This is a genomic window from Hymenobacter antarcticus (genome assembly GCF_039539545.1).
Classification (GTDB): Bacteria; Bacteroidota; Bacteroidia; order Cytophagales; family Hymenobacteraceae; genus Hymenobacter; species Hymenobacter antarcticus.
In genome coordinates this window covers 1-56,085 of sequence record NZ_BAABDI010000020.1, presented here as the reverse complement: position 1 = coordinate 56,085, position 56,085 = coordinate 1, and the positions used below count along the sequence as shown (strand labels likewise).

Here is a 56,085-nt window from a genome sequence, read left to right as displayed (position 1 = left end):
CAGCAGCTGGGCCGAATCCACGAGGCCGGGCACGCTGTATTGGGTGCCATTATACACCGCGCCGGCGTGGGTGCGGGTGGTTTGGTCCTCGGTCCACCAATGCGAGCCAGGGGCCAGCGCCAGCGAAGAATCAGCGGTGCTGCCCGCCACGGGAAAGTAAATGTTCACCCCGTTGCGCAGCTGGTCGAGCCACACATCGCGGTGCAGCGGGTTGTTGTCGGAACGGTGCGGCCGCACGATACGCAGGTGAAATTCGGCCTTTCCCGTGGCCGGGTTATACACCCGTACCCTGCGCCCACACAGTGCCGATACCCGCGCTTCGAGGTACGCCACGGGCACGGGCAGGGCCTCCAGTGGGTAACTCTTGGTCTGGTTAACTACGGCCAGGTGGCGGGCATCATCGTTGCCCACCACCCGGTGATAGCGCGTCACGGGCCAATCCGACGACACGGCCTGGCCGGTGGCACGCACCGCCGCCCGCAGCAGCTCGGCCAGTCCCTCGCGGAGCGTGGCGTTTTCGGCCGGTGTCAGCCAGGGGGCCACGGTGTAGCCGGCGGTGGTCCAGGCCGCGCCGGCCGTCAGGTCCGTGTCGGTAGCCAGCAGGATTTCGGCCGCGCCGGGGCCTGCCGGTCCCTCAATCTGGTAGTCGACGTCGTGCTCGTTCAGGCGCGCTTTCATCCCAACTACCGGTTCAGGTTATTTCACCAAAAGCCCGTACAAATCGAAGTCCGTGGCCGCCGTAATCTTCACGTTAGCAAAGTCGCCCAGCCGCACGAAGGTGTCGCGTTCCACCGGCACCAGCACCTCGTTGTCCACCTCGGGCGAGTCAAACTCGGTACGGCCCACGAAGTGGCCGCTCTCCTTGCGGTCGAACAGCACCTTGTAGGTCTGGCCCACGCGCGCCTCGTTCAGCTCCATCGAAATGCCCTGCTGCAGCTCCATGATGGCGTCGGCGCGCTCCTGCTTGAGCTCGGCCGGCACGTCATCGACGAGGGTGTGCGAGTGCGTGTTTTCCTCGTGCGAGTAGGTGAAGATGCCCAGCCGCTCAAACCGCGTCTGCTCCACAAAATCATACATTTCCTGGAAGTCCTGTTCCGTCTCGCCCGGGTGGCCACTGATGAGCGTGGTGCGGAGCGCAATGCCCGGCACGCGCTGCCGAATGGTATCTACCAGCTCAATGGTGCGGCGCTTGGTGATGCCGCGGCGCATGCTTTTCAGCATGGCATCGGAGCCGTGCTGCAAGGGCATATCGAGGTATTTGCAGATGTTTTCGCGCTCCGCCATCACGTCCAGCGCATCCAGCGGAAACTGCGATGGGTAGGCATATTGCAGGCGAATCCAGTCGATGCCGTTCACGTCGGACAGGTTGCGGAGCAAGTCGGCCAGCTTGCGCTCGCCGTAGGCTTCCAGGCCGTAATACGTCAGGTCCTGAGCGATGAGAATCAGCTCCTTGGTGCCCATGCTGGCGAGGCGCTTGGCTTCCTTCACCAGGTCCTCAATCTTGCGGTCGACGTGCTTGCCGCGCATCAGCGGGATGGCGCAGAACGAGCAGGGCCGGTTGCAGCCCTCCGCGATTTTGAAGTAGGCGTAGTGCCTGGGCGTTGTAATCAGACGCTCCCCAATCAGCTCGTGCTTGTAGTCGGCGTTGAGCACCTTCAGCATCTGGGGTAGCTCCAGGGTGCCGAAATAGGCATCTACCTGCGGGATTTCTACTTCCAGCTCGTCCTTATAGCGCTGCGAGAGGCAGCCCGTTACGTAGAGCTTATCCAGGCGGCCGGCCTCTTTCTCCTCCGCGTAGCGCAGGATAGTGTCGATACTTTCCTGCTTGGCGTTATCGATAAAGCCGCAGGTGTTGATAATGACGATGTTGGCGTCCGACTTCTCGGCCTCGTGGGTTACGTCGAAGTCGTTGGCCACGAGCTGGCCCATCAGCACTTCGCTGTCCACGATATTCTTGGAGCAGCCGAGGGTGATGACGTTTACTTTATTGGTGGTCTGATTTCTAACTTTCATAAATCACTGATTGGCGCCGATTAAACGGATTGCGCTGCTTTTCTTAACTGCTGGGTATAATAGGAAGTTGATGAGCCGGACAAATGATTCCACGGGCCCGAACACGGGATGGACCCCATCAGCGGAATCACGGTTAATCAGGTTAACTCAGCGCCTCAAACTGCCGCAGGAACCGCATGTCGTTCTCCGTAAACAGCCGCAGGTCCTTAATCTGGTACTTGAGCATGGCGATGCGCTCAATGCCCATGCCCCAGGCGTAGCCGGAGTATTTTTCGGGGTCGATTTTGGCGTTTTCGAGCACGGCGGGGTCCACCATGCCGCAGCCGCCGATTTCGACCCAGCCCGAATACTTGCAGATGTTGCAGCCCGCGCCCTTGCAAATCAGGCAGGTGATGTCAATCTCCGCGCTGGGCTCGGTGAAGGGGAAGAAGCTGGGGCGGAAGCGGATGTTGATATCGGCCCCGAACAGCTCCTGCACGAAGTAGTACACCGTTTGCTTGAGGTCGGCGAAGCTCACGCCTTCGTCAATGAAAATGCCCTCCACCTGATGAAACATCATGTGCGCCCGCGCCGAAATGGCCTCGTTGCGGAACACCCGGCCCGGCATCACCCGGCGGATGGGCAGCGGCTCGGTTTCCATCACGCGCACCTGCACCGTGCTGGTGTGGGTTCTGAGCAATGAGTGAGTGGGTGAATGAGTGGCTGAGTGAATGGATGGTGCGTCGCTTGGGCCCTCCGGCGCTTCACTCATTCGCTCATTCACCGAGTTACTCATTACAAAAAACGTGTCCTGCATGTCCCGCGCCGGGTGGTTTTCGGGGAAGTTGAGGGCGGTGAAGTTGTGCCAGTCGTCCTCAATTTCGGGCCCCTCGGCTACGGCAAAGCCGATGCGGGCGAATACGCGCAGCATTTCTTCGCGCACCAGCATTAGCGGGTGGCGGGTACCCAGCGCATTGGGTACGGGGGGCAGGGTATAGTCGAAATCGGGATTGGCGGGGGTGTTGTCGGCAGCGGCTTCGGCAGCCTGCTGGGCGGCGTCGAAATGGGCCTGGGCCTGCTGCTTGAGGGCATTGAGCTGCTGGCCAACGGCGCGCTTCTCTTCAGCGGGCACCGTTTTTAGCTGGTCGAACAAGTCAGCCAGCCGGCCCTTGCGGCCGAGGTAATTAATGCGAAACGCATCGAGGGCCGCCGCGTTATTCAGCTCGGCCGTTGTAATTTCGGCCGCAAGTGCGGCAATTAATTCCTGCATCATAGGCTGCAAAGTTACGGCAAGGGACGGGCCCTGGCCGAACGATTCGCAAACACATTCAGTTAACTTGCCCAGTATTCATCTACGTAAATTATCCGCCATGAAAAGTGCGTTGTTTTTTCTGCTAATTACCGGGGGGCTTGTTACTTCCGCCTCCGCCCAGGGCGGCTGGGACGCACCCAGCGGGTGGGATACGCCCAAAAAGAGCCCGGCTAAAAAAACGACCAAGAGCAGCGCGTCGCAGGCCGCCGGTCAGAAATCCCTCCAGAACGGCGGGGCCGCCGCTGCTCCCGCACCTGAAATGTCGGCCGCGGCACCCGAAGCCACTGCTGCGCCAGCGCCAGCCGCCGCCGGTTTTGGCGGCGGTGGGGGTTCCTCCGCTGCCACCGGTGGCCTGGGTATTTCGGTGGCTCCCGGCACGCCGGTGCAGCTCCGGGGTGGCCGCAGCGTGATGGCCGATGAGGCCGCCGCCGTGCGTGAGCGGCGCACCAACCGCAAAGTGCGTCGCCCCAAGCCCTGGCCCCCGCGTCCCATCGAAGTAGCCGTAGCAGCCCCCGCGCCCGCCCCGGCCGCCGTGCCCGCCCCGGCCCCCGCATCCACCGAAGGTGCCGAAATGAGCGCCACCGGCACCAAAGCCTCCGGTGGTGCTGCCGCTAAAACCGCGACGGCTAAGTCGAAAAACGCCACTAAGGCACCCGCTGGCAAGGCTCCGGCCGCCAAGAAAAAAGCACCCGAACCCATGGGTTGGTAGTCCGGCCGCCGCTGCCAGCCAGCGGCCGATGGCCTAACTTGTTTTAAAAAGTGATGCAAGCCTGCCGGCTCCGTGAAAACCGGGGTCGGCAGGCTTTTTTTAGGCTTGTTGAAAAATTGGCGAATGGATATTGGCGAACGGATAACTGCTGTTACGCACTCTCATTGTTAAAGCGCCTCGGGGGATGTAGCGCGGACTTTGCAGTCCGCGAGTCAGCGCCGTTATAACCACTAAACGGTGCTGACTCGCGGACTACAAAGTCCGCGCTACACTTTACTTCGTAACATCAGCGGATAAATAAGCGAAATCGAAAATTGGCACACTTTTCGATTTGTACCCTCACAACTCCGAAATAAACGTGTTTTTCCAATCTTCAATTCAGCCTTCAGCCATGGTTCGCTCCTTCCTTACTCTCGCCCTGTCCATGTTCCTGCTGGCTGAAGCCAGTGCTCAGACTGCTCCCGTTGCCGTTACCACCAAAAAGACGACCACTAAATCGGTGAAAGTCGCGGCCCGCAAGGCCAAGAAAGCCCGCCGCGTAGCCCTGAAAACGGTGCCCGCCGCGGCCCTCGCCAACGATGGCTGGCCTCCCCTCGAAGAGCAGACGGCCGTAGCCTCGGCCAACACCGCTGCCAACGGCGGCTGGGAGGCTGGCGCGCCCGCTGCCAGCTCGCGCGGCGAAATTGACAATGCCAACGTGTACGCTGCCCCCGGCATGCCCATTCACATCCGGACCACCAACGCGCCCGTGCCCTACAGCGTGCGCCCGCCCCGCAAGCCCGCCAGCACCCAAACCACGCTCGGCAACTAAGCACCGGGCATTCCGCCAAACCTGATGCGGGGTACGCCTCGTAATTTGCATCGGCTTCCGTTATTCGCCAATAGCCATTTCCGGCCGTTACGCGTATGATGGGAGCCGATTCGCCGTTGACGCTGGCGCGTAGGCCACCGCTGTATCATTCGTATCTGTTCCCAATCCTCCGCTATTATGCTCCGGTATCTTTTCGCTTCGTTGCTGCTCGTTACCTTTATGGTGGCTGATGCCAGCGCCCAAACCAGGCCCCGCGCGGCCCGCAAAAAAATCGCGCCTTATTCCACTCGCGGTGCGCGCAAGGCCCCGAACATCAACCCGCATACCGGCAAGCCCTACGGAGCCGGCGTGTCGCAGGATATCAAAGACGGCACGGCCTATTTGGCTCCCGGCGTGCCCATGCGTAAGCAGGTAGGCTACAACAATAACGGTGGTTACAACGATAACCGCCCGCGCCGCCCTTCCTATAAAAAGCCCGCCAACAGTTCGCTAAACCGGGATAACACGATGCCGGTAGCGCCGGGCAAAACGAAGGTTAAGGTGAAAGTCAAGTAGCAGGTAGAGCTTGCTATAACGGCCAAAGCCAAACGTAAAAAAAACGGTCATGCTGAGCGAAGTCGAAGCATCTCTACCGCAATACTAATATTTGATTAGTTGCGCGGTAGAGATGCTTCGACTTCGCTCAGCATGACGTTCGATTTTGTGCCCCTTGGGGCAAAATTCTGCCGCTTTGCTACTCGGCAGCCACGGCCTCGTAATACAGCGTGCTGCAATTCTCGGGGCGGAGAATGCTCTGGGCGGCGGCGCGCACGTCGGCTACGGTCACGGCCTGAATGCGGCGGCTTTCGTCGTTCACCAGGTTGGCGTCGCCCTGCAGCTTGCTGTAGGCCAGGTTAAGGGCCCGGTTCAGCAGGTCGATTTCGCCAAAGACCAGGCTGCTTTCGGCTTGGTTTTTTACTTTCTCCAGCTCCTGAGCATCCACGTCTTCGGCCAGAAACTCGGCTACCACGGCTTCGATGGCGGCATCGGCAGCCTTCAAGTCCACGCCCTCGTTCAGCTTGCCGCTGATGACGAGCAGGCCGGGGTCGAGCGAGCCGGTGAGGGAAGCCGAAATATTGTTGAACAGGGCCTGCTCTTTCACCAGGCGCTGGTGCAGGCGGGCCGACTTGCCCCGGCCCAGCACGTCGCTGAGCAGGTCTACCGCGTGGTAGCCTTCATCGCTGCGCGCGGGCATGTGGTAGGCTTTGTAGAGGGCGCTCAGGGGCACGGGGGCGCTGGCGGCGAGGTGCCGCGCTTCGGTCTGGGCCGGCTCGGTGGGCAGCTGGCGCTGGTAGGCCGGGCCGCCGGGAATGGGCCCGAACCACTTCTCAGCCAAGCGGCGCACGTCGGCTTCGCTCACGGCCCCGGCCACTACCAGAATGGCGTTCTGGGGGGCGTAGTGTTTCTGGAAAAAGCCGCGCACGTCGTCCATCACCGCGTTTTCGATGTGCGAAATCTCCTTGCCGATGGTGTTCCACTGGTAGGGATGGGTGCGGTAGGCGAGGGGCTTGAGCTGGAGCCACACGTCGCCGTAGGGCTGATTGAGGTAGCTCTGCTTGAACTCCTCCACTACCACTTTGCGCTGCACTTCGAGGCCATTTTCGGAGAAAGCCAGGTTCAGCATCCGGTCGCTTTCGAGCCAGAAGCCGGTTTCGAGGTTAGCCGCCGGCAGCGAGAGGTAGTAGTTGGTGACGTCGGAGGAGGTGAAGGCGTTGTTTTCGCCGCCCACGCGCTGCAGGGGCTCGTCGTAGCTGGCAATATTGACCGAGCCCGAGAACATCAGGTGCTCAAACAAGTGGGCAAAGCCGGTGTGCCCGGCGTCCTCATCGCGCGAGCCCACGTCGTACATCACGTTGAGCACGGCCATGGGCGTGCTGAAATCTTCGTGCACGATGCAGCGCAGGCCGTTATCGAGGGTGAATTCTGAAAATTGAATCATGAAGCAAAGATGGCGAAATAGAGGAGCCGGAAACAAGCCCGATGGGGCGGCCCGCTAGCAATACAGGCCGGCGGGGCCGAAAGTTACCGGCGAGCCTCCAGCCGCAGGGTCACGCACGAATCCGTTTGCAGCTCCACGCGGGTGCGGTACTCCTGCTCCCAGCGGTGGCGCAGGGCGGCCCCGCACACCACCACCCGCTCTCCGACCCCCGCACTGTCGTGGATTGCGGCCGGCGGCACCCGCCGGATGCGGTGGCCAAAGCGCATTTCCGCCGCCATGCGGTAGAATACCGGGCTGTCGTTGAACGTGGTGTCCCCGGCCAGCAGGTACGCCCGCAGTGTGGGCACGGCCTGGGCCTGGTGGCGCAGGTGGGTGCCGAGCCGCAGTGCCGGCACGTTGTAGCGCGCGTCGTAGACCCGCGCCAGGGCCCGGCACTGGGCCCAGTACGGCAGCGCCGCTATCAGCGCCAAAGCTGCCAGCCGCCCCGCGGGGCCCGGCCGCCAGTGCTGCTGCGCCGCCACGGCGCGGGCCATCTGGAGCAGGCCGCTGGCTGCCAGCAGCGCCAGCAGCGGGTACATGGGGGCGTCGTACCACGGCAGCTTGGTTTGGGTAAGGGCCAGCACCAGCATAAAGGTGCCCGCCACGCACACCACCAGCCGGGCCAGGTATCGGCCGGGGCTGCCCGCAGGCAGCCGCCACCCCAGCAGGCCGCCCAGCAGCGCCGGCACCAGCCAGTACATGAACTTTGTCTCCATCCAGTTCACCACGTAATACCACCATTCCGTGAGGTGCCCTTCCAGCTGGTTGGCCGCTGGCCCGCCGAGCTCAAAGTCCCACACGGCCTGCAGGTAGCCCGGCCCGGCGTGCTCGCGCACCACATACCACGTGGCCATGCCCGCAACTAAGCCCAGTAGCGCCAGCCAGGGCGCCGGCCGCCGCAGTCGTTGGCCCTGGCCCAGCGCAAAAGTGGCCAGCACCAACCCCGGCCCGAACAGCATCCCCGCCACGCCTTTGGTGAAAGCCGCCAAAAAGAAGAATGCCCCCGCCTGCCAGGCGTGGCGCGGGCGGCCCTCGGCTAAATAACGCAGCCAGGCCAGCGTGCCCAGCGTGGTCCAGAGTGTGAGAAAGGCGTCGAAATCCCCGGTGCGGGTCACGTGCAGGCTGATGTAGCCCCCCGAAGTGAGCAGGATGAGCGCGGCCAGCAGGCCGCCTTCCCACCCGCCCAGCCACCGCCGCCCGGCCTGGAAAACCGCCAGCACGGTGGCCAGCGCCGCCAGCGCGGCCGGCAGGCGCAAGCCCAGCTCGCCGGGCCCCAGCAGCCGGAAGCTGAGCGACAGCAGCCAGGGCCACAGCGGCGGCTTGCAGTTCCACAGGTCGGGCAGCTGGTCGCCGTCGCGCATTATCAGCCACTCGTGGTTGCGCACAATGTTCAGGCCATTGAGCCCCGTGCGAGCTTCGTCCCACTGCTGCACCGGGTGGCTGGTCAGGAGCCAGAACAGCGGCAGGTAAGCCAAGGCCACAACGAGCAGCACGAGACCAATGCGTCCGTACAAAGCCCGGGAAGGAGTGAGCGACATATCAGAAGGGCAGCAGCCCGGAAAAGAGAAATTTTTGGGCCGAGTTAACGTTACGCCGACAAGTTAATCTGCCAAAGTAGCGTTAAGCAGTCGTTCAAAAGCAAACGGGTTATTAGTTGCTCGTTGTTAGTTGTCAGTCAGCTGATTGCCATTTTGCTAACAACTGACAACTAATGACTAACAACTTAAAAGGGGCGAAAAGGGGCGCAGGCAAAGCGGAAAGGCCAAGTGGATGGAGTTTTATTTCCGTGTGGCATCACACCGGTACGCCGGCCACGGTGTGGAGCTGTTTCCGCATGCTTGGGAAAGGCCGTGTCGGCTGAGCTTGCCTTGGTCGCCGAAACAGATGCTTCAGGAGGAGCGCAAGGCCCTTGCGGCCAGGGGGTTCGTCACGCGGTCCATATTGTACAGCACGTTTAGTAAAGGCGTGCTGAAATAGTCGTGCAATGCGGCGCAGGGCGTTATCGACCAGCATAGAGGACGAAAAACTGCCAATGAATAAAAGGTAGAATGGCATTCTTCCACGACCCATTCCGCAGTTGGTGCTTCGCCCCTAAAAAGCTGCCCGCACGCCCAGCTGCCACACGCGGGCTACGGGGTACACGCTGGCATCCTGGCCGGCGTAGAGCGGGGCGGCCCCGCCGCTGCTTACGTTGGGGTCGAAACCGCGGTAGTTGCCGGTCACGAACAGGTTCTGGCCGCCCACCCACACGCTGATTTTACGCGGGCCGGTGGGGAGTACGTCGTAGCTGATGGTGAGCTGCGAGAGGCGCACATGGTTGCCGTTGGCCAGGGCCTGGTTGCTGAGGTAAGGCGATGGATTGGTGCCGGGCCGGGGCACGGAGGTATTCTGATTGCCGTGAGTCCAGTAATTGAGGGCGCGGGCCGAGCTGTTTTCAAAGCCCGAGGGGTCGTCCAGGTATCGGAGCGTCTGGTTCAGAATCTGGTAGCCAAACAAGCCGTCGAGCTGCGCTTCCAGCTGAAAACGGCGCAGGCGCAGCTGCTGATACACGTTGAGGGTGTAGCGGGGCAGGCCGCTGCCCTGGTAGTAGCCATCGCCGAAGCCGGTTCTCCCATCGCCGTTGCGGTCGCGGAAGCGGACCTGGCCGGCGAGGGGCGAGCCAACGGGATAGGTGCCGTTCTGCTCAAACACGAAGAAGCGGCTCAGGGGCTGGCCCTTTTCCAGCACGTTGAAGGGGGCGTTGGCGAAGAAAAGGTCGGTGTCCTCGACCTCGTTGCGGTTGGTGGCGGCGGCTAGCTGCGTGGTGCCGCTGACGCTGCCCGCCTGCCAGGTGCTGCCCAGCGTCAGCTCCAGGCCTTGGTTCAGTAGCTTCACGTCGGGGAATAGGCTACGCCTCTGGCCATTGGGAAGCTCGTAAGGCAGCACGGTTTGGGCGTGGCGGGTGCGGCGCTGGTAGGCCGCTGCTTCCAGGGTGAGGCGGCCGCCGAGCAGGCCCAGGCGCAGGCCGGCATCGTGGTGGGTGGTGCGGTCGGGCGAGAAAAAGGTGCTGGTCTGGCCCGCGCCGGCCCAAAGGGTGAGGTCGCTCAACGAAGTGGCTCCGGCCAGAAAAGCTTCTTTATTGGCATGCCAACTCAGCTGGCCACCGGGCAGCCAGTGCGAATTGTCGGCAAGGTTGCCGGTGCCGAAAACCATTTCGGCCCGTAGCGAGCCCTGCACTTCGTACCGCCCGTCGTAGGTATAAACGAAGCTGGCCGAAGGGCTGTGAATGGCGTTGCCCTTCTCCTCAACCCGAAAAAAGCTGGAGCTAAAAGGCGTTTGCATGCGATACTCCAGCTTGCGCTCGTACTGCTGGCGCAGGTAGGTGAGGGTGGTGATGAGGGCGTGCCGGTTGGCGAACGTGTGTTGGTAGTGGAGCACGGCATTGGCAACCCAATTGTGCTGGTTGGTGGTGCTGGCCGCAGTTTCGACGACGTTTGGCACCGGCGCTAGAAAGTTCTCGGGCGCGTAGCCCAGCTCCCGGGTATCGGCCTGCTCGCGGCTGCCGCGCATGGTTAGCATCAGTTCGGGACTAAACTCATAGGTGGCGCTGAGCTGGGCCAGCAGGCGGCGGGTGCGCGGGGTGTTGTAGAAAAAAGTTACTTGTTCGAGTGGGTTGGGGACGGGGTCGGCGTTATGGGCCGATGCTACCGGAATTCCCACCAAGGCATTTTGCAGCAGTGGTCGCCCGTCGAATTCAGTGCCGGCGTAGCGTTGGTCGGTCTGGCTGGCACTGGCCCGCAGCCCGAGGCTGAGCTTGCTGGTGAGCTGTTGGTCGAGGTTGGCGCGCAGCTGGTAGCGGTTCAGGTCGGAGCCGATTACCACGCCGGTTTGGCGCAGGTAGTCGGCGGCCACGTAGTAGCGGGTGCGGCGGGCGAGGCCGTCGATGCTCAGGTTGTGGCTCTGAATGCCGGCCACGCGAAACACCCGGTCCTGCCAGTCGGTCTCGCCCAGGCTGGCCAGGTCGGTAGGGGAGTAGGGGGCCGGCCGGCCGTTGGTAGAAGCGGCCTCGTTTGCAATGCCCGCAAACTGGCGGGCATTGAGCAGGGCATAGCGCTGGCGCACCTGCTGCACGCCGCCCCAGCCAGCGTAGCGCACCCGCAGCGGCTGGGGCGCGGTGCGGCCGTCGGCTCCGCGCCTGGTCGTGATGAGGATAACGCCGTTGGTGCCCTGCATGCCATAGCGGGCCGTGGCTGCCGCGCCCTTCACTACCTCAATCGTGCTAATATCATCCACCGGAATATCCAATAAGGGGTTGGCCGTGGGCGTATGTGGGGTGCGGTTTGTGTTGGAGTTGCTGCTGAAAAATGAGCTGGCACCATCCCACTTTTCCGGCGTCACGTCGGTATTGTAAGCGGGCACCCCGTCGACCACGTACAGCGGCTGGCTGCTGCCCGTCACGTTGGCCACGCCCCGGATACGTACAGTACTCCACGCTCCGGGCGCGCCGGAGTAGGGCGTCACCTGCACCCCAGCCACCCGGCTGAGCATGGGTTGAATGGTGGTGAAGGCTGGGAGCGGCGAGTCTGGGGTAGTAGTTACGCTGGTGGCCGGGCAGCTCGTCAAATGTGAGTGAGCAGCACGGAGACTATCCGTGGCTGGGGTCGCAAGCGAATCAATCTGCTGAGCCTTTGTGGCGGTGGTAGCTGCCAGAAGCAGAATGCCAGCGGGTAGAAGTCGGGCCATATAAAAGTGGAATGGGCAAGGAAAAGCGGCTACGAAGATAGATGCCCGGCCGCAGCCGGATTTTATACTTCTGTTAGTGCAATGGCTTTGTTTACACCTCAACCGTTCTCCAACTAATCTTCCCGAAGTAATTTACTTGCCGGCCGCCGGATAAATCGTGGTGGCGAGCACTAGGCCAAACCAACGGGTGAAGCCTTCGCGTCGGTTTTCTGCTTCCAAATAGGTGCCCTGATTGGTGTAGGCAACCGGATAGCCGTAATCATAAGACGGCGTGAGCGGGGCGTGAACGCGCAGGCCTAGTGTGGTTTCGTAGCGGTGCCAGGGCAGCAGACGTACCTCCGCACCCAGCAGCAGCGTAAGCTCGGCTCGGCGCGGATAATAGGCCGCGTCGGAAGTCGGGGAGCCGAGCCGAAGCGTAGGGCCAGCCCCCACCAGCAGGTGGGCGCGGCTATTGGGCGCGCCGGTGCGCAGGCAAATTGGGACAAACAGTCGCCATTGGGTCAGCGTCTGAGGGCGGAAATTGGGGGATGGACTCGATTGCTGGTAATCGACGCGCACCGACTGATTTTCTGCCAATGCTTCGAGTGCCAGACTGGCTTTTGGGCCAGCAAAGTAGCGGGTGGCCAGCAAGCTGGCCATTGCCCCGGTGTAGGTCTGGCGATAGTCGTGGCGGCCGTTACCATAGGGGGTTGAACCCGGCCCAACCCCAATGCGAATGCCCCAGCCCCATTGCGAAGCCGGCGCGCTGGTTGGGGCCTGAGCACCGGCGGAGCTAGCTGCTAACAGCCCGGACAATACAAAAAATAAGGCAATGAGGCGCATAAGAGCAGAGTAGAACAACTTGGAAGGAAACCAAATATAGGCCCGCCCCGCCCGCTACCTTTGCCGCTCCCAACCCACCCGCTACACTCCATGACTTTCGACCGCCACGACCACTCCAACGAAACCCTCCTGCACCTCTACCAGCACCTGCTGCGCCCCCGGCTGATTGAGGAAAAAATGTTGATTCTGCTGCGCCAGGGCAAAGTGAGCAAGTGGTTTTCGGGCATCGGGCAGGAGGCCATTTCGGTAGGCAGCACCCTGGCCCTGGAGGCCGACGAGTACATTTTGCCGCTGCACCGCAACCTGGGCGTGTTCACGGGGCGCGGGGTGCCGCTAGGCCGCCTGTTTGCGCAGTGGCAGGGCAAGCGCACCGGCTACACCAAGGGCCGCGACCGCAGCTTCCACTTCGGCACCAACGAGCACCACATTGTGGGCATGATTTCGCACCTCGGGCCGCAGCTGGCCGTGGCTGGCGGCATCGCCCTGGCCGATTTGCTCGATAAAAAGCCCAAGGTCACGCTAACGTATTCCGGTGACGGCGGGGCCAGCGAAGGCGACTTCCACGAGGCCCTGAACGTGGCTGCCGTGTGGCAGCTGCCCGTCATTTTCATGATTGAAAACAATGGCTACGGCCTGAGCACGCCCAGCAACGAGCAGTTCCGCTTCAAATCCTTCGTCGACAAAGGCCCGGCCTACGGCATGGAAGCCGTGCAGGTAGACGGCAACAACGTGCTGGAAGTGTATTCGATGGTGAAAAAACTAGCCGAGGACCTGCGCCAAAACCCGCGCCCCGTGCTGGTAGAGGCCCTCACCTTCCGGATGCGCGGCCACGAAGAAGCCAGCGGCACCAAGTACGTGCCCCAGAGCCTGATGGAAGAATGGGCCGCTAAAGACCCGGTGGAGAACTACGAAAAGTGGCTCATCGCCGAAGGCATCCTCACCGAAACCGCCCGGCACAGCATCCGCGAAACCATCAAAGCCGCCATCGAAGCCGGCCTGCAGGAAGCCGATGCCGAGCCCATGCCGGTGGCCGATATCGCGGAGGAAATCGCGGACATGTACGCACCATTGGTGCCTGGTGCTCAGAGCTTGGTGCTTGGCTCGTCGAATACTGGTACCGAAAACCAAGCACCAAGCACTAAGCACCAAGCACCAAGCAGAGAAATTCGCTTCATCGACGCCATTCAGGAGGGCCTGAAGCAGAGCATGCAGCGCTACCCCGACCTCGTGCTCATGGGCCAGGACATTGCCGACTACGGCGGGGTGTTCAAAATCACGGAGGGCTTCGTGGCCGAATTCGGCAAGGCGCGGGTGCGCAATACGCCCTTGTGCGAGTCGGCCATCGTGGGCGTGGGGCTGGGCCTGAGCATTAAGGGCAAGAAAAGCATGGTCGAGATGCAGTTTGCCGATTTCGTGACCTGCGGCTTCAACCAGATTGTGAATAACCTGGCCAAAAGCCACTACCGCTGGGGCCAGAACGCCGACGTGGTGGTGCGCATGCCCACCGGCGCGGGCTCGGCCGCCGGCCCCTTCCACAGCCAGAGCAACGAGGCGTGGTTCACGCATGTGCCCGGCCTGAAAGTGGTGTACCCCAGCAACCCGCACGATGCCAAGGGCCTGCTCTGCGCCGCCCTCGAAGACCCCAACCCGGTCCTGTATTTCGAGCACAAAATGCTCTATCGCAGTCTCTCCGGCCCGGTGCCGGAAGCATACTACACCACGCCCATCGGCCAGGCCGCGCTGGCCGCCGAGGGCGACGAGCTGAGCATCATCACCTACGGCATGGGCGTGCGCTGGGCCCTGCAAGTGTGCCAGGATTTGGGCGTATCGGCCGATATTCTCGACCTACGCACCCTGCTGCCCTGGGACCAGGAAGCGGTGCGCAAAACGGTGGCGAAAAACGGCCGCGTCATCGTGCTGCACGAAGACACGATGACCGGCGGCATTGGCGGCGAAATCGCTGCCTGGATTGGGGAGAACTGCTTCGAGCACCTCGATGCGCCCGTGCGCCGGGTGGCCTCGCTGGATACCGCTATTCCCTTTGCCCCGCCGCTGGAAGCCGCCTTCCTGCCCCAGCAGCGCCTGCGCGAACAGGTACTGGCGATGCGGCAGTACTAGAACGTGTACCCCGAAATTTCATTTCGGCACCGGCGCACGACTGGTAGGCCAGCCGTGCTGACGGGCCGAAATGAAATTTCGGGGTACACGTTTGGTTACAACTTTACCGCGCGTCGGGTTGGCGTGGTTTTCGCGCCGGCTGCTCGTACCTTTCCTTACTTACTTTCTGATTACGCACGTTTTACGGTGAGCTATTGTCTGCCTTCTGTTGTTCTTCGGGCCCTGCTGGCGGTGCTGCTGGTGGCGGGCCTGGGGGGCTGTACCATTTTCCATCCCTACCGGCTGCCCACGCCCAAGCCATCGCCCGAGTTCAAGGCCCAGCAAAAGGCGGCTGAGGACCGTAAAAAGGCCGGCGGTAAAGAATCGGGCGGCCTGTTCAAGAAAAAAACAGCCGCTTCCGAAGAAGCTGCTACCGACGTATCGACGCCTTCGGGAGCCGCCACCGCGGCGGTGCCGACGGAAGAGGCGGCCCGAACCTTGCCCGAACGCCCCACGGTGCGCTACGACAAGCAGGGACTGATGAAAAAGCCCAAGCTGATGCGTCGCCGCGTCAACAAAACGTCGAAGCCTTTCCGCCCCTGGCAATCTATCCGCAGTTTTTTCAAGTTCGGCCTTCATGCAAAACCCAACTACAGCCCCGACCACCGGCCCGCGCCCAAGCAGCCCGGCACCGCACCCGCCGATGCCCTGCCCGATGAAGCCATGCCCACTCCCGCCCCCGATGCCGGACCTACGGGCAAGCCGTAGCGGCCTGCTGGGCCTGGGGCTACTATTCGCCGCGTTGCTGGCCAGCCCCGCCGCCCAGGCCCAGATTGCGCGCGAAAAACCCGCGCAGGTGAAGGCCGCCAACCGCCGCGCCCTGCGCGAAGCCCAGCGCACCGAATCGCCCTACAAAGACAGCCACCTCGATGTGACGCCCGACCGCCTGCGGCGCGGGGCCAGCACCCAGCCCGCCCCCGTGGGCAGCGACGAGTTTCATTACAAAAACGGCAACTCTCCCAACGACAAGCCACCCGGTTTCCTGGGCCTGCGGCATAAGAAAGATGCCCTGAAAGACGGGCGCAAAAAGCCGCCGGAAAAAAAATGAGCTGTTCCCCGGGAATCAACTGGTAGCTGCCGGTTGTAGTAGCGTACCACCGGCCCCCTGCCGGGTTCCTTCTTTGTTTTTTATTGCTAACTTTTTGTTGTCTCAATGTCGACTCCCTGGCTTCCCCTCACCGAATCTGAACAAATTACCGACCTCGCCCGTGCTTCGCACGAGCAGCCAATCCTGATTTTCAAGCACAGCACTACCTGCTCCATCAGCGCGGCTGCCAAGGGCAAGATTGAGCGGCAGTGGGCCGATAGCGGCCTCGACCTGCCCATCTATTACCTCGACCTGCTGCGTTTTCGCCCCCTTTCGGCCCAGATTGCCGAGCAGTTCAGCATTCGCCACGAATCGCCGCAGCTGCTGCTCATCAAGGACGGTGCCTGCACTTTTGATGCCTCGCACATGGCCATCCGCCTCAATGATGTGAAATCAGCCGTGAATAGCTGAGGATAAAAAGCGAGTCATGCTTCATCTTGTGTCCGCCTGCGGTAGCGATGCTTCGGCAGGCGGACACAAGATGAAGCATGACTTTTTTTATTCATTGGTTTGCCTTACTCCTTGTATTCGAACACGATATTCTGTCGCACATCGGGGTGCAGGCTCAGGCCCACCGGGCAGGTATGGGCCGCACGCTCCAGCAGCGTCCGCTCGTTCGGGGCCAGCGAGGCGGGCAGGGTAAACGTCACGTCGATTTGCGCGATGCGGCGCGGGGCTTCCGGGCTCATGTGCTTCACCACGGCGAAGGAGCTGCCCACCAGGTCCCACTGGTGGCGTTCGGCCACGATGCCCATCACCGTCATCATGCACGAGCCGAGGGCCGTGCTCACGAGGTCGGTGGGCGAAAAAGCTTCGCCCCGGCCATGATTATCGACGGGGGCATCGGTTTGAATAATAGTGCCCGAAGCTACGTGAGTGGCTTCGGTGCGCAGGTGGCCGGCGTAGCGGACGGTGGCGGTGCTCATTAAGTCAGGGAGTTATCTTTACAGAGTTGTTTCTATCGTAGCTAAATTACGTATTACTTGGTGCGCCGTGCCCGTGGCGCCTAGTCGGGCTAGCTTTTTGTCGACCATGCATCCTTTCCCCACCCGTCGTTTTTTTGGTTTGCTGACCACCGGCCTGCTGCTGGCTGCCGGGGCGCGGGCCCAGGCTCCTTTGCGGGCGGCGGCCGTGCCCGTGGGGCCTGCGCCGTCCGACGAGCAGTCATACAGCAAGGAGTTTGTGTTTGGCGTGAACTTCAACACCCAGGGCGGCCTGCTGGGCGGGGTCTCCATCCGGTCGTCGCGCCTGCTCGACGACCGGCTGCTACGCTTCTGGAGCCTAGAGGGGGTGATGCTGAAGAACTCCAAGGAGGAGCGGTATACGTCGCTGGCGGGTGGGAGCTACGTGCCGCGCAAAACCAATTATGCATTCGCCTTGCGGCCCTCGGTGGGTATTCAGCGCATCCTGTTTCGCAAGGCGGCCGATGCCGGGGTGCAGGTCAACGGCCTGCTGAGCGTGGGGCCTTCTATTGGCCTGCTCATGCCCTACTACATCAGCTACGACCGCACCTATGCCAATACGGGCGTGCCCAACCTTTCGACCGACGAAATTGTGAACGAGCAGTTCGACCCCACCAAGCATTTCGTCCAGGATGCCATTCTTGACCGGGGGCCGCTGTTCAGCGGCATCGGGCAGACCAAGGTGGTGCCCGGCATTCATTTGCGGGGCGGCCTGAGCTTTGAGTACGGTCGCTACCGCGATGCCGTGACCGGCGTGGAAGTAGGCTTCCTGGTGGAGGCCTACACGAAGCGCCTGCTCATCCTCAGTCCCGAAGGCCCGGTGGAAGGCGACGTCCTCAACCGCCGGTTTTTCCCCTCCGTTTACCTGACGCTGTATTTCGGCCACCGCTCCTGACGCTGCGCCTAATGAGGAATGGGGAATGAAGAATTTCTCAATAGCGGGCAACGGCACGCACAAATGGGAAAGGAGTGCCATTTGCGCCGTAAATTTGTTGGTGTATTATACTGAATGGGCCAGGGGTAATTCTTCATTCCTCATTCTTCATTCTTCATTGATAAAATGATTGACTTGCCCGTTATTCAGCCCGAAACGGCTGCTCCTGCCCGCCCCCGCAAGCCCGACTGGCTGCGCGTGAAGCTGCCCGTGGGCGAAGAATATGCCGCCGTGCGCCGCCTCGTGGACGAACACAAGCTACACACCATCTGCGAGAGCGGCAACTGCCCCAACATGGGCGAGTGCTGGGGTGCCGGCACGGCCACGTTCATGATTCTGGGCAACATCTGCACCCGCTCGTGCTCGTTTTGCGCCGTGGCCACCGGCCGCCCCACCGAGTACGACCTCGACGAGCCCCGCCGCGTGGCCGAGGCCATTCGGCTCATGAAAGTGAAGCACGCCGTCATCACCTCCGTGAACCGCGACGAGTTGAAGGACCGCGGGGCCAGCGTGTGGCACGAAACCGTGGTGCTCACCAAGCAGCTCAGCCCCGGCACCACCATCGAAACCCTGATTCCGGACGTGAAAGCCAACTGGGACGCGCTGGACGTGATGATTTCGGGCGGCCAGGAAGTGATTTCGCACAACATCGAAACCGTGGGCAGCCTCTATCGCCTGGTGCGCCCCCAAGCCCGCTACGACCGCAGCCTGGAGCAAATCCGCCGCACCAAGGCCGCTGGCCACCGCACCAAATCCGGTATCATGCTGGGCCTGGGCGAGAAAGCCGACGAGCTGTACCAGGCCATGGACGACCTCGTGGCCAACGGCCTCGACATCCTCACCCTGGGCCAGTACCTGCAGCCCACCAGGCGTCACCTCGACGTGGCCGAGTTCATCACCCCCGACCAATTCGCTCACTACAAGGAAGAAGGCCTGCGCCGCGGCCTGAAATACGTGGAAAGCGGCCCGCTGGTGCGCAGCTCCTACCACGCCGAGCGCCACGTAAACGTGCCGGTGTAGCCGAAATAAATAGAAAGCAAAAGAGCCCGTCCAATTTGGACGGGCTCTTTTGCTTTCTATGACCATGAGGGGCTTACCGTTGGGCGGCACTACCGGGAGGATAGGTGCTCAGGATGCCGTTGACAATGCGGTGGGTTTCTGCTTCGTCAATGGTGTTCTGATTGACCTGGGCCTGACCGGTACCGCGCCACGCCAGCTCCTTGCGGCGGGCATCGATGATGTCAATGACCACGGTGCCAGCCTTGTACTGCGTCACGGGCGAGTAGCCCCGGCCGAAGCCACCGTAGCCATAGCCATAGGGGTAGCCAAAGCCATTACCGTACGGCGAGACTTGCTGCTTATCCTCCACGCGGGCACTATAGGCCACGTAGATATCGGGGGCAGTGGTTACTTCGGTCAGGCCCTTCTGAGTCATTTCCGAAGCTACCGAGGCGCGCATGCGCTTGTCGAGAAACGACTCGTAGCCTTTGGCGGGGCCGCTTTCGGCATCGCGGGGCTGCTGCGGGTACCAGGCCCAGGTTTTGTAGGCCCGGAAGTTTACGGCATGGTCAAAGTCGTTGGTGACCCCCACGCGGGAGGCCGTAGTGCAGCCACTGGGGCCCAGCAACAATACAAGTCCGGCCGCGAGCAGCAGCGTGGGGCGACCCAGGAAACGAAGGGTGAAATTCATAAAATTAAAGGGGTGCAAATTGAGAGAAAGGAATGAAAAGCAATTTCAAAAACGATAAAAATGCCATTTCGGTACTTGCGTTATTAACGGAAAAATAGGGCGCTACGTTCAACTGTTTTGCCTCAGGATGGCACTGGATACCAACTGGAAAATCTTTGCATAAGCTTGACTTAACCGGATTTCGTCCTACCTTACTCCCAAAATTCCACCCGATGTCTTTTGTTTGGTCAATGAAAATAACTGCCTTATTGGTTTTGGTCGCTGCGGGCCTGACGTCTGCCTGCTCTTCTGCTCGCGACGAACGAATGCAGAATGCCTCATCTGACCGCGCTCCGGTGGCGCACAACACCATTGTGGACTGCCCCGTGTACGATGGCATGAAGAAAACCTCCACCGTGCTGGCCCAAATGACTACCGGCAACGAAGTGCAGGTCACCGATACCATCAATGCGTATTTCGTGCGCGTGCGGCTGGATAAGAACGGCCAAACCATGACCGGCTACATGGACCGTCGCTGCTTTGGCGAGCGCGGCAACGAGCGCGGCAACCGCAAAGTGAAATAAACTGGTTCGAAACCAGCCCAACGAGGCTAATTAAGCCACTTCCTCTTAAAACCCAAAAAGCCCGATTCAACGAATCGGGCTTTTTGGGTTTGTGAAATCCGTTAGGGATTTTGCGGTTTCTGTTAGTACGAAGGGCCTTTGTCGGCCTGCACCATTTCCTCTTCCTGGTCGACGTACTGCTCAATCGGCGTGCAGCTGCAAATCAGGTTGCGGTCGCCGTAAGCCGAGTCGATGCGGCTCACGGTGGGCCAGAACTTGTTGGCGCGCACGTACTCCATCGGGAACACGGCCTGCTCGCGGGTGTAGGGGCGCGTCCACTCGTGCGCCAGCACGGTAGCGGCGGTGTGCGGCGCGTGCTTCAGCAGGTTGTCCTTGGCATCGGCGCGGCCGGCTTCCACCTCCGAGATTTCCTTGCGAATGGAAATCATGGCGTCGCAGAAACGGTCGAGCTCAGCTTTGCTTTCGCTTTCGGTGGGCTCAATCATCAGCGTGCCCGCTACCGGGAACGATACCGTGGGCGCGTGGAAGTTGTAGTCCATCAGGCGCTTGGCAATGTCCTCAACTTCGATACCGGCCTTTTTGAAGTGGCGGCAGTCGAGAATCATTTCGTGGGCGCAACGGCCGTGGCTGCCGGTGTAGAGCACCGGGTAGTGTGCTTCGAGGCGGGCCTTGATGTAGTTGGCGTTGAGGATGGCCAGCTCGGTGGCGCGTGTCAGGCCGTCGCCGCCCATCATCGAAATGTAGGCGTAGCTGATGGGCAGAATGCTGGCCGAGCCCCACGGCGCGGCCGAAACCGCGCCGTTCACGCGGCCTTCAACGGGCACCACGGCATGGCCCGGCAGGTAGGGGGCCAGGGCGGCCACTACGCCGATGGGGCCCACGCCGGGGCCGCCGCCGCCGTGCGGAATGCAGAACGTTTTGTGCAGGTTGAGGTGGCACACATCGGCCCCGATGGCGGCGGGCGAAGTGAGGCCCACCTGGGCATTCATGTTGGCACCGTCCATGTACACCCGGCCGCCATATTCATGAATCATGTTGCAGATGTCGATGATGGTTTCCTCGTACACGCCGTGCGTGCTGGGGTAAGTCACCATCAGGCAGCTCAGGTTGGCGGCGTGCTTGTCGGCTTGCGCCTTGAGGTCGGCCAGGTCGATGTTGCCGTCTTCGGAGCTTTTCACCACGACTACCTGCATGCCGGCCATTACGGCCGAGGCGGGGTTGGTGCCGTGGGCCGACGATGGGATTAGGGCCACGTTGCGGTGGTGGTCGCCGCGGGCTTCGTGGTAGCCGCGAATAGCCAGCAGGCCGGCGTACTCGCCCTGCGCGCCGGAATTGGGCTGGAGGCTCACGGCATCAAAGCCGGTCACCTCGCAAAGCCAGGTTTGCAGGTCGGCGAAAATCTGCTCGTAGCCTTTGGCCTGCTCGATGGGCGCGAAGGGGTGGAGGCCACCGATTTCGGGCCAGGTCACCGGAATCATTTCGGCGGTGGCGTTCAGCTTCATGGTACACGAGCCGAGTGCAATCATGGAATGCGCGAGGCTGAGGTCTTTATTCTCCAGCTGCTTCATGTAGCGCAGCAGCTCGTGTTCGGCGTGGTGCGTGTTGAAGACGGGGTGCGTGAGGTACTCGCTGGTGCGAATGAGGCTGGTGGGCCAGCTCAGCTCGGCTTCGGCGAGCTCGGCGGCCAGCTGGTCGGCTTCCTTGCCCAGCACTTTGGCGAATATGTCCAGAATGTCGGCTACGTCGCTCAGCTCGGTGTTCTGGTTCAGCGAAACGCCTACCCGTACATCCTCGAAGAAGCGGAAGTTGATGCGGGCGGCTTCGGCTTCCTGCTTCAGGGCCTGCTGCATTTCGGCGCTTTCGAGGCGCAGGTTCAGGGTGTCGAAGTAGTGCGCGTTGGTCTGCTCCACGCCCAGCTTCTGGAGGCCGGCGGCCAGGGTTTGGGCCAGCAGATGGGTGTTGGTGGCAAACTGCTTCAGGCGCTGCGGGCCGTGGTACACGGTGAACATGCCGGCCAGCACGCTCAGCAGCACTTGGGCGGTGCAGATGTTGCTGGTGGCTTTTTCACGGCGAATGTGCTGCTCGCGGGTCTGCAGGGCCATGCGGTAGGCCTTGTTGCCGGCCGCGTCGATGCTCTGGCCGATGAGGCGGCCGGGAATCACGCGCTTAAACTGGTCTTTGGTGGCGAAGAAGCCGGCGTGCGGGCCGCCATAGCCCATCGGCACGCCGAAGCGCTGCGAGTTGCCCACGCACACATCAGCCCCCAGCTCGCCGGGCGAGGTGAGGAGCGTGAGGGCCAGCAAATCGGCCGCCATCACCACGAAAACGTTGTTCTTCTGCGCTTCGGCGATAAAGTCTTTGTAGTCGAACACCTCGCCGTCGGCGGCGGGGTACTGCACCATGGCCCCAAAGAAACCGTCGCCGCTGAGGTCAATCTGGCGGTGGTCGCCCACCACCAGCTCGATGCCGACCGGCGTGGCGCGGGTGCGCAGCAGGTCGATGGTCTGGGGCAGCACCTGCTCCGAAACGAAGTATTGGTGCGCGCCTTTTTTCTTGGTCTGGCTGTGCAGCATGTGCATGGCCTCGGCGGCGGCGGTGCCTTCATCCAGCAGGCTGGCGTTGGCGATTTCCATGCCGGTGAGGTCAATTACCATCGTCTGGTAATTGATGAGGGCTTCGAGGCGGCCTTGGGCAATTTCGGCCTGGTAGGGCGTGTAGGCGGTGTACCAGCCCGGGTTTTCCAGAATGTTGCGCTGGATAACGGGCGGCATGGTGGTGTCGTGGTAGCCCAGACCGATGTAGGACTTGAACACCTGGTTCTGGCCGGCAATCTGCTTGAACTTCGCCAAAAAAGCCCGTTCGCTGAGGGCGGCGGGCAGGTCGAGGGGTTTTTTCAGGCGAATAGCGGGCGGGATGGTTTCGGCGATGAGCTGCTCAAGGCTGTCCACGCCGATGACGCGGAGCATGGCGGCCTGGGCATCGGCCCCGGGCGCATTGTGGCGGGCTTCAAAAACGTCGACTGGCGAGAATTTCAACGACATAATGACGATAATAGGTTGGTGGGAAGCCGTTTCGGCAGGTTGGGTTTCGGGTTCAGATTCCTTAACAAAGGTACGCCCGAAAAGGCCCGACGAACTGCGGGCAAAATCGTAATTTTGGCGCGTGCCCGTCATGCCGAGCGCAGCCGAGGCCTCTCGCGTACAGCAGTAATCCATCGTTAGACGATGCGAGCGAGATGCCTCGGCTGCGCTCGGCATGACGTTTTTCTTTCCCTCTATACCCCAATTCCCACCCCATGTCTCTCACCATTGGCCTCATTCGTGAAGGCAAAACGCCGCCCGACAAGCGTGTGCCCCTCACCCCCAAGAAATGCGTGGAAGCCCAGGCGAGCTTTCCCGGCCTGCGCGTGGTGGTGCAAAGCAGCCCCATTCGCAGCTACGCCGACCAGGAGTACCGCGACCTGGACCTGGAAGTGCGCGAAGACGTGAGCGACTGCGACGTGCTGATGGGGGTGAAGGAAGTGCCCGCCGACCAGCTCATTGCCAACAAAACCTACCTGTTTTTCTCGCACACCGTGAAAAAGCAGCCCGCCAACCGCAACCTGCTGCGCGCCGTGCTGGCCAAAAACATTACCCTTATCGACTACGAGCTGCTGACCAATGCCCGCGGCGAGCGCATCGTGGCGTTTGGACGCTACGCCGGCATCGTGGGGGCCTACAACGGCCTGCTCACCTACGGCCGCAAGCACAAGCTATTCAGCCTCCGGCCCGCGCACCAATGCGTGGATATGGACGACATGCAGGAAGAATTTTTCAAGGTGAAAAAGCTGCCGCCTATCAAAATGGCCATCACGGGCTCGGGGCGCGTGGCACAGGGCGCGCTGGAGGTGCTCGACCGCATGGGCATTCGCCGGGTGAGCGTGTACGACTACCTCTACCACGATTTCAACGAGCCCGTGTACACGCAACTGCTGAGCTCTGACTATAACCGCCGCCGCGACGGCCGGGTGTGGGACACCCAGGATTTTCATAAGAACCCGCAGGAATACGAGTCGACTTTCGGCAACTTTCTGCCCGTTACGGACCTGCTCATTGCCTGCGCCTACTGGCACCCGGCAGCCCCCAGGCTATTTTCCGAAGCCGACACCCAGCGCCCCGATTTCCGCATCAACACCATCGCCGACGTGACCTGCGACGTGAACGGCTCGGTGCCCACCACCAAACGCAGCAGCACGATTGCGGAGCCGGCCTTCGACTACAACCCCGCCACCGGCGAGCTGGAGCCGGCCTACTCGCGCCCCACCAATATCACCGAAATGGCCGTGGATAACCTGCCGTGCGAGCTGCCCCGCAACGCCAGCCGCGACTTCGGCCGGCAGCTGCTCGACAACGTGTTTCCGCACCTGGTGGGCGACGATGCGGCCGGCGTAATCGAGCGGGCCACCATTGCCAAAGGCGGCAGGCTCACGGAGCGGTACCAGTACCTGGCCGACTACGTGGCCGAAACCGTGGAAGTCTAGCCGCTAAATGCCGCGCAGCACCGGGTATTTGGCCTGCACCAGCATGTAGAGCCCGTAGGCTACCAGGCCGGCGGCCACGGCCCCCAGCGCGGCCGGACCCATAGCGGCCAACAGGTCGAAGGCTTCGTCGGTGCTGCCCACGGCCCCGGCCCGCGACTGCTGGCCGGCCTGTATCAGGAAATAGCCGATGAGCGCCACCACAATGCCCCGGGCCGTAATGCCCACCTGCGCCGCCCGGTACACCAGCCGCTGCTGGGTGCTCGACAGGCTGCTGGCATCGACATCAGACTTGAAGCGCCCGGAAAAAGCCCGGTACCCCTGAAACAGGCCAATGCCGATGACGACCACGCCGGCCAGCAGAATCAGCCAGTCGCCGCCGGGCCAGCTGAGGACTTCGGCGGTGAGCGACTTGGGCGCGTCGCCGCCCTTTTCGGCGCGGCCCGGTAGCGCCAGGCGGCCGGCGTAGAGCGCCAGGCCGCTGTAGAAAAGCCCGCTGGCCACAAACCACAGGCGCGTGGCCAGCCCTTTGGCCCCGGAGCCCTTGTCCTCCGTATCGCGGATGGCCTGGGTGAAGCGCCACACGATGTAGCCCAGCAGCCCCACGGCAATGAGCCCCAGCAGTATGCTGCCGCCGGGCACTTCCTGCAGTCGTTGCATGGCCTCTTCCTTATCGGTGCGGGCACCCTGGCGCTGGCCCAGGGCGGCCAGGAGCGTCAACACGCCCATCAGCAGATACACGATGCCAATGGCGGCAAAGCCCAGCCGGGCCAGGGCTTTGATGCCGGACGAGGGCGAACGGGGAACGGCGGCAAGCAGCGGGTTGGATACGGACATGAAAGCGGTACGACTAAGCAGTCGTTCAAAAGTAAATGGGTTGTCAGTTGCTTGTTGTCAGTTGTCAGTCAGGCGATTGTTACCCTACTACCAACTGCCAACTAACGACTAGCAGCTTAAGAAGCACGGTGACGGCAGGCTACGCGGGCTCCGGCGACCGGTGAGAATGGTGCCCGGCAAGCCGTGGCCCTTCTTACAGCCTATACGCGAGCCCCGCGCTGTCTGTATACATAGAAAAAGCCCCTTCTGGTTACAGAAAGGGCCTTTACTGATGAAAATAAGCGGTGGATGAGGAAGGCGCTTACTTCATCGGAAAGAAATCAGTTTAGAAGGTCCGGCTGAACCAGGCTTTGATGTCGTCCATCGCGTGGCCGGTTTTTTCCTGCATGCGGCCGAACCACTCGTCCTGCTTGCCGTCCTCGTAAGTCAGGTCGTCGTCGGTGAGGTTGCCCCACTTCTGCTTGGCTTCGCCTTTCACCTGGTTCCAGTTGCCGCGAGTTTTCAGCTCGGTGTTATCGTTGATGTTATTTTGATTAAGGTCCATGACGGTCGAAAGAAAGGGTGGGTATGAAGTTTGAATTTCTAGGATGTTGTACGCTGCGGTTGCCGGCAGGGTTGAAGCGGATGAGGGAATGCCGAAATCTTGTTGGCGAGGTATGGGCAGCCCGGCAGCTCGGTAGTGGTGAGCTACCGGTGCCGCGAATTGAAGCCAATCAGCAGGCTCACGCGGGTACCGTCTTTGCCCGGTACCACGGCCAGGTTGATGGGGAAGTTGATGCCGTTGGATTGAATAGACGTGCCCATGGCCAGTACCAGGCTGGCCCCGAGCGGCGTCAGGTTCGGTCCCACGCCAAACTCAAAGCCCTTGGCACCGCGTATGCCCAGCAGCCCACTGATGCTGGGTAGAAACTGGCCCTGCTCCAGCCCGCCCACCAGCGGCACCAGCTCTGCCAGCCCGCTGATGCCGTTGGGCAGCCGAAACAGACGGCTCTCGAACTGCCAGCCAAACTGGGTGATAAAGGGGTTGATATCGAGGCCGTTTTCGCGGGCCTTATCCACCACGCCGGCCGAAAGGATGGTGAACCCAATGCGCGGCCCATCCAGGTGAATGGGCTCAGCCAGAATGGCGTCGTTGGGGTCGCTGTTGCTCACCGTAGGTACACCGACTGCTGTGGCTGTGGCTGTGGCTGGCGCAGGAGTGCGCGCTGCGGTGTAAGCAGGCACCGAGTTGAAGACTTCCTTGGTGCCGTTGGCGTAGCGAACCATAAACACGTCGGAGCGCCACACGCTCACGATAGGGCCCTCAAGGTTATCGGTGCGGCGGTACTTTACCTCGGTGGGCGTGATTTCCAGCACTTTCACGGCCAGCTCGTCGCCATTGCGCCGCACGAGGGTGTCCTGGGCGTGGGCTGCCCCACTCACAAAGGCCAGCAGGATAAAAAGTAAAAATGTGCGCATGACGAGTTGGGTTAGGATGAAACGATGCGTAAAGGTGCGCGGCCACCCCATCGGAAGCAACCCAATAGTCGTCATGTTCAGACCTTTGTATTGTCTGGTATTGGAAAATAAAATATTGATTATAAGGTTATTGAATCAATGGAAAAGGATTTTACAGCCAAAATCCGGGTTGTTGTCTGCTAGCGGGTATTCGCGCCGTAATTTTCCCCTATGGACGACCTGCGGACCACGCTATTAACCCTGAGCGCCGACGAGCGCCGCGACTTCGGGGTCTTTATTCAGCGCCAGCGCCGCAAGATGGCGGGCCGGCTCGATTCGCGCCTCTACGAGCTGCTGGTGCAGGCCAAAGTGCTGACCGCGCCCCAGCTCATTGCTAAGCTCTACCCCGACGCGCCCAACCCCGTGGCCTACTACGCGCTGCGCAAGCGCCTCATGCGCCACCTCACCGACTACCTGCTGCTGCGCCAGCGCCAGCTCGACACCACGGCCGCCGCCACCGTGCGCGGCCACCTCACCCTGGCCCAGTACCTGTTCGAAACCGGCATTCCGCGTCTGGCCTGGAACACGCTGCGCAAGGCCGAAAAGCTGGGCCGCGAGAGCGAGCAGTATGAGCCGCTGAATGCCGTCTACAACCTCCAGATTCAGTACGCCGGCTCGCCCCACGCCGTGCCGCTCGATGAGATTCTGCCCCGCTACCGCCTCAACAAAAAGGCCGCCGACGAAGAGGAGCGCGCCAATATTGCCGACAGCCTGCTGCGCCAGCGCCTGCGCGAGTCGCGGGCGCGCGGCCGGGCCGCCGTGCCCGTCGATGCGATTCTGCAAACTATTCTGACCGAATACGACCTGCTGGAAGCCTTTGCCCGTTCGCCCTCGCTGCTGAGCCGGCTCATGTCCATTACCCGCAATGCCATGCTGGTGCGGCGCGATTTCACGTCCTTCGCCGCCTTCATCGAGCGCTGCTACAACCTGATGGAGCGCCGCCATGGCTTCGCGCCGGCCCAGTGCGGCCACCAGCTCAAACTGCTCTACATGCTGGCCCACGCCCTCTACCGCTCGCGCCGCTTTGCCGAGTCGGTGGCGTACCTGGAGAAGGGCAAGGCGCTGTTGGCCACCGCATCGGGCCGTCAGTTTAGCGAATTTGGGCCCCGCTTCACGTTTTTGCTGGCCGCCAACTATGCCTTCCTGCACCGCAATGCCGAGAGCATTGTGTTGCTCGAAGCCATCTTGCGCAACGCGAAGGCGCTTGCCCTCACCGACGACCTCACCGTGCGCCTCCAGCTTACATTTCACTATTTTGCCGAAGGTCAGTTTGCCAAAGCCAACAATACCCTGCTCAGCCTGGCCCGCACCGACCACTGGCTGGAGCAGCATCTGGGCCTGGAATGGATGCTGAACCGCAACATCGGCGAAATGCTCATCCAGGTCGAGCTCGAAAATACCGAGCTGGCCCTGAGCCGCCTGCGCGCCATCGAGCGCACCATCCGCGAGCTGTTTCCGGCCGTGCCAGCCGATGCGACTACGGGTACCGAAGCGGTGCCCACGGGCGGCCCCTATTATCCCGTGTTGGTGTATCTGAACCTAGTGCGCGAGCTGGTGGAAAACCCCCACACTCCCCACGACGGCCACTTCGTCAACCGCGTGACCCACCTGCCGCCTTTCATTTCGCAGGAGCGCGAAGACCTGCAGGTGCTCAGTTTCTACGCCTGGCTGCGGGCCCGCACCCTGGGCCGGCCCTACTACGAAGTGCTGCTGGAGCTGGCCGCTGCGTAGGCTCGGCGCTGACATTACAAAAAAAAGCCCCGTGCCGCTACTGCTGCACGGGGCTTTTGCAAACTAAAAACCACTCAGGTTATTTCTTCACGGCGTCTTTCATGTTCTCTCTGGTTTGCGCGGCCGATTTGGCGGCGGCGTCGCCCATGGCGTCCATCTTGGCACCGGCGGCGTTCATTTTAGCCTCCATCTTGGCACCGGCGGCATCCATTTTGGCACCAGCTGCCTCCATTTTGGCATCCAGCTTGGCACCGGCTTCCTGCGCGCCGGTCTTCATGTTGGCCGAGGCGTTGTCAACGGCCGCACCGGCTGCGGCACCGGCTTCGGTAGCCGTCATGGTGCTGTCGGTAACTACGGTGGCCGTGGTGGTGCCGTCGGCGGTGGTGGTGGTTTCGGTGGTTTTGGTTTGCTCGCAGGCAGTGGCGGTGAAAGCGACAGCGGCGGCAACGAACAGGGATTTCAGCGACATTTTCATGATGTGGAGCAGGTTAGTTAACTTGATGCTGATTAATCAGCCGCATGGGCAAAAGGTAACCCGGTCGCTTGGCCCCGGTCCGAGGTGGGCTAACTTTTTAGTCTCGACGCTAGTATAAACTCCACCTATTCTTTGTTCCCTCTCCCGCTTTCTCATGGATTCCATCGCCAGCACTCCCCAAACACCCGCCACCCCCGAGGTGCCCATGTCCGTGAGCGACCAGCAAAATTCGGCCCTTCTCGACGAGACGCTCACCTTCCTCACCGCCGGCACGCTCAGCAATGCCGGGCCGCAGGGCCGCACCGAAATTGAGCGCTGGGCGGCTGTGCTGGCCGTTTCGGTGCGGCCCGGTCTGGCCAAAATCAAGCAGGAGCTGGCTCAGCTTACCGCGCTGCTGGCCGATGCCAAAACGCCCGCCCACGACATTGCCGAAATTCTGGCCAGCCTGGGCGCCGAAACCGCCAAGGTGGCCGATGATGCCAGTGGCGACTACAGCGCCCCACTCGGCAACCTGAGCAAGCAGCTCATCAAAGCCGCGTCGCTGCTCTCGAAATAATATTCCCGAGCCGGCTCGCTAACCGCCGTAGCGCGAACTTTGCGGTTCGTATCGCCGTGTCTTCCGGGCACGGCGATGCCAACCCCAACATTCGCGCTACGGCCTTTTTATGTCCCCACTCACCCCCGCCGACCTGTTGCCCTACGACCCGTTCGACGGCATGCGGTTTGGCCCCGAAACCTGCTTTCTCAGCGGCCAGCCCGTGGGCCCCGCTGATAGCGTGCCCGTATTCGCCGACTGGCTGCAGGCCCGCTATCACCTCGCCGAGCGCCCCATTCAGCTGCTCGACCAGCGCACCGTCGCCTTCCGCGACCTGCGCCTGCCCGCCAGCCCGGCGGCCCGCCAGCGCATTGAGGAGCTGGAGAGTAGGGTAGCGGCCGCCAGCCTCGAAGGCCCCGCCGCCCTGCGCGCCCTCGGCGACGATACCCTGTTCCTGTGGATGGGCAAAATGTTCTACGGCATCTTCATCACCGAGCTGCTGAACGAGTTCGAGCCCCTGATAAAGCCCAAATATCCGCTGGCCGAAAACGCTGCGCTGGTGCGCCGCTTCCAGGCATTTTTCCAGCTGCTGCAAGGGTTGCGCGTGCCCACCGAGTACGCCGATTTCGTGCCCGGCTCCGTGTTTGTGCTCGAAGCCGACCCCACTGAGGACGTCACACCCTTCGAGTACGACGATGACCTGAACACCCTCGTATTCAGCATAAAGCTCGATAAGGCCGTGCTGGTAGCCTGTCTGGTCGATATCGGCCTCGTGGGCCAGGCCATGCGCAAGGTATACGCCGATGCCCAGCGCCCCCTGCACCCCGTCCAAATCGCCGAGTTCAAGGCCCGGGTGTACTACGCCGCCCATCTGCTGCACGTCGTGCCCGACCTTTACCCGCGCCACCCGCGCCCCGGCGATACCACGCTGGTGTTTGATGCCCTCATTGATGACGTGACCGGGGCTATTTTCAACCCCTGGGAAAACTCGGCCTACACCCAGGCCCTGGCCGAAATGTGGCAGCGCTGGCACATCACCCTCGCCGATGTGGTGGCGATACCCGCCGAGCCGCTGAGCTTGTTGTACGACGAAACCGGCGAACCCCGCGAACTCACCCACTGGCCTATCACCACTTCCAATAACTAATAGCACGTCATGCTGAGCGCAGCCGAAGCATCTCGCGTGCCACACTAATCCAATCGATTGAGTGATTACCACACGCGAGATGCTTCGGCTGCGCTCGGCATGACGTGCGAATTTATACCTATATCTCGTGCAAAAATCTTCGTTCCGCTTCTATTGCCTGCTGCTGTTTCTCCTGCCGCTGCTACCGCTTACGTCCTGCCTCCGCCTCCTGAAGCCCCGGCACGACTTCGCACATTATGCCCCTGCCCCCGTGCCCGATTACAGCCAGGCCAGCAGTTGGGCCGCCCTGCCCACCCGCCACGATTCTGCCCACGCCGTCCCCTCGCAAGCCCGCCTCCGTGACCAGCAGGCCACGGCCGAGGCCGACGTGTTTTTCGTTCACCCCACCACGTATTTCTGGCGCGGCTCTTGGAACGCTGACGTGGGCAACTGCCGTCTGAACCGCTTCACTGACCGCACCACCATTCGCAAGCAGGCCAGCGTGTTCAATGCCGCCGCGCGCATCTACGTGCCGCGCTACCGTCAGGCCACGCTCTTTTCCTTCTTCGACTCTACCGCCCAAGGCAACAGCCGCCAGGCGCTGAACCTCGCTTATACCGATGTGCGAAAGGCTTTTCAGTACTACCTCACGCACTACAACCAGGGACGCCCCATCATCATCGCCGGCCACAGCCAAGGCACCGACCACGCCACCCGCCTCCTGCACGAGTTTTTCGATGATGACCCCAAGCTGCGCCGCCGGCTCGTTGCCGCCTACCTCATCGGCTTCCGGGTGCGGCCCCGCGAGTACAAAACCATTGTGCCCTGCAAGGATTCGCTCGAAACCGGCTGTTTTGTGGCCTACAATTCCGTGGCGACTGGCAACGAATTTCCGGCCTTCAGCCGCGTCGCCGTCACCAACCCCCTCACCTGGACCACCGATACCCTGCTGGCCCCCGCCAGCCTCAACCGCGGCGGCGTCAGCCAGCGCTTCAAGCGCATCGACCCGCACGTAACCGATGCCAAAATCCACGACGGCCTGCTATGGGTTACGCCACCCAAGCCCGGCGGCTACCCACGCTTCCTGCTCCCCGGCGAGTTCATCCTGCGCCACTCCTTCCACATCGCTGATTATAGTCTGTTCTATATGAACATCCGCGAGAACACCAAGGCGCGGGTTCGGGCGTGGCAGCTAAGAACCAAGTAAGTCCCGCTCAAATTGAATGCGCAAGTGCGCAATTTGAGTGTCAGGATTATTTGTGTTAAATGTATCAATTGAATTCCAGAAGTGCGCTTCTTGAAATCCAACAAAATCATTCACTGAAGCCAGTGCTAGATTATGCAACTGGTAAGCAACTGGTCCGGCAAATTTGCCAATAGCAATAGCTCGCTTATCATCTTTTAATGGAGTGGGGATAGTGCGAATATTTAGCAGGAAGTTGTATAAAATTCCTCGATAAGCCGCTTTGCGTAATTCATCCATACCGCAATTAAAACAAAAAAGCCCCGCCGGCACAATGCCAGCGGGGCTTTCAATTTGGTAATCAGCCGCAATTAAGCGCCGATAGCCACACGCTTGAAGTCCGAAACCGTCATGCCTTTCGACTTGCTGTCGAGCAGCTGGGCGATGGTCATCGAGTTGTCTTTCACGAATTCCTGATTCAGCAAAGTGTTGTCCTTGTAGAACTTGTTGAGTTTGCCTTGGGCAATTTTCTCCAGCATAGCCTCGGGCTTGCCTTCGGTGCGGGCCTGCTCTTTGCCTACTTCGATTTCACGCTCGGCAATGGTCGCATCCACACCGTCTTTGTCAACGGCAATGGGCTTCATGGCCACAATTTGCATAGCCACGTCGCGGCCCACGGCAGCAGCGTCAGCTGAACCAACGTTTTTCAGGCCTACGAGTACGCCCTTTTTGCTGTCGGAGTGCACGTACGAAGCCACTTTCTCCGCGGTCAGCGTAGCGTAAGTCACTTCCAGCTTCTCGCCGATTTTGCCCATCAGGTCGGTCACGTGCTCCTGAATGCTCAGGCCATCCGAAGCCTTGGCGGCGAGGATGTCTTCTTTCGTGCCGGCATCGATGCGCACGGCCGTGTCCAGAATTTGCTGAGCCAGCTCGCGGAAGTTAGCCACTTTGGCTACCGATTCGGTTTCGCAAGCCAAGGCCACCAATTTGCCCTGGGTGCCGTCTTCGCTCACGCTCACCAGCACGAGGCCTTCCGAAGTTTCGTTTTCGGCGCGCTTATCCGCGATTTTCTGGCCGTGCTTGCGGAGAATGTCGCGAGCGGCTTCGAAGTCGCCATCGGCTTCCACCAAGGCTTTTTTGCAATCCATCATGCCGGCACCGGTCATGGTGCGGAGCTTGTTTACGTCTGCGGCGGTAATAGCGGCCATTAGAGTAGGTATTGTGAGGGTTGAAGAAGAACATCAAACTCCCCTCCTTTTTTAAGGAGGGGATGTTGGCGCGAAGCGTCAACTGGAGTGGTTGCATTCGTTGAACGACACCCGAACGATATGCGCCCATCTCGTTCGGGTGTCGTTCAACGAATGCACCACCCCCGTTTCAGCCTTTGGCTGAAACATCCCCTCCTTAAAAAAGGAGGGGAGTTAAAAAAGAAAAAGGGAACCTCCGGAGCCTAGCTACTCGAAGGTTCCCTTTTTTCAAAGAGCGAAGAAGGGATTATTCCTCGTCAGCAGCCGTTTTCTCAGCAATGGCAGCCTCGTCGGCTTCCTTGCGGTCGGCGTCTTCTTTGTCAACTTTGCGCTCCGATAGGCCGTCTTCGATGGCCTTGCCGATTACGCTCACGATGAGCTGAATCGACTTCGAAGCATCGTCGTTGGCAGGAATCGGGAACTGCACCAGCTCAGGGTTCGAGTTCGTGTCGCAGATAGCAAACACCGGGATACCCAGTTTGTGGGCTTCCTTCACGGCGATGTGCTCGCGCTTCACGTCCACTACGAACAGGGCAGCGGGCAGACGGCCGAGGTCGGCGATACCACCGAGTACGCGGTCCAGCTTGGCGCGCTCACGCGACATCATCAGCTTTTCACGCTTGGCGAGAGCGGCGTAGGCCGTGTTCTCTTTCACCATCTTATCGATGGTGGCCATTTTCTTCAGCGACTTGCGCACCGTGGCGAAGTTGGTGAGCATGCCACCCAGCCACCGGTCGGTGACGAAAGGCATCTTCAACCGCTCCGCTTCGGTGGTCACAATCTCTTGCGCCTGCTTCTTGGTCGCTACGAACATCACCTTGCGGCCGCTCTTCGCAATGTTGCGAATAGCAGTGGCGGCGTAGTCGAGCGAAACCAGCGTTTTGTTGAGGTCAATGATGTGGATGCCGTTCTTCTCCATGAAGATGTACGGCGCCATTTTGGGGTCCCACTTGCGGGTGAGGTGACCAAAATGGGCACCTGCGTCGAGCAGGTCTTTATAAGTCGTCTGGGCCATGATAAAATCCTCCTGGTTTTAGCGTTTCGAGAACTGGAACGAGCGACGAGCCTTGCGCTTGCCGAATTTCTTGCGTTCCACCATGCGCGGGTCACGGGTCAGGAAGCCTTCTTTTTTCAGCGCCGGACGAGTCTCCTCGTTGTCGCTTACGAGCGCCTTGGTGATTGCCAGGCGAATAGCATTGGCCTGCGCCGAAATGCCACCGCCTTTCACATTCACCTTGATGTCGTACTGGCCGACTTGCTCAAGAATTGCCAGGGGTTGGTTCACAACGTTTTCCAGCAACTCGTTGCTGAAATACGCCTTCATGTCCCGGTCGTTGATAGTGATAATCCCTTGCCCGGCCTGCATGTAAATGCGGGCCACCGAGGTTTTTCTTCTACCAGAGGTGTTGGTAATTGCCATTAGTGGAAAAATTATGAATGTAGCACACGCTTTAGCTTGTGCCGGGTTGGAAAAGTAATTCCTGCGCAGCACAAGCTAAAGCATGTGCTACAAGGTCTTACAGGTTTTTGAGTTCGATAGCAACGGGCTGTTGCGCCTCGTGCGGGTGCTCCATGCCAGCGTACACGTACAGGTTGCGGTACTGAGCAGAGCCCAGCTTGTTGCCCTGCAGCATGCCTTTCACGGCGTGCTCGATGACGCGGGTTGAGTCGCGGTTCATCTGCTCGCGCACGGTGCGGCGCTTCTGGCCGCCGGGGTAGCCCGAGTGGGTGATATAGACCTTCTCGGTCATTTTTTTGCCCGTTACGCGCAGGTTATCGGCGTTGAGGACGATGACGTTGTCACCGCAGTCGGCATTGGGCGTAAACGAAGGCTTGTGCTTGCCGCGCAGAATGTTGGCAATCTGCGAGCAAACGCGGCCCAGTGGGGCTACGCTGGCGTCTACGATAACCCAGCTCTTCTGGGCGTTGGCCTTACTGACGTGGGTCGTCTTGAAGCTCAGGTGGTCCATGAGTCGAAAAAAAGGTATGCTAAACTATTGAATAAGAGTACGGAGCCGTTAGGGCTCCGGGAAAAACGGACACAAAGGTACTGATTTATGGGGAAATAGCCAAGCGTGGCGTAGCAATAATTCCTCAAAAGGCACCAGCCGGCGGATTAGAGCCAAATAAAAGCTACCGATTCTGCCGCATGGCCTCCACCAGAACCCGAAAATCTTTGGGATAGGGAGCTTCCACAGAAATTGCCTCACCTTGCAGGCCGGTAAATTCAAGCTTCAGGGCGTGCAGGGCGAAGCGCTTGATGAAGGGCTGCTCTTCTTCGCCGGCCTTCATATTGAATTTCTTCTTCAGGGAAGACAGGAAAAAATCCTCTCCGCCGTAGTCCTTGTCGCCCACGATGGGAGCCTGCAAATACATGAGATGCAGGCGAATCTGGTGCATTCGTCCCGTGATGGGCTCGCACTGAATAAGGGCGTGGCGGGTGAAGGTTTCGAGCGTGGTGAAGTACGTTTCGGCGGCCTTGCCCTTGTAAGCGAGGCGGGCTTTACCCCGGGTGGTGCTTTCGATGCTGCGGTCTACCAGCTGGTGGTCGAGCTGCGGAGTGCCCCACACCACGGCGTGGTACTGCTTTTTCACCTCGCGGTTCTCGAACTGCATGGCGAGGTGGCGGTAGGCTTCGGGGGTTTTGGCGAAGGCCAGCGCGCCGCTGGTTTCGCGGTCGATGCGGTGGGCGGCCTGAATATCGTCGTAGTGCTGGCGGGCCAGGCGCAGCATGTTGGGCGCGCCGCCCACCCGCTCATCGAGCGTGGCCAGAAACGGCGGCTTATTGACGACGAGGTAGTCGTCGTTTTCAAAAATAACGAGGTCGGAAAAATTGGGGAGCTTCATAGGATGCCCCAAAGGTACGGCTGGCTCCGCAAGGCCGTTCCTTAATGGTCCAGAACCCCGCTTTTCGGCTTGTTTAGCTTGAATTCCAAGGTAGTACCTTCGCCTACGGTACTTTTTACCCGGATGCTGGACTTGTGGGCCTCCACGATGTGCTTGCTGATAGCGAGCCCCAGGCCCGAGCCGCCCGACTCGCGCGAGCGGCTTTTGTCGACGCGGTAGAAACGCTCGAAAATGCGGTTCTGATGCTCGGGGGCGATGCCGGCCCCGTCGTCGCGCACGGTAATGCGCACCGAGCGGCCGCCTTCCACCAGCGACACTGCCACGCGGCCCCCATCGCGGCCATACTTGATGGCGTTGTCAATCAGGTTCACCAGTACCTGGCGGATGCGGTTGCGGTCGGCCACCACCAGCAGGCCGGTTTCGGGCAGGTTGGGAGGGAAAAGCTCCAGGTGCGTGCCCCGGCGGGCCGCCTGCTGCTCCAGCAGCTCAAATATTTCACGCACCAGCGTAATCAGGTCGAAGCGCTGGCGGCGCATGCGCACCACGCCTTTCTCCAGCTGCGCGATGGTCACCAGGTCCTGCACCAGCGCATCGAGGGCGTCGAGACTGGTGGCGGCCTTGCTCAGAAATTTGCGGCGGGTGGCCAGGTCAATATCATCGTCCTCGTCGTCGAGAATGGTGTGTACGAAGCCCTGCGCGGCAAAGAGCGGTGTTTTCAGCTCGTGCGAAACGTCGGCCAGAAACTCGCGCCGCAGGGCCTGCAGGCGCACCAGCTCGTCGAGCTCCTGCTGGCGGCGCTCGGCCATGAGCAGAATTTCATCCCGCACGCGCTTCACCGGCTCGGGCCGAAACAGGAACTTGTTGCTCAGGCGCTTGAACTCCTTGCGCTTGATATGCTCCAGACCGGCGTAGATGCCGTTGATTTCCCGAAATATCAGGGCTTCAAACGACAGATATACCAGTAGAAAACACGCCGCTACCGTTACACCCGTCGCGAGCATCGCCATCCGAAACGGCAGCATTGGCCCGAAATGGGCGTAGGTAGTGAGCACGCCCGCCACCAGCAGCGCAATGAGAATGGCAATGGTGCGAGAGGAGAGGTTCATTTATATTCAGTGAACAGTTATCAGGGAGCAGTTATCAGTGAGCAGTTAGCAGTGAACAAGGCAACCGTCCGCCCTAACAAAACTGATTGGAAGGTAAAGAACAGTGAGCAATGGCCGTAGCGACCATTACTCACTGTTCACTGATAACTGTTCATTGATAACTGTTCACTGATTTTCAGTCCGCGTTGAACTTGTAGCCCACGCCCTTGATGGTCTGAATGTGATGGTCGCCCACTTTTTCGCGCACTTTGCGCACATGCACATCCACGGTGCGGGCCAGCACGAACACGTCATTGCCCCAGATATTCTGCAGCAGCTCTTCGCGGTTGAACACCTTGTGGGGCGAGGCGGCCAGGAAAGCCAGCAGCTCAAATTCCTTCTTCGGAAGCGTGATTTTTTTGCCTTCCTGATACACGGCAAACGCCGTGCGGTCGATGCGCAGGCCATTAATATCGATGGCATCGACGGCGGCGTGGGGGTCCTGGTCGCGGCGCTTCACGGCCGCCAGGCGGCCGAGCAGGGCGCGCGGCTTGATGGGCTTGGCAATGAAGTCGTCGGCCCCGGCTTCGAAGGCCGCCACTTCGGAAAATTCCTCGGCGCGGGCCGTCAGGAACAGGATATAGGTATCCTTGAACTTGGGCTGCTCGCGCAGCAGGCGGCAGGTGGCGATGCCGTCAAGATTGGGCATCATCACATCGAGCAGGATGATGTCGGGGTTGAACTCGGCTGCTATATCCAGGGCCTTGCGGCCATCAGAAGCCGATGCGGTTTGATAGCCCTCTTTTTTCAGGTTAAACTCCAGGAGCTCAACAATGTCCGGGTCATCGTCAACTACTAGAATCTTATATACGGGCGATTTGGCAGCAGTCACGGCGTTGGGGCTTAAGTGAGGCAAAGCTTTGCGAGTGCAAAAGTACCGCTATCCGGGGCTGGGGCTATGTTACGATTGTGTGACCCGTTCAGTCTCAGGTCTTAGTTCGTAGTGTTCAGCTTCCACTTCAGGCCCTTGTAGCCCACCATATCCACTTTCACGGTGCCCACGAACATTTCGGCCTGAAACAGCACCGGAATCTTATTGCGGTCATCGGAAAGGTAGACCGAAATGGCGTTTTCGCCCCGGAACAGCTTGTTGTTCGGCAACTTGGGCACCAGTTTGAAGGTGCGCACATCACCAGCCTTGGTTTCCACTACTTCGCGGCCCTTGTAGGTTACTTCGAGCATGAAGTTGTCGCCATCGAAGTAGCCGGGTATCCGTACTACATCGCCCACCTTCATGCGGTCGAAATTGATGGTGCGGAGGTAATAAAAGCCGCTCACCAGCTCCAAGCTGTTGTTGGCCACCTTCACGGTGTTGCGCTTGGGGTGTTCTTTGTCGTGTACCTGCACATCGGCCAGGTCGTGCAAATGGTCGAAATCAATGGTTTCCTTCTTGCGGTAGTTTTTCTCGGCAATATCGCGCTGGGCGCGGATGGGCAGAATACTGGTCGTGTCGATGTAGGCGCGCCACTGGTCGCGGATGCGGAGGAAAAAATCGAACGAGCCGGTGGTGCGGCCGCTCACGGTGGCCTTGTAGCAGGGCCGGTCGTTCACGCGCTCCAGGCTGCCGCCGGTTTCCACCGTGGCCTCGCCGCCGTTGATGAGTCCGTAGTGCACTGTGTACTTAATCACCTCGCCGCGCCCGAAGCTGGACTGCGGAACGCTGCGCACGGCGTCGCCGGGCCCGAGGGGCAGTCGCGCGGCGGCGAGCACAAGTAAAATGACGGGAGCGAATAGAAACCAGCGACGGGTCATAAACTATAATAAAAATAAGGCACAGCTCAGGCGTAGACAAATGTAATGCCAGCCCCGGCGCTATGTAAAGGTACGAACGCAAAAAAAGCCCGTTGCCATTGGCAACGGGCTTTGGATTTTACACGGACAAGGCTAAGTACCTTATAGCGTGTCTTCGCCGTCTTCCACGATGGTCAGGTCCACGGGGATGACATCGGTATCGCCCTTGGCCATGGCCCGGATTTTGGCTTCGATTTCAGCTGCCAGCTCGGGGTTGTCGAGCAGCAGGGTTTTCACGGCTTCGCGGCCCTGGCCAATCTTGGTTTCGCCGTAGTTGAACCACGAGCCCGACTTGCCGATGATGCCCATATCGACGCCGAGGTCGACAATCTCCCCGACTTTCGAAATACCCTGGCCGTAGATGATGTCGAACTCGACCACCTTGAAGGGCGGGGCTACTTTGTTCTTTACCACCTTCACCTTGGTGCGGTTGCCGGTCACGTTGTCCTTATCCTCTTTAATCTGGCCGATGCGGCGAATGTCGAGGCGCACTGAGGCGTAGAATTTCAGGGCGTTACCGCCGGTGGTGGTTTCGGGAGTGCCGAACATCACGCCGATTTTCTCGCGGAGCTGGTTGATGAACACGCAGCAGCAGCCGGTTTTGTTGATGGTGCCGGTGAGCTTGCGCAGCGCCTGGCTCATGAGGCGGGCATGGAGGCCCACTTTCGAGTCGCCCATGTCGCCTTCAAGCTCAGCTTTGGGCACGAGGGCGGCTACGGAGTCAATCACGATGATGTCGATGGCACCCGAGGAAATCAGCTGGTCGGCGATTTCGAGGGCTTGCTCGCCGTTGTCGGGCTGGGCGATGAGCAGGTTGCTGGTATCGATGCCCAGCTTCTCGGCGTAGGTTTTGTCGAAGGCGTGCTCAGCGTCGATGAACGCGGCCATGCCGCCTTTCTTCTGGGCCTCGGCAATCATGTGCAGGGTCAGTGTGGTCTTACCCGACGATTCCGGGCCGTAGATTTCAATGACGCGGCCGCGGGGCACGCCGCCAATGCCGAGGGCAATGTCGAGCGAGAGCGAACCGGTGCTGATGCTCGGAATGTCGCCCACCTTGTTGTCGCTGAGCTTCATCACCGTGCCTTTGCCGTAGGCTTTGTCCAGCTTATCGAGCGTAAGCTGAAGGGCTTTCATCTTTTCGGCGGCGGTGTTTACTTCGCCTTTTTCAGCCTTTTCAACTTTATCGGCCTTGGGAGCCGCTTTGGTAGCTAGTGCCATGTGGGGGTATTTAAGAAAAACGGGTTAGGTTTGGTAAAGTTAACGGTTTTGACCGGGTCGCAATCGAATAAATATATTCTTTGGTAAAAGGCCGAAATAAGCCCTTTCGCGGCGGCTTTTTCTAACACAAGGGTCAGTGGTTTGGTGCCGTTGCAAGGCGAAATATATGCGGATTTATCTAAAAATATTAGTTGCCCTTGTGGCTGTGCTAATTAGAGTGGGAGAAGCGCGGGCGCAATTGGATAATCGGGCGTTTACGAGCCCTGCGCCAGGGCGGCGTGCACCCGTCGGGATAGACAGCTTGTTGAATAACGAAGGAAAAGGGACTGATTCAGTGACAGTAGATTTTCTTCGTGCAACAGCGCCGGGCAAAGCTGGTGAGATAAGAGTCTCGCTCCACGCCTTCACCTTCTTCAAAGACAACGAGTACTTCAATAAGACTGTGGATGGCTACACGCTGTACGGCACGCAGCTGAATCCGCAGCTCGTCTATTATCCCACTAAAGACCTGCGCCTGGAAGGCGGCGTGTTTTTGTGGAAGGACTTTGGCAACCCGGTATTGCAGCAGGTGCGCCCCACGTTCCGGGCCACCTGGACCAAGGGCAAGCAGCAGATAATCCTGGGCAACATTCGGCCCCATCTCCACCACAACTACATCGAGCCGATGTTTAACTTCGAGCGGGTGATGCTGAATCCGTTGGAGGAAGGCATCCAGTTCCGCTATAATGGCACCCGGCTCCAGGTAGACCAGTGGGTGGACTGGCAGCGCCAGCAGTACCGTTTTAGCAACTTTCAGGAGGAAGTGGCGGGGGGCATCAGCAGCAGCTACCGCACCAGCCGCGATGGCAGCCGGTGGCACGTAACGATTCCGTTTCAGTTCACGGCCACCCACAACGGCGGGCAGATTGATACGCTGGACAAGCCCCTGAAAACGGCGTTTAACGAGGCTTTTGGGATTGATGCGCGGTACCGGTTGGTGGGGCGCAATATGCAAGCCATGCGATTCAGCGGCTACGTGCTCGGCTTTCAAAACTATTCGTTCACCAGGGGCCAGCTCCCCTTCAAGTACGGCCGGGCCCTGTACCTGAATGCTACTTTTGAAACCCGCTACGCCGATGTGATGCTGAGCTACTGGCAGGGCTCGCGCTTCATTTCGCCGCTCGGGGGCGACTTCTACCAAAGCGCCTCGCGCACGGTGTCTAACCCGAATTTTCTGGACCGCGAGCGGCGTTTGCTATTCGTGCGGCTGATGCACGACTTCCGCATCTCCGACGCGGCCGCGCTCACGGCCCGGGTAGAGCCGGTGTTCGACTTCAACACCCGGGTGCTGGACTACTCGCTGGCGATGTACCTGAACTTTCGGCAGGAGTGGCTGCTGGGTAATGTCGGTAAGCGGGCGCGGGTGGGACAATAAGTACTGCCCCAACGGGTATTCGGGCACCCGACTGCCCAGTGGGGCCACCCCAACGGGCAGTCGGGTGCCCATCCGGCCATTGGGGCGGCCCCACTGGGCAGTCGGGTGCCCATCCGGCCAGTGGGGCCGCCCCAAACCCCGTTCGGGCACCCGACTACCCAGTGGGGCGGCCCCAGGAGTAGCGTAAGAACTGATTTACTTGTCGCGCGCCATCCAGAAGCGGTAAATGTTGCCCAGCGCATTGGCATTGCGGAACCAGAGCGGGCGTTTGGGCGAGGTTTCCAACTGGAAGCCCAGGGCGCGGGCTACGGCCTGGCCGCGCTCGTTATCAGCGTAGCAGCGGATGAGCAGGCGCTGGCTGCCCACGGCCTCAAAGCCAAAGCTCACCACTGCTTCCAGGGCCTCGCGGGCGTAGCCGTGGCCTTCGGCGGCGGCGGCCAGGTAGTAGCCTATTTCGGCCTGGCCCCGGTTTTGGGGCATGAGGCAGATATCGCCCACGTAGCGGGCCGTAGCGCGGTGCCAGATGCCAAACACGTAGAAGCGGCCCGTTTGCCAGTCGGTAGCGAAGTCACCCAGGGCGGCGTGGGCATCGGCGGGGGCCCGCACGGCCTGGAGGCGGTCGGGGAAAGAAGCCTGAAGGCGGGCGCGGTCGCCTTCGAGCAGGCAGAAGAAGTCGCTGGCATCAGCAGGCTCGTAGGGGCGCAGGCAAAGGCGGGACGTGAAGAGCGGATTGCGAGGCAGCATGAAATGACAGATACAACGAATGCGCCCGGTGCAGTCAGCGAAAATCACCTCACCACCCGGGCCAACGCAAAAGGCCGCCCCTGCATACAGAAGCGGCCTTTCTAGACGTGCGAAGTAGGCTATTTGTTTGCGCCCACGTACTGGCTGGGGCTGCCCAGCGACTGCTGGGTGCGCATCACGTTCACCTGCCGGGCGGCTTCGTTGAAGAATTCGAGGCGGCGAATGAGCATTTCCTTCACCAGCACGCGGCCTTCGGGCGTGCGCATGGTGCCGCGCTTGTCGGCCAGCACGCGCTGCATGGCGGCCAGCGTGTGGTCCTCGTGCTTCATAAACTGCTGCTGAAACTCGGCCAGGCGCGCCACGCCGGTCGCGGTGAGGGTAAAGTCCTCGCCCGCGCCCTGGTTCAGTATCTCGCACAGTACATATACTTCCAGGGGCAGGCTGGTATCGAGGGCCGTGGTGCGCAGGTCGAGGCCGGCGGCCAGGGCGTCGAGGATAATGCGCACGTTGCGCTCAAATTGCTGGTAGTAGGCTTGGGCTTCCATTCTTTTTGGTGCTTGGTGCTTGGTGCTTGGTGCTTGGTGTTTTTTGGACGACGATTGCACGACCCAAGCACCAAGCACTAGGCACCATGCACTATAAAAGTTCTTTCACAATCTGCTCTACGCCGATGCCTTCGGCTTCGGCTTTGAAGTTGCGCACCAGGCGGTGGCGCAGGATGGGCACGGCCACGGCGCGCACGTCCTCAATATCGGGCGAGTACTTGCCGTTGAGCAGGGCGTTGCACTTGGCTCCCACCACGAGGTGCTGCGAGGCGCGGGGGCCGGCGCCCCACTCCAGCAGCTGGGTGGCGCGGGGGGCGGCCCGCTCGGTATTGGGGCGGGTTTTGTGCACGAGGCTCACGGCGTACTCAATCACGTTGTCGGCCACGGGCACGCGGCGCACCAGCTCCTGGAATGCCTGAATATCGGCCGCGTGGAGGACTTTATTCACCGTATGCTTGCGGTCGGAAGTCGTGTTTTTCACGATGTTCAGCTCCTCGGCGTAGGTGGGGTAGCCCAGCTCGATGTTGAACATGAAGCGGTCGAGCTGCGCTTCGGGCAGGGGGTAGGTGCCTTCCTGCTCGATGGGGTTCTGGGTGGCCAGCACGAAGAAGGGGCGCTGCAAGGGATAGCGCTGCCCGGCTACGGTCACGGCGTATTCCTGCATGCTTTCGAGCAGCGCGGCCTGGGTTTTGGGAGGCGTCCGGTTGATTTCGTCGGCCAGAATGATGTTGGCGAAGATGGGGCCTTTCACGAAGTGAAAATCCCGCTGCTGGTTCATCGTTTCCGAGCCCACGATGTCGGAAGGCATCAAATCGGGCGTAAACTGGATGCGGTTGAACGACAAGTCCAGCGAGTCGGCAATGGTCTGAATCAGCAGGGTTTTGGCCAGGCCGGGCACGCCCACCAGCAGACTGTGGCCCTGCGAAAACACGGCCGTGAGCACCAGCCGCACCACCTCGTCCTGCCCCACGATGACCTTACCGATTTCCTGGCGCAGCTTCTGGAAGGAGGCAGCCAGCGCATCAGCGGCTTCTTTGTCGTTTTGGAAAGTGGGCATGAACTTATATTAGCTAGAACGTCATGCTGAGCGCAGCCGAAGCATCTCGCTCGCATTATTGAACGATTAGATTACTACCACAAGCGAGATATCTCGGTCTCTGCTTGAGGCGCAGAATGCTCGACATGACGTTGTTTTTTCTGTCAGGACCTACTTCTCCGTGGCATCCAGCACCTTGCACTGGGCGTATTCGGGGGCCACTTCCAGGTATACGGTACCGCGGTTCTTAGCAAACCACTCGTCGAGCGCCTTGTTCTTTTTCTCGTTCAGGGCGGCGGCGGCAATCTTCTGGTAGTCCTCCTGCAGGTTGGCCTGATGCGGCGGGGTGTTCGATTTGAGCCACAGGATGCGCATGGCATCCTTGCCGTCGTCGGTGCGGTAGGCCATGGGCGGGGTGATGTGGCCCACTTTCATGGTATCAATGGTGAAGAAAACGGCCGGGTCGAGCTTGTCGAGGGGCAGGCGTGAGCCACCGTCCTGGCGGTTGGCCAGCAGGCCGCCGTTGCCGCTGCTGGCTTTGTCCGACGAATTATCCTTAGCTGCCTTGGCGAAGCTGATGCTGTCGGACAGAATCTGACGGCGCAGCTTTACCAGCGTTTTAGCGGAGGCGCTGGCATCGGCCGCGCCGGTTTCGGGCTTCAGCAGAATGTGGCGTGTGGAATATTTATTGCCCTTGCGCTCAATAAACTGGATGAGGTGGAAGCCGAACTGCGACTGCACCACTGGCGAAAGCTGGCCGGGCTCCAGCTTCATCGAAGCCGCCTCGTACTCGGGCACCAGCTCGCCGCGCCCGAAAAAGCCCAGATAGCCGCCTTCCTTGCCCGAGCCGGGGTCTTCGGAATACTGCTTGGCCAGAGTAGCGAAATCAGCCCCGCCCTGTATCTGCGCCCGAATGTCGTTCAGCTTGGCCATGGTGGCCTGCTTGGCCTTGTCGTTCACCTGCGCCGGAATCACAATCTGACCCACTTCTACCTCCGTGCTGAAATAGGGCAAGCTGTCCTTGGGCACTTTGGTGAAATACTGGGCCACTTCACGCGGGGTCACGGTCACCTTGCCGGTGATGGTTTCCTGCATTTTTTGCTGCGTGAGCTGGTCTTTGATTTGGGGCCGCAAGTCGTCTTTCAGCGCCTTGATGGGCTTGTTGTACTGCTCCTCAAGACGCTTCTCCGAGCCAATCTGCTGCACAAAGTAGGCCATGCGGCGGTCTACCTCGCCGTTCACCTGCTGGTCGGACACGGTCACGGAGTCGACTTCGGCCCGGGCCAGCATCAGCTTATTCAGCACCAGGCTTTGCAGGATTTTGCATTTCAGGTCCGGGGGCATGGCCTTGCCTTCGGCCCGGGCCATTTCCTGGTTGTAAATATTCTCCACATCGGAGCGGAGCACAATCTGGTTATCCACTTTCACCACAATGCCGTCGAGCAATTGCTGACCCTTGGGCCGGCTGATGCCCAATTGGGCCTGGGATGCGGGCGCGAAGCCCAGCAGGAGCAACAATGTAAGCAGGGCCGGCAACGCGGCACGATTCACTTTAACAAGCATAGTGTAGTAGGGTAAAGCCCGGCGGCCGGTGCCGGGGGCTTGGGTCGCTCGCACGTAACGCGCAAACGGGCCCACAAATTTCACGATAAATCCGTTGGCAGACAAAAACAGGGAGCGTTACCCGGCCCGGATGGTTGCAGTAGCGCGAAGCGGTGCTTCGCGTTCCCGCGCCGTTAGCGATGCTTGAACGGCGCGGGAACGCGAAGCACCGCTTCGCGCTACATGTTATTTAGTCAACAATTACTTGGTCACCAGCTTGTTCACCTCCGCCTCATTCACCTTCACGGGGCGAGCGGCCCGCATCTGGGTAATCCACTCTTTTTCGAGGTAGGTCTGATAATCGGAAGTGGCCTGGCCCCGGGCTTCGGCCAGGGTTTTGGGGCCGGCGGGCAAAATCTGGTCGATGGTTACGGCGTAGTAGCGGCCGTCCTTCTGCACGTTGTAGGTGCCGGGGCCCTTGCTCATCAGCTCGTCCACCACTTTGTTGTCGCCTTTCTGGAACACCTTTTGGCTGATTTGCACCGACAGTGGGTTCTGCTCGTTCAGCTCAGCCTCAATAGCCGCCGGGTTGGCGCTGCTGAGGGCAATTTGCACGCCGCTCTCAGCGGCTCCACCCGCCAGCATCTTCTTGCTGATGCGGCGCATGGCCACCCCCCGGCGGTTGAGGAAGCGGGCCGCTGAGTCAGCGCGGGCGGCGGCCAGGCTGGCTTTTTCGCCCTTCTTCACGCGGCCGGTGAAGGTCACCCGGGCCAGCGTATCCTGCAACAGACGCTTGGCCACATCTTCGAGGGCCAGCACGCCGCCTTTCACCAGCGAGCCCGAACCCGTGCGGAAGGCTGCCGCTTTAGGCACCCCCTTGGTCACGGGGAAGCGGCCGGTTTTCAGCTCTTTCTGCACGCGGGCCAGCAGGGCGGGGGTGGCGGCGCTGGTCGCGGTGCCCTGCACGCGCTGCTCCCACTGGTACTTGGCCTGGTTCTCAGCGAAATATTTCTTCAGGCCCACGGTGTCCTCAATGGCTTTGCTCCACACTTTCTCATCCATCAGCTGGAAGAGCAGGATGCCGTCGCGGTACTCCTTCACCAGCATGCGGTAGTCCTCATACTTGGTTTCGAGGCTGTTTTTCTCGAACTCAGTCAGCGACTGCTCCACGTATTGGTCGTAGAGCTGCTGCATGGCAAAGGCGGGCTGCGCGCCGGTGCGGGGCCGCTGGTTCTGCTGCGCGTAGGTCAGGAAATCCTTCACCAGGTAAGGCTTGCCTTTGATGGTGAATAGCGCCGTATTGTCGTTGGCAGTGCCTTTGGCAGCTTTCGCGGGCGCAGTTGGTGCCGTGTACTTGTAGCGGCCGGCTACCAGGGCCGTATCAGCCTTGCTGAAGGCGTAGGTTTTGGCCGCCGCGGTTTCCATAAACTGGTCTTCCTGGCGCACGCGCTTCAGGAAAGCGGCTTTGTTGAGCTCCGAGCGCGAGTCCTTGGCCACCTTGCTTTTCAGCGTCGACTCAACATCAGCGAACTTGGCCAGCGGCTGGCGCTCAATCAGCTTGATAACGTGCCAGCCGTAGGGCGTTTGCACCGGGGCGGCAATTTCGCCCGGCTTCTGCATTTTGAAGGCAACTTCCTCGAAAGAAGGAATCATGCGGCCGGTACCGAAGGGCGGCAACTCGCCGCCATTGGCCGCCGAGCCAGCATCCTCTGAAAACTGCGCCACGAGCTTGTCCCAGTTTTCGCCCTTTTTCAAGCGGCTGTAGAGCTCGTCAATCTTCTTCTTGGCCGTGAGCGAGTCGCTTTTGGCCGCGTTGGCGTTCATGCGAATCATCAGGTGAGCCACCTTGATTTCGCCCTGCGCCGTCCGCTTGTCGTTTACCTTAATGACGTGGTAGCCGAAGCGCGTGCGAATGGGAGCCGATACCTGCCCCACCGGCGTCTTGTAAGCGGCCGACTCAAACGGGTACACCATCTGCATCGCCGTGAAGTAGCCCAGCTTGCCGCCGTTCTCCTTAGCCGATGGGTCTTCGCTCTGGGTGCGGGCCAATTGGGCGAAATCGGTGCCAGCCAGGGCGTCCTGACGAATTTTTTCAATCCGCTGGTAGGCGGCCAGCGTGTCCTGCGGGGTGGCGTCGGGCGCTACGCGAATGAGAACGTGCGAGGCATTCACCTCCTGGCTCATGCGGTCGTAGGCCTCGCGCACCAGCTGGTCGGTCACGCTTTTCTCCGTGAGGTAGGGCTGCGAAAGCTGCTGGCGGTAGCCATCCAGCTCGCGCTTGAAGGCCTGCGTGGTATCGAGGCCGCGCTGCTCCGCTTCCAGCACCTTGAGGCGGAAGTTGGTGTAGAGGTCCAGGTACTCGGTTACGCTTTGGCGGGTGCCATAGTCGGCCGCAGTGCTGTTGTTCTTGCGGTACACGTAGGCAAACTCGTTGGCGGGCACCGGGTAGGTGCCCAGCGTTTCGACGGCCGGGCCGGTAGCAGTACTTGCCGTGGCGGCCGAAGCAGCCGGTTTAGAGGTTTGGCAGCCAGCCAGCAGCGTAACAACGGCCGCGCCGGCGTACAGAATGCGTTTGTGCATATAAGAATGAAGGAGACGATGGCACCGCACCGGAAGGAGTTAGCGGCGCGGGCATAAAATTACCGGTGCGAAATTAACGAAATTCCGGGGGGAAATTGCTAACTCGTAGCCCAATAGAAAGGGAAAGTATTCGCCCAAAAAAAAGGTCCTGCCGGGTGCCTCCGGAGCGCCTTCCGCGCCGCCATAGCCCAGTCGGAGGGCGTGGCGGCTGGGCGAAGGACTCCGGAGGCATCCGGCAGGACCGTTTTGGATTAGCTGTGCTGCTAGCTGACGTTCTTGCTCAGGTGACACACCGTATGGTTGCCACGCGTGAAAAATTCGACCCGGTCCATAAGGCGGTTAACCAGCGTCATGCCCATGCCGCCTTTGCGGCCCTGGCGAATGTAGTCGCGCAGGTCGGGGTTTTGGTGGGGAGCAGGCAGGAAAATGGTGTCGCCGTGGTCGGCGATTTCCACGTTCAGGCTGTGGGCATCGAACGTCATTTCCAGGTCGAGAAACTGAGTTTCATCTTCCCCGTTGGCATGAATAATGAAATTGGCCACCACCTCGTCCACGGCCAGCACCACTTGGTTAACCGTGATTTCGGACAGCTGCCGGCTGCTGAGGTAGTTTCGCACGAAGTCGCGCACCTGCTGGAGGTGTTTGCGTGAACAGGCAATGCGAAGGACGGACTTCATAGGGAGTTAAAAGTTAAGAGTTAATAGTTAAGAGTTGAAAGTTGAAATGGAAGAAAATGACGTGTTCAACTCTTAACTATTAACTCCAAACTCTTAACTGAATTATGCTGCTTCAGCTTCAGTCACGCTTGGCACAATGGTCATCAGCGCATCCAGACCCAGGATTTCAAACACGTTGAAAACCTTCTCCTGCATGTTGAAGAACACCAGCTTCACGTTGGCATCCTGGAAGCGCTGCAGGTGGGAAATGAATACGCCCAGGCCCGCCGAGGAAATGTAGCTGAGCTTGGCGCAGTCAATGAGGACTTTGCGATAATTAAGGATATCGGGTTTTGCCAGCTCAGTGTCAAGAACAATGGCGGAGCTAGCGTCCAGCTCGCCATCGAGCAGGAGGGTGAGGGTTTCGGCGGAGGGTTGCGCGGTAACTTTCATAATGAGGGCGATACGTCAGGCCAGCGGCAGGGGTTGGGCCGACTTGAATTTAATGACCAGCAGGGTCTGGTCGTCGTGGATGGGATGGCCGTGCGTAAAGCCGTTGAGGTCGTCCAGGATGAAGGATTTGATGTCTTCTGCTTCCTGAAAATAACTTTCCTCGAGCCGCTGCTTGAGCCGGTCTTCGCCGTACTCATCGGTGCCATCGCCGCCGCGAGCCTCTACGATGCCATCGGTGTAAATCACCATCACGTCGCCGGGGCTGTAGTCGTAAAACTGGTTTTTGATGTGCTTCTCGTAGCTCTCGTTCCGGATAATGCCCAGCCCCAAGCCTGCCGACTGGAAGTAGAATACTTCCTCGCGCAGGGCGTGGTAATACAGGGTGTGGCAGTGGCCGGCACGGGCGAATACAAATCCACCCTGCTCATAGTCAATGATGTAGAGCGACGAAGTGATAAACGACGACTTTTCCAGGCAATGGCTAAGGGCGGTATTGGCCTGGGCCATGAACTTGCTCGGCACCGGGAATTTGTCGCGCTCGTTGCGGGCCAGGGGGTTTTCCTGCATCAGCGAGTGGAAAATCCCCTTCATCTGGGCCATGTGGAAGGCGGCGGTCACGCCCTTGCCGCTCACATCGCCGATGATGACAGCCAGTCGCCGGCCCTGCAAGTGCAGAAAGTCGTAGAAATCGCCGCCCACTTCCTTCGCTGCCAGCGAGTGCGAGCTGATGTCGAACCAGTTATCGGTAGGCAGGTTTTTCGGAATGAGGCTGTCCTGCACCTGGGAGGCAATCTTGAGCTCCTCCTGCGTGCGCTGGTTCTCGAGCGAAGTGCGCATCAGCTCCAGGTTTTCGATGCTGAGCACGGCCTGGCTGGTGAACGTTTGGAGGATGTTCAGGTCCTCGCCGTTGAACGTGCTGGGCTCCGCTTTGAGCAGGTACAGCGTGCCGTAATTGTAGTGCAGGCCCCGAAAAGGCAATTGGATAAGGGAACGAAACGCCTGCGGCGTGCCCACAAAAGCCGTGTGCTTGTTTAGGTCATTGGTGATGTACTCGCCTGCCTTGGGCAGGTAAGCCCGCAAGCCCGTGCGCAACGTATCAGCCTGCTCAGGTAGCAGGTGATAGTATTGAGTAGCATTGGTTTCGTCGATGCCCGTGTGGCTGGGGTCGAGGTCGAGCCAGGCGGCATCGGCCCGAACGGTTTGTACCGCCGACTCCAGCAAAACGCGGTACACCTCGGCCGAAGTCTGGCCACGCTGCACGATTTGCGCCAGGCGCTGCAGGCTCAGGATTTCGTCGTGCCGCCGTGGGACGGCCGGCGTTTCGGCCGGGGCGGGAGCAGCTGGCCGTAAAAACAGCTTAGCCAACACGGCCAGGATGCCCAGAGCCGCCAGCAGCAACAGCCAGCTGGTCCACGACGACATTTCCGTGCCGCGGTCAGCCAATAGATTGCCCACGGCCACTCCGCCAATCAGCAGTGCCAATAAAAAACCAACGTAGAGTAACTGATGACGCACAGACAGAAACTAGGAATAACACAAGTGTACCAGCCCACCGCGTCTTTACCGACGCCCAACCGGCATGCAAGATACAATCCGGCGGCCAAAGCTAACCACATAATTTAGGCACGACAACAGCGCACAACGCCCGGTTAAACCGGCGTTGTGCGCTGACTGCCAGTGACTACAGTGATGAATTTAGCGGCTCGAATAATTCGGGGCCTCGCGGGTAATCTGCACATCGTGTGGATGCGACTCGCGCAGCCCGGCCCCGGTGATGCGCACGAACTGGGCCGCCTGCAGGGCTTCCATGTTGCCCGCACCCACGTAGCCCATGCCGGCCCGCAGGCCGCCTGCCAGCTGGTATATTACCTCCGAAACATTGCCTTTGAAGGGCACCCGGCCCACAATGCCTTCGGGCACCAGCTTCTTCACGTCGTCTTCGGCATCCTGGAAGTACCTGTCTTTGCTGCCGTCTTCCATGGCTTCTACCGAGCCCATGCCGCGGTAGCTCTTGTATTTGCGGCCTTCGTAGATGATGAGCTCACCGGGGGCTTCCTCTGTGCCGGCCAGCAGCGAGCCCACCATCACGGCAGCCGCCCCGCCCGCCAAGGCTTTCACGATATCACCCGAAAACTTGATGCCGCCGTCGGCCACCAGCGTCACGCCGGTGCCTTCGAGGCCCTTGGCGGCTTCCAGCACGGCTGAAAGCTGCGGTACCCCGATGCCCGCGATGATGCGCGTGGTGCAAATGGAGCCCGGCCCGACGCCCACTTTCACGCAGTCGGCCCCGGCATCGGCCAGGGCGCGGGCCCCGGCGGCGGTGGCCACGTTGCCGGCCATCACATCAAGCTTCGGGTAAGCGGCTTTGATGGCGCGCACGGCATCGAGCACGCCCTTGGAGTGGCCGTGAGCAGTGTCGAGGCTCACGATATCAACGCCGGCTTCGACCAAGGCGGCGACGCGCTGGAGCAGGTCGGGCGTCACACCCACGGCGGCGCCCACGCGAAGGCGGCCCTGGCCGTCTTTGCTGGCGTTGGGGGCGCGGCGGCGCTTGCGGATGTCCTTGTAGGTCATCAGGCCGGCGAGGCGGCCTTCGCTGTCCACCAGCGGCAGCTTGTCCACTTTGCTATCGGTGAGGAGCTGTTCGGCTTCGGCCTGGTCGATGCCGGCGGGGGCCGTGACGAGGTTGGCCAGCGAAATCATCACCGTCGTCACGGGCTGGCTCAGGTCTTTCTCGAAGCGCAAATCCCGGTTGGTGAGGATGCCGTGCAGGTGGCGTTCGGCATCAATAATCGGAATTCCGCCAATGCCGTGCTTGCGCATCAGCTGGCGGGCATCGCCGAGGGTGGCGGTGGGTGGCAGGGTGAAGGGGTCCACAATCAGGGCCGACTCGCTGCGCTTCACGCGGCGCACCTGCTCGGCCTGCGCCTTGATGGACATATTCTTATGAATAATGCCCAAGCCGCCTTCCTGCGCCAGCGCGATGGCCATATCCGACTCCGTAACGGTGTCCATGGCCGCCGAAATCAGCGGGGTTTGCAGCCGGATAGTCGCGGTGAGGCGGGTGCTGGTGTCGCAGTCGCGGGGCAGGACCTCGGAGTAGGCTGGCAGCAGCAGTACGTCGTCGTAAGTCAGGGCCTCGAAGGCAATTTTTGGGGTTGCGGAATCCGCCATAGCAAAAGGGGTTGGGAGTTAGGGCCTTTTGCCAGTCAAAGGTACGGCGGGAAGTTGGGTTGGACCCCCGCCGCACCCCGCTTTCCGGTTATTCTTTGCTGAATTTACGCACGCCCACGGCCCCACCGGCCGACAGCCGCGACAGGTAGAGGCCGGCGGGCAGGCGGCTCACATCCACTGTTTGGCCGTTGCGCACGCGGGTTCGCAGCACGGTCCGGCCCGCCACGTCGCTGATTTCGAGCTGGGCTTCGCCGACCACGGCGGCTGGCAGCGTTACGCGCAGCTCGCGGGCGGTCGGGTTGGGGTAGAGGCTCACGGCGAGGCGCCGGGCCGGTCGGGCCGCCGAGGCCGTGGCAGGAGCGTAGAGCCAGGAGTAGCCGGCCGGGAACTCGCGCCGCCAGAACCATTCGGCGTGCTGGCCATCGGGGCGGGTATTGAGGTTGAGGTTGGCCGCCGGCACGCCGCCGCGCAGCAGCGAATCGCGCATGGCCGTCATGTAGGGCACCATGGTGCTGCTTTCGGTTGTGCCGCTCACGAAGTAGAAGCGGGTGTTGGGGTTGGCCGGGTGCTGGTGCACGTAGCTGGCCAGCTGCGGGTAGGCAAACCAGAAGGCGGGCGAAAATACGCCTACTTTGCCAAATACCGCAGGCTCACGCAGGGCAGCATACGTGGCAATGAGCGCGCCCATGCTGGAGCCCGCCACGCCGGTATGCTCGCGGCCGGGCAGGGTGCGGTAGTTGGTGTCGATGTAGGGCTTGAGGGTTTGCACCAGGAAATCGACGTATAGGTCGCCCTGGCCGCCGCCGTACTGCGGGTTATTCCAGGGCGAGTACTCGTCGAGGCGGTTCGCGCCATTGTCTACGGCTACCACGATGCAGCCGGTGGGGTCCTGGCCGTTGATGGCCAGCTGATTCAGGGCCTCATCCACGCCCCACTCGCCGGCGAAGGCCGTGAGGTTGTCGAACACGTTCTGGCCGTCCTGCAGGTACAGTACGGGATAGCGGCGGCCGCTGGTGGCGTAGCCGGGCGGCAGGTAGAGCCACACGCGCCGGGTGCGCCCCAGCTGCGGCATGGCAAACGCGGTCGAAATCACGCTTACGTTGGCCGCGGCCGTGGACGTGCCGGTAGGAGTGCCGCCGGCCAGGTCTTCCCAGTTCAGTACCTGGCTCAGCACTGGCCCGGTGCTGCTGCCAAAGGTGAAGGTCCGGTTGGGCACCTGGCCGTTGGAAGCCGTGGTTTCGACCGAGGCCCACGCGCCGCGGGTGAATTTGTACGCGATGGTGCCGGTGCCGGTGGGCAGCGTAATCTGGTAGCTGCGGTCGGTGGCGTTGTAGGTGAGGGCGTGGGCCGCACTGCCGGGGTTCCAGTTATTGAAGGAGCCCGCCATGTAAATCGTGGCATTGGCCGGTGTGTTGGCCGGCACCGCCGTGATTTTGAACGTGACCTGGGCCTGGGCCGTGAACGCCAGCAGGGCCAGCAGGAGCGAGAAAAGCTTTCTCATAGGGGCAGTAGTGGGGCGGGTGGGAAGCGAGATTTACAGGGAATACGAAGGTACAACTTTGGCTTCGGGCTGGTGACCTGGGCTGAAAATTCAAACAATTGCCTGGTGCAATCCGTCTTAGCAGCTACCATTTTTAACTGGCCTACTCATGTCTGATTCCACTTCCCAAACCTGGTTTATTACTGGCGCCTCGTCCGGTTTCGGCGAAGCCCTGGCTACGCATATTCTCGAAAAAGGCGGCCGCGTGGCGGCCACCTTCCGCAAGCCCGAGCAGGCGGCCGAGTTCACCGCCAAAGAACCCGGCCGCACACTGGGCGTGGTGTGCGACGTGACCAACGAGCCCCAGGTGAAAACCGCCGTGGCCGATGCCATTGCCCATTTCAAGCACCTCGATGTTATCGTGAATAACGCCGGCTACGGCTCCATGGGCAGCATTGAGGAAGTGCCGGCCGAGGAAGTGCAGCGGCAGTTCGACGTGAACGTGTTCGGAGTGCTGCACGTGCTGCGGGCCGTGCTGCCGCAGCTGCGCAAGCAGCGCTCGGGCCACATTCTCAACATCACCAGCATCGGCGGGCTGAAAACCTTCCCCGGCGTGGGCATCTACAATGCCAGCAAGTTTGCGCTGGAGGCCATTGGCGAGAGCCTGAGCCAGCAGGTAGGGCCGTTGGGCATCAAGGTGACCAACATCGAGCCTAGTGGTTTTCGCACCAAGTGGGCCGGCGAGTCGGCCACCTTTGCCGATACTAAAATCGACGATTACCAGGCCACGGTGGGCGAAAACCTGCGCGGCATTCAGAGCTACAGCGGCCGCCAGCCCGGCGACCCGGTGCGTGCCGCCCACGCCATGTACGAGGTAGCGCAGATGGAAAACCCGCCCCTGCACCTGCCGCTCGGCAAAGCCGCCGTGAAAGGAGCCCGTGAGAAATTCGCTGCGCTCACCAAGGAGCTTGAGCAATACACCGAGATGGGCGACGCGGCCGACTTCCCGGCCGGCGAATAAGGGAAAGCGTCCGTTTGGTGACGAGGAACGGTCATGCTGAGCTTGCCGAAGCATCTCTACCGCAGTAGTAAATCAAATTACTTGCGCAGTAGAGATGCTTCGGCAAGCTCAGCATGACCGTTCTTTTGATGTGCAGCCGCTGTTCGTGTGGCGTATCTTCGCCCCATGCCCCTCTCCGCCAACGACTACGAAGCGACTTCCTGGGAAGACCTGCAGCGGCTGCTGTTTCAGGACACCTGGGATGCCCGCATTGGGCGGTTCCGGTCGCCGTATGTGTACCGGGGCGGTCGCTCGCGCCACTTCCAGCTCGATACCAGCTTGCAGCGGCTGGGGGGCGAATACCACCAGCTGGAACACCACCTGCTGCGCAACTTCCGCAAATACGCCCGTGATACCACCGTGCCCGCCCAGGCGGCCAGCACCTGGGACTGGCTGGCCCTGGCCCAGCACCACGGTCTGCCCACCCGCCTACTCGACTGGACGTATTCGCCCTACGTGGCCCTGCACTTCGCCACCGACGACCTGGATGCTTACCACGAAGACGGCATCATCTGGGCGCTGAACTACGTGAAGGCCGCCGAGCATCTGCCCCAGCGCCTGCGCCAGGCCCTGCAAAACGAGGGCTCCAACGTCTTCACCTCCGAGCTGCTGCAACCCGTGAGCAGCAGCCTGCGCGAGCTGGAAGAGCTGCAAGCCGAGCCCTACGTGCTGTTTCTGGAGCCGCCCAGCCTCGATGCCCGCATCGTGCATCAGTACGCGCTGTTTTCGCTGATGAGCACGGCCCAGAGCGTGCTGCACGACTGGCTGGCCGACCGGCCCGAACTCTACTTCCGCATCATCCTGCCCGCTCGTCTCAAGTGGGAAGTGCGCGACAAGCTCGACCAGGCCAATATCACCGAACGGGTGCTGCTGCCGGGACTGGGAGGACTCAGCCGCTGGCTGCACCGCCACTACTCGCCCCGGGCCGACGGCCGGAGTTTCCTGGACGACAACGAAATGCGGTAACTCTGGCAGCTACAGAAGCAGCTGTGCAACGAATGACAGCAGGCAGAAAATGCAGTGCCGGCGAAGCTTTGGAGGCTCAAAGCTGCCGTATTTCTTATTCGGCCAGAATGGTCAGGGCGATATCCGGGTTGTCGGTTTTGCGGGAGTCGCGGTTTTGCTGCCTGAACGTCCACGGCTTGCTATAATCCCGGCGCGTCACGGTTATCGCATCGGTGATGGAAGCCGCCCAGGCAATTACTGGATAATCAAATGTGGAAGTTTCGCGAAAGGTGGTGGGGTCGTGTGGGTTGGAAGCGGTGATGGTTATGGCATCACCAGGCCGGTTGCCCACTAACTTGTCCGTCACGTAGGTTTCTCCGGCAATGGTGGGCAGGCCTTCTATCTGTCTCGTCCGGCTATATGTTGACAGGAATAAGGCAAGGGCCCTGCTCGGATTTTCCGGCGGGGCTTTTTCCTTGCAAATGGACTTGATTGGGGGTTAAGTAATTCAGGGCCAGGTGGGGCCGTTC

General features: G+C 60.7%; 53 protein-coding genes (1 of these 53 only partly in view). 18 read left to right on the top strand and 35 right to left on the bottom strand.

Annotation, left to right across the window (positions count from 1 at the left end; all coding sequences use genetic code 11):
* The 3 genes from ABD819_RS14275 to pheS form a co-directional block, all read right to left on the bottom strand.
* Window positions 1-678: the 5' portion of a phytanoyl-CoA dioxygenase family protein gene (locus ABD819_RS14275; protein WP_345125414.1), read on the bottom strand. Its footprint begins 132 nt before the window's first position; only the first 678 of its 810 coding nucleotides appear in the window; its start codon is at window positions 676-678; its stop codon lies off the left edge, out of view.
* Window positions 679-696: 18 nt separating this feature from the next.
* Window positions 697-2,013 carry a 30S ribosomal protein S12 methylthiotransferase RimO gene (gene rimO / locus ABD819_RS14270; RefSeq protein WP_345125412.1) on the bottom strand — a complete coding sequence of 439 codons (1,317 nt, stop codon included), beginning with the start codon at window positions 2,011-2,013 and terminating at the stop codon, window positions 697-699.
* Window positions 2,014-2,155: 142 nt separating this feature from the next.
* On the bottom strand, window positions 2,156-3,262 hold the full coding sequence (gene pheS, locus ABD819_RS14265; protein ID WP_425554004.1) for a phenylalanine--tRNA ligase subunit alpha: 1,107 nt from the start codon (window positions 3,260-3,262) through the stop codon (window positions 2,156-2,158).
* Between the two features lie 100 nt (window positions 3,263-3,362).
* Between pheS and ABD819_RS14260 the strand changes: the two genes are divergently transcribed.
* The 3 genes from ABD819_RS14260 to ABD819_RS14250 all read left to right on the top strand — a co-directional run bounded on the left by ABD819_RS14260 (window position 3,363) and on the right by ABD819_RS14250 (window position 5,379).
* Window positions 3,363-4,013, top strand: coding sequence for a hypothetical protein (locus ABD819_RS14260; protein ID WP_345125409.1), 651 nt, complete (start codon window positions 3,363-3,365; stop codon window positions 4,011-4,013).
* Between the two features lie 391 nt (window positions 4,014-4,404).
* Window positions 4,405-4,824 (top strand): hypothetical protein, encoded by a 420-nt coding sequence (locus tag ABD819_RS14255; RefSeq protein ID WP_345125407.1) that lies wholly within the window; start codon window positions 4,405-4,407, stop codon window positions 4,822-4,824.
* A gap of 177 nt (window positions 4,825-5,001) precedes the next feature.
* Window positions 5,002-5,379, top strand: coding sequence for a hypothetical protein (locus ABD819_RS14250; RefSeq protein ID WP_345125406.1), 378 nt, complete (start codon window positions 5,002-5,004; stop codon window positions 5,377-5,379).
* Window positions 5,380-5,557: 178 nt separating this feature from the next.
* On the opposite strand, the gene ABD819_RS14245 is transcribed toward ABD819_RS14250, so the two are convergent.
* From ABD819_RS14245 to ABD819_RS14230, 4 genes are all read right to left on the bottom strand, one after another.
* The gene (locus tag ABD819_RS14245) at window positions 5,558-6,802 is read right to left on the bottom strand and encodes a M16 family metallopeptidase (RefSeq protein WP_345125404.1); all 1,245 of its coding nucleotides are present in this window, start codon (window positions 6,800-6,802) and stop codon (window positions 5,558-5,560) included.
* An 83-nt stretch (window positions 6,803-6,885) separates the two neighbouring features.
* Entirely contained in the window at window positions 6,886-8,379 is a 1,494-nt protein-coding gene (locus ABD819_RS14240) for an ArnT family glycosyltransferase (protein ID WP_345125403.1), read from the bottom strand.
* A 553-nt stretch (window positions 8,380-8,932) separates the two neighbouring features.
* Window positions 8,933-11,563, bottom strand: a complete 2,631-nt coding sequence (locus ABD819_RS14235; RefSeq protein WP_345125401.1) for a TonB-dependent receptor plug domain-containing protein — start codon at window positions 11,561-11,563, stop codon at window positions 8,933-8,935.
* A 132-nt stretch (window positions 11,564-11,695) separates the two neighbouring features.
* The gene (locus ABD819_RS14230) at window positions 11,696-12,385 is read right to left on the bottom strand and encodes a hypothetical protein (protein WP_345125400.1); all 690 of its coding nucleotides are present in this window, start codon (window positions 12,383-12,385) and stop codon (window positions 11,696-11,698) included.
* Window positions 12,386-12,475: 90 nt separating this feature from the next.
* On the opposite strand from ABD819_RS14230, the gene ABD819_RS14225 reads away from it, so the two are divergent.
* The 4 genes from ABD819_RS14225 to ytxJ all read left to right on the top strand — a co-directional run bounded on the left by ABD819_RS14225 (window position 12,476) and on the right by ytxJ (window position 16,040).
* Complete coding sequence (locus tag ABD819_RS14225; RefSeq protein ID WP_345125398.1) at window positions 12,476-14,503, top strand: alpha-ketoacid dehydrogenase subunit alpha/beta; 2,028 nt, start codon at window positions 12,476-12,478, stop codon at window positions 14,501-14,503.
* Window positions 14,504-14,689: 186 nt separating this feature from the next.
* Window positions 14,690-15,250, top strand: a complete 561-nt coding sequence (locus tag ABD819_RS14220) for a hypothetical protein (protein WP_345125396.1) — start codon at window positions 14,690-14,692, stop codon at window positions 15,248-15,250.
* Window positions 15,225-15,590: a hypothetical protein gene (locus tag ABD819_RS14215; RefSeq protein WP_345125393.1), complete on the top strand. Its 366-nt coding sequence runs from the start codon at window positions 15,225-15,227 to the stop codon at window positions 15,588-15,590. Before ABD819_RS14220 ends, ABD819_RS14215 begins: the two co-directional genes overlap by 26 nt.
* A gap of 105 nt (window positions 15,591-15,695) precedes the next feature.
* Window positions 15,696-16,040: a bacillithiol system redox-active protein YtxJ gene (gene ytxJ / locus ABD819_RS14210; RefSeq protein WP_345125391.1), complete on the top strand. Its 345-nt coding sequence runs from the start codon at window positions 15,696-15,698 to the stop codon at window positions 16,038-16,040.
* A gap of 104 nt (window positions 16,041-16,144) precedes the next feature.
* Here ytxJ and ABD819_RS14205 read toward each other — a convergent pair whose 3' ends face one another.
* The gene (locus ABD819_RS14205; protein ID WP_345125389.1) at window positions 16,145-16,555 is read right to left on the bottom strand and encodes an OsmC family protein; all 411 of its coding nucleotides are present in this window, start codon (window positions 16,553-16,555) and stop codon (window positions 16,145-16,147) included.
* Window positions 16,556-16,661: 106 nt separating this feature from the next.
* Here ABD819_RS14205 and ABD819_RS14200 point away from each other — a divergent pair, with 106 nt between their 5' ends.
* On the top strand, window positions 16,662-17,486 hold the full coding sequence (locus tag ABD819_RS14200) for a hypothetical protein (RefSeq protein WP_345125388.1): 825 nt from the start codon (window positions 16,662-16,664) through the stop codon (window positions 17,484-17,486).
* A 165-nt stretch (window positions 17,487-17,651) separates the two neighbouring features.
* Window positions 17,652-18,545, top strand: coding sequence for a lipoyl synthase (gene lipA, locus ABD819_RS14195; protein ID WP_345125385.1), 894 nt, complete (start codon window positions 17,652-17,654; stop codon window positions 18,543-18,545).
* A 73-nt stretch (window positions 18,546-18,618) separates the two neighbouring features.
* Here the strand turns inward: lipA and ABD819_RS14190 are convergent, their stop codons facing one another.
* On the bottom strand, window positions 18,619-19,215 hold the full coding sequence (locus ABD819_RS14190) for a DUF4136 domain-containing protein (protein WP_345125384.1): 597 nt from the start codon (window positions 19,213-19,215) through the stop codon (window positions 18,619-18,621).
* Window positions 19,216-19,520: 305 nt separating this feature from the next.
* Between ABD819_RS14190 and ABD819_RS14185 the strand changes: the two genes are divergently transcribed.
* The gene (locus ABD819_RS14185) at window positions 19,521-19,778 is read left to right on the top strand and encodes an SH3 domain-containing protein (protein WP_345125382.1); all 258 of its coding nucleotides are present in this window, start codon (window positions 19,521-19,523) and stop codon (window positions 19,776-19,778) included.
* 122 nt (window positions 19,779-19,900) lie between these two features.
* Here ABD819_RS14185 and gcvP read toward each other — a convergent pair whose 3' ends face one another.
* Window positions 19,901-22,819, bottom strand: coding sequence for an aminomethyl-transferring glycine dehydrogenase (gcvP, locus tag ABD819_RS14180; protein WP_345125381.1), 2,919 nt, complete (start codon window positions 22,817-22,819; stop codon window positions 19,901-19,903).
* 254 nt (window positions 22,820-23,073) lie between these two features.
* Between gcvP and ABD819_RS14175 the strand changes: the two genes are divergently transcribed.
* Window positions 23,074-24,297 carry an NAD(P)-dependent oxidoreductase gene (locus ABD819_RS14175; protein WP_345125379.1) on the top strand — a complete coding sequence of 408 codons (1,224 nt, stop codon included), beginning with the start codon at window positions 23,074-23,076 and terminating at the stop codon, window positions 24,295-24,297.
* A 3-nt stretch (window positions 24,298-24,300) separates the two neighbouring features.
* Here the strand turns inward: ABD819_RS14175 and ABD819_RS14170 are convergent, their stop codons facing one another.
* The 3 genes from ABD819_RS14170 to ABD819_RS14160 form a co-directional block, all read right to left on the bottom strand.
* Window positions 24,301-25,131 (bottom strand): DUF1206 domain-containing protein, encoded by an 831-nt coding sequence (locus ABD819_RS14170; protein ID WP_345125378.1) that lies wholly within the window; start codon window positions 25,129-25,131, stop codon window positions 24,301-24,303.
* Window positions 25,132-25,456: 325 nt separating this feature from the next.
* Window positions 25,457-25,675 (bottom strand): CsbD family protein, encoded by a 219-nt coding sequence (locus ABD819_RS14165; protein ID WP_345125377.1) that lies wholly within the window; start codon window positions 25,673-25,675, stop codon window positions 25,457-25,459.
* Window positions 25,676-25,818: 143 nt separating this feature from the next.
* Window positions 25,819-26,589, bottom strand: coding sequence for a hypothetical protein (locus tag ABD819_RS14160; RefSeq protein WP_345125376.1), 771 nt, complete (start codon window positions 26,587-26,589; stop codon window positions 25,819-25,821).
* 210 nt (window positions 26,590-26,799) lie between these two features.
* Here ABD819_RS14160 and ABD819_RS14155 point away from each other — a divergent pair, with 210 nt between their 5' ends.
* Window positions 26,800-28,359: a hypothetical protein gene (locus ABD819_RS14155; RefSeq protein ID WP_345125374.1), complete on the top strand. Its 1,560-nt coding sequence runs from the start codon at window positions 26,800-26,802 to the stop codon at window positions 28,357-28,359.
* Window positions 28,360-28,438: 79 nt separating this feature from the next.
* Here the strand turns inward: ABD819_RS14155 and ABD819_RS14150 are convergent, their stop codons facing one another.
* Entirely contained in the window at window positions 28,439-28,834 is a 396-nt protein-coding gene (locus ABD819_RS14150) for a hypothetical protein (RefSeq protein ID WP_345125372.1), read from the bottom strand.
* Window positions 28,835-28,988: 154 nt separating this feature from the next.
* On the opposite strand from ABD819_RS14150, the gene ABD819_RS14145 reads away from it, so the two are divergent.
* The 3 genes from ABD819_RS14145 to ABD819_RS14135 all read left to right on the top strand — a co-directional run bounded on the left by ABD819_RS14145 (window position 28,989) and on the right by ABD819_RS14135 (window position 31,702).
* The gene (locus tag ABD819_RS14145) at window positions 28,989-29,390 is read left to right on the top strand and encodes a hypothetical protein (protein ID WP_345125370.1); all 402 of its coding nucleotides are present in this window, start codon (window positions 28,989-28,991) and stop codon (window positions 29,388-29,390) included.
* Window positions 29,391-29,499: 109 nt separating this feature from the next.
* Window positions 29,500-30,516 (top strand): hypothetical protein, encoded by a 1,017-nt coding sequence (locus ABD819_RS14140; RefSeq protein ID WP_345125369.1) that lies wholly within the window; start codon window positions 29,500-29,502, stop codon window positions 30,514-30,516.
* A 127-nt stretch (window positions 30,517-30,643) separates the two neighbouring features.
* Window positions 30,644-31,702, top strand: a complete 1,059-nt coding sequence (locus tag ABD819_RS14135) for a DUF3089 domain-containing protein (protein ID WP_345125367.1) — start codon at window positions 30,644-30,646, stop codon at window positions 31,700-31,702.
* Here the strand turns inward: ABD819_RS14135 and ABD819_RS14130 are convergent.
* The 10 genes from ABD819_RS14130 to recA all read right to left on the bottom strand — a co-directional run bounded on the left by ABD819_RS14130 (window position 31,688) and on the right by recA (window position 39,842).
* On the bottom strand, window positions 31,688-31,978 hold the full coding sequence (locus ABD819_RS14130; protein ID WP_345125366.1) for a hypothetical protein: 291 nt from the start codon (window positions 31,976-31,978) through the stop codon (window positions 31,688-31,690). The two genes, ABD819_RS14135 and ABD819_RS14130, sit on opposite strands and share 15 nt — an antisense overlap.
* A 71-nt stretch (window positions 31,979-32,049) precedes the next feature.
* Entirely contained in the window at window positions 32,050-32,886 is an 837-nt protein-coding gene (tsf, locus tag ABD819_RS14125) for a translation elongation factor Ts (RefSeq protein WP_345125364.1), read from the bottom strand.
* A gap of 286 nt (window positions 32,887-33,172) precedes the next feature.
* Window positions 33,173-33,940, bottom strand: coding sequence for a 30S ribosomal protein S2 (gene rpsB / locus ABD819_RS14120; protein WP_196283516.1), 768 nt, complete (start codon window positions 33,938-33,940; stop codon window positions 33,173-33,175).
* An 18-nt stretch (window positions 33,941-33,958) separates the two neighbouring features.
* Entirely contained in the window at window positions 33,959-34,345 is a 387-nt protein-coding gene (gene rpsI, locus ABD819_RS14115) for a 30S ribosomal protein S9 (RefSeq protein WP_345125362.1), read from the bottom strand.
* 97 nt (window positions 34,346-34,442) lie between these two features.
* On the bottom strand, window positions 34,443-34,895 hold the full coding sequence (gene rplM / locus ABD819_RS14110; RefSeq protein WP_345125360.1) for a 50S ribosomal protein L13: 453 nt from the start codon (window positions 34,893-34,895) through the stop codon (window positions 34,443-34,445).
* 163 nt (window positions 34,896-35,058) lie between these two features.
* On the bottom strand, window positions 35,059-35,772 hold the full coding sequence (locus tag ABD819_RS14105; RefSeq protein WP_345125359.1) for an RluA family pseudouridine synthase: 714 nt from the start codon (window positions 35,770-35,772) through the stop codon (window positions 35,059-35,061).
* A gap of 41 nt (window positions 35,773-35,813) precedes the next feature.
* A complete protein-coding gene (locus ABD819_RS14100) occupies window positions 35,814-36,878 on the bottom strand; it encodes a sensor histidine kinase (RefSeq protein ID WP_345125357.1) in 1,065 nt (354 codons plus the stop codon).
* 175 nt (window positions 36,879-37,053) lie between these two features.
* Entirely contained in the window at window positions 37,054-37,749 is a 696-nt protein-coding gene (locus ABD819_RS14095) for a response regulator (RefSeq protein ID WP_345125356.1), read from the bottom strand.
* Between the two features lie 101 nt (window positions 37,750-37,850).
* Window positions 37,851-38,669, bottom strand: coding sequence for a DUF3108 domain-containing protein (locus ABD819_RS14090; protein ID WP_345125354.1), 819 nt, complete (start codon window positions 38,667-38,669; stop codon window positions 37,851-37,853).
* A gap of 141 nt (window positions 38,670-38,810) precedes the next feature.
* The gene (gene recA / locus ABD819_RS14085) at window positions 38,811-39,842 is read right to left on the bottom strand and encodes a recombinase RecA (RefSeq protein WP_345125465.1); all 1,032 of its coding nucleotides are present in this window, start codon (window positions 39,840-39,842) and stop codon (window positions 38,811-38,813) included.
* A 418-nt stretch (window positions 39,843-40,260) separates the two neighbouring features.
* On the opposite strand from recA, the gene ABD819_RS14080 reads away from it, so the two are divergent.
* Window positions 40,261-41,340, top strand: a complete 1,080-nt coding sequence (locus ABD819_RS14080) for a hypothetical protein (RefSeq protein ID WP_345125352.1) — start codon at window positions 40,261-40,263, stop codon at window positions 41,338-41,340.
* A gap of 195 nt (window positions 41,341-41,535) precedes the next feature.
* Here ABD819_RS14080 and ABD819_RS14075 read toward each other — a convergent pair whose 3' ends face one another.
* The 10 genes from ABD819_RS14075 to ABD819_RS14030 all read right to left on the bottom strand — a co-directional run bounded on the left by ABD819_RS14075 (window position 41,536) and on the right by ABD819_RS14030 (window position 53,571).
* Entirely contained in the window at window positions 41,536-42,084 is a 549-nt protein-coding gene (locus tag ABD819_RS14075; RefSeq protein ID WP_345125351.1) for a GNAT family N-acetyltransferase, read from the bottom strand.
* Window positions 42,085-42,203: 119 nt separating this feature from the next.
* The gene (locus ABD819_RS14070; protein WP_345125349.1) at window positions 42,204-42,629 is read right to left on the bottom strand and encodes a hypothetical protein; all 426 of its coding nucleotides are present in this window, start codon (window positions 42,627-42,629) and stop codon (window positions 42,204-42,206) included.
* Window positions 42,630-42,720: 91 nt separating this feature from the next.
* Window positions 42,721-43,686, bottom strand: coding sequence for an AAA family ATPase (locus tag ABD819_RS14065; protein ID WP_345125347.1), 966 nt, complete (start codon window positions 43,684-43,686; stop codon window positions 42,721-42,723).
* A gap of 150 nt (window positions 43,687-43,836) precedes the next feature.
* Complete coding sequence (locus ABD819_RS14060; RefSeq protein WP_345125345.1) at window positions 43,837-45,228, bottom strand: peptidylprolyl isomerase; 1,392 nt, start codon at window positions 45,226-45,228, stop codon at window positions 43,837-43,839.
* A gap of 240 nt (window positions 45,229-45,468) precedes the next feature.
* On the bottom strand, window positions 45,469-47,787 hold the full coding sequence (locus tag ABD819_RS14055; RefSeq protein ID WP_345125343.1) for a peptidylprolyl isomerase: 2,319 nt from the start codon (window positions 47,785-47,787) through the stop codon (window positions 45,469-45,471).
* A 263-nt stretch (window positions 47,788-48,050) separates the two neighbouring features.
* The gene (locus ABD819_RS14050; protein WP_345125342.1) at window positions 48,051-48,464 is read right to left on the bottom strand and encodes an ATP-binding protein; all 414 of its coding nucleotides are present in this window, start codon (window positions 48,462-48,464) and stop codon (window positions 48,051-48,053) included.
* A gap of 102 nt (window positions 48,465-48,566) precedes the next feature.
* Entirely contained in the window at window positions 48,567-48,896 is a 330-nt protein-coding gene (locus ABD819_RS14045) for an STAS domain-containing protein (protein ID WP_345125340.1), read from the bottom strand.
* A gap of 15 nt (window positions 48,897-48,911) precedes the next feature.
* Entirely contained in the window at window positions 48,912-50,411 is a 1,500-nt protein-coding gene (locus ABD819_RS14040; RefSeq protein WP_345125338.1) for a PP2C family protein-serine/threonine phosphatase, read from the bottom strand.
* A 180-nt stretch (window positions 50,412-50,591) separates the two neighbouring features.
* On the bottom strand, window positions 50,592-52,070 hold the full coding sequence (guaB, locus tag ABD819_RS14035; RefSeq protein WP_345125336.1) for an IMP dehydrogenase: 1,479 nt from the start codon (window positions 52,068-52,070) through the stop codon (window positions 50,592-50,594).
* An 88-nt stretch (window positions 52,071-52,158) separates the two neighbouring features.
* Complete coding sequence (locus ABD819_RS14030) at window positions 52,159-53,571, bottom strand: alpha/beta hydrolase-fold protein (RefSeq protein WP_345125334.1); 1,413 nt, start codon at window positions 53,569-53,571, stop codon at window positions 52,159-52,161.
* A 148-nt stretch (window positions 53,572-53,719) separates the two neighbouring features.
* On the opposite strand from ABD819_RS14030, the gene ABD819_RS14025 reads away from it, so the two are divergent.
* Together ABD819_RS14025 and ABD819_RS14020 are read left to right on the top strand one after the other, a co-directional pair.
* Entirely contained in the window at window positions 53,720-54,571 is an 852-nt protein-coding gene (locus tag ABD819_RS14025; protein WP_345125331.1) for an oxidoreductase, read from the top strand.
* Window positions 54,572-54,736: 165 nt separating this feature from the next.
* Entirely contained in the window at window positions 54,737-55,576 is an 840-nt protein-coding gene (locus tag ABD819_RS14020; RefSeq protein WP_345125329.1) for an FRG domain-containing protein, read from the top strand.
* 94 nt (window positions 55,577-55,670) lie between these two features.
* Here ABD819_RS14020 and ABD819_RS14015 read toward each other — a convergent pair whose 3' ends face one another.
* Window positions 55,671-55,922, bottom strand: a complete 252-nt coding sequence (locus tag ABD819_RS14015; protein ID WP_345125328.1) for a hypothetical protein — start codon at window positions 55,920-55,922, stop codon at window positions 55,671-55,673.
* Window positions 55,923-56,085: the final 163 nt, after the last annotated feature.

Excerpts from the sequence above, each read along its gene's own strand:
- rimO (WP_345125412.1), bottom strand. The coding sequence starts at position 2,013 with ATGAAAGTTAGAAATCAGACCACCAATAAAGTAAACGTCATCACCCTC.
- pheS (WP_425554004.1), bottom strand. The coding sequence starts at position 3,262 with ATGCAGGAATTAATTGCCGCACTTGCGGCCGAAATTACAACGGCCGAG.
- ABD819_RS14260 (WP_345125409.1), top strand. The coding sequence starts at position 3,363 with ATGAAAAGTGCGTTGTTTTTTCTGCTAATTACCGGGGGGCTTGTTACT.
- ABD819_RS14255 (WP_345125407.1), top strand. The coding sequence starts at position 4,405 with ATGGTTCGCTCCTTCCTTACTCTCGCCCTGTCCATGTTCCTGCTGGCT.
- ABD819_RS14250 (WP_345125406.1), top strand. The coding sequence starts at position 5,002 with ATGCTCCGGTATCTTTTCGCTTCGTTGCTGCTCGTTACCTTTATGGTG.
- ABD819_RS14245 (WP_345125404.1), bottom strand. The coding sequence starts at position 6,802 with ATGATTCAATTTTCAGAATTCACCCTCGATAACGGCCTGCGCTGCATC.
- ABD819_RS14240 (WP_345125403.1), bottom strand. The coding sequence starts at position 8,379 with ATGTCGCTCACTCCTTCCCGGGCTTTGTACGGACGCATTGGTCTCGTG.
- ABD819_RS14235 (WP_345125401.1), bottom strand. The coding sequence starts at position 11,563 with ATGGCCCGACTTCTACCCGCTGGCATTCTGCTTCTGGCAGCTACCACC.
- ABD819_RS14230 (WP_345125400.1), bottom strand. The coding sequence starts at position 12,385 with ATGCGCCTCATTGCCTTATTTTTTGTATTGTCCGGGCTGTTAGCAGCT.
- ABD819_RS14225 (WP_345125398.1), top strand. The coding sequence starts at position 12,476 with ATGACTTTCGACCGCCACGACCACTCCAACGAAACCCTCCTGCACCTC.
- ABD819_RS14215 (WP_345125393.1), top strand. The coding sequence starts at position 15,225 with ATGCCGGACCTACGGGCAAGCCGTAGCGGCCTGCTGGGCCTGGGGCTA.
- ytxJ (WP_345125391.1), top strand. The coding sequence starts at position 15,696 with ATGTCGACTCCCTGGCTTCCCCTCACCGAATCTGAACAAATTACCGAC.
- ABD819_RS14205 (WP_345125389.1), bottom strand. The coding sequence starts at position 16,555 with ATGAGCACCGCCACCGTCCGCTACGCCGGCCACCTGCGCACCGAAGCC.
- ABD819_RS14200 (WP_345125388.1), top strand. The coding sequence starts at position 16,662 with ATGCATCCTTTCCCCACCCGTCGTTTTTTTGGTTTGCTGACCACCGGC.
- lipA (WP_345125385.1), top strand. The coding sequence starts at position 17,652 with ATGATTGACTTGCCCGTTATTCAGCCCGAAACGGCTGCTCCTGCCCGC.
- ABD819_RS14190 (WP_345125384.1), bottom strand. The coding sequence starts at position 19,215 with ATGAATTTCACCCTTCGTTTCCTGGGTCGCCCCACGCTGCTGCTCGCG.
- ABD819_RS14185 (WP_345125382.1), top strand. The coding sequence starts at position 19,521 with ATGCAGAATGCCTCATCTGACCGCGCTCCGGTGGCGCACAACACCATT.
- gcvP (WP_345125381.1), bottom strand. The coding sequence starts at position 22,819 with ATGTCGTTGAAATTCTCGCCAGTCGACGTTTTTGAAGCCCGCCACAAT.
- ABD819_RS14175 (WP_345125379.1), top strand. The coding sequence starts at position 23,074 with ATGTCTCTCACCATTGGCCTCATTCGTGAAGGCAAAACGCCGCCCGAC.
- ABD819_RS14170 (WP_345125378.1), bottom strand. The coding sequence starts at position 25,131 with ATGTCCGTATCCAACCCGCTGCTTGCCGCCGTTCCCCGTTCGCCCTCG.
- ABD819_RS14165 (WP_345125377.1), bottom strand. The coding sequence starts at position 25,675 with ATGGACCTTAATCAAAATAACATCAACGATAACACCGAGCTGAAAACT.
- ABD819_RS14160 (WP_345125376.1), bottom strand. The coding sequence starts at position 26,589 with ATGCGCACATTTTTACTTTTTATCCTGCTGGCCTTTGTGAGTGGGGCA.
- ABD819_RS14155 (WP_345125374.1), top strand. The coding sequence starts at position 26,800 with ATGGACGACCTGCGGACCACGCTATTAACCCTGAGCGCCGACGAGCGC.
- ABD819_RS14150 (WP_345125372.1), bottom strand. The coding sequence starts at position 28,834 with ATGAAAATGTCGCTGAAATCCCTGTTCGTTGCCGCCGCTGTCGCTTTC.
- ABD819_RS14145 (WP_345125370.1), top strand. The coding sequence starts at position 28,989 with ATGGATTCCATCGCCAGCACTCCCCAAACACCCGCCACCCCCGAGGTG.
- ABD819_RS14140 (WP_345125369.1), top strand. The coding sequence starts at position 29,500 with ATGTCCCCACTCACCCCCGCCGACCTGTTGCCCTACGACCCGTTCGAC.
- ABD819_RS14130 (WP_345125366.1), bottom strand. The coding sequence starts at position 31,978 with ATGGATGAATTACGCAAAGCGGCTTATCGAGGAATTTTATACAACTTC.
- tsf (WP_345125364.1), bottom strand. The coding sequence starts at position 32,886 with ATGGCCGCTATTACCGCCGCAGACGTAAACAAGCTCCGCACCATGACC.
- rpsB (WP_196283516.1), bottom strand. The coding sequence starts at position 33,940 with ATGGCCCAGACGACTTATAAAGACCTGCTCGACGCAGGTGCCCATTTT.
- rpsI (WP_345125362.1), bottom strand. The coding sequence starts at position 34,345 with ATGGCAATTACCAACACCTCTGGTAGAAGAAAAACCTCGGTGGCCCGC.
- rplM (WP_345125360.1), bottom strand. The coding sequence starts at position 34,895 with ATGGACCACCTGAGCTTCAAGACGACCCACGTCAGTAAGGCCAACGCC.
- ABD819_RS14105 (WP_345125359.1), bottom strand. The coding sequence starts at position 35,772 with ATGAAGCTCCCCAATTTTTCCGACCTCGTTATTTTTGAAAACGACGAC.
- ABD819_RS14100 (WP_345125357.1), bottom strand. The coding sequence starts at position 36,878 with ATGAACCTCTCCTCTCGCACCATTGCCATTCTCATTGCGCTGCTGGTG.
- ABD819_RS14090 (WP_345125354.1), bottom strand. The coding sequence starts at position 38,669 with ATGACCCGTCGCTGGTTTCTATTCGCTCCCGTCATTTTACTTGTGCTC.
- recA (WP_345125465.1), bottom strand. The coding sequence starts at position 39,842 with ATGAAAGCCCTTCAGCTTACGCTCGATAAGCTGGACAAAGCCTACGGC.
- ABD819_RS14075 (WP_345125351.1), bottom strand. The coding sequence starts at position 42,084 with ATGCTGCCTCGCAATCCGCTCTTCACGTCCCGCCTTTGCCTGCGCCCC.
- ABD819_RS14070 (WP_345125349.1), bottom strand. The coding sequence starts at position 42,629 with ATGGAAGCCCAAGCCTACTACCAGCAATTTGAGCGCAACGTGCGCATT.
- ABD819_RS14065 (WP_345125347.1), bottom strand. The coding sequence starts at position 43,686 with ATGCCCACTTTCCAAAACGACAAAGAAGCCGCTGATGCGCTGGCTGCC.
- ABD819_RS14060 (WP_345125345.1), bottom strand. The coding sequence starts at position 45,228 with ATGCTTGTTAAAGTGAATCGTGCCGCGTTGCCGGCCCTGCTTACATTG.
- ABD819_RS14055 (WP_345125343.1), bottom strand. The coding sequence starts at position 47,787 with ATGCACAAACGCATTCTGTACGCCGGCGCGGCCGTTGTTACGCTGCTG.
- ABD819_RS14050 (WP_345125342.1), bottom strand. The coding sequence starts at position 48,464 with ATGAAGTCCGTCCTTCGCATTGCCTGTTCACGCAAACACCTCCAGCAG.
- ABD819_RS14045 (WP_345125340.1), bottom strand. The coding sequence starts at position 48,896 with ATGAAAGTTACCGCGCAACCCTCCGCCGAAACCCTCACCCTCCTGCTC.
- guaB (WP_345125336.1), bottom strand. The coding sequence starts at position 52,070 with ATGGCGGATTCCGCAACCCCAAAAATTGCCTTCGAGGCCCTGACTTAC.
- ABD819_RS14030 (WP_345125334.1), bottom strand. The coding sequence starts at position 53,571 with ATGAGAAAGCTTTTCTCGCTCCTGCTGGCCCTGCTGGCGTTCACGGCC.
- ABD819_RS14025 (WP_345125331.1), top strand. The coding sequence starts at position 53,720 with ATGTCTGATTCCACTTCCCAAACCTGGTTTATTACTGGCGCCTCGTCC.
- ABD819_RS14020 (WP_345125329.1), top strand. The coding sequence starts at position 54,737 with ATGCCCCTCTCCGCCAACGACTACGAAGCGACTTCCTGGGAAGACCTG.